Source organism: Sunxiuqinia elliptica (assembly GCF_900113005.1).
Classification (GTDB): domain Bacteria; phylum Bacteroidota; class Bacteroidia; order Bacteroidales; family Prolixibacteraceae; genus Sunxiuqinia; species Sunxiuqinia elliptica.
This window is the reverse complement of the sequence record NZ_FONW01000004.1, coordinates 57,672-115,342: the sequence shown is the minus strand read 5'-3', so window position 1 is coordinate 115,342 and position 57,671 is coordinate 57,672. Positions and strand designations below refer to the sequence as shown.

Below are 57,671 nucleotides of genomic sequence, written 5' to 3'. Positions count from 1 at the left end.
GGTTTGGAAAGCAATTTGTTGCCGGTTTCTGTAGCAGCCATATTCCGGGACATCAATTTGATCGGCATAGTGAGGATCGAAAGCAGAAGAGCTTAAAGCATCTTTCCAACTGGAGTACACTTGGTTTTGACGAATTTTGGTAAAGGCTGCTTCTACAGCCTCGACATAACTCATTGGCCTAATCTGGAGCAGTTTGGGAAGTGGGTTTTCTTTGGCAATGACCTCTACTTTTAGACTATTGACCAAGTGAACGGCTAGTCGGTAGGAAGTTGAGGTAATAAAAAACAGCCAATATGAAGAAAGCCTGGGAGTCATAATGGGCAGAGTCACAATGCGACGTTTTAGCTTTCGGATTGCTGCATATTGCAAAAGCATTTCTTTGTATGTGAGAATGTCTCTTCCGCCGATATCAAAGCTTTGATTTAGACAGGAGTCCTGATCAATTACACCAGTTAGGAATTTCAATACATCACGAATTCCAATGGGATGCGAAAGTGTAAGTACCCATTGGGGCGTAATCATGATGGGGAGCTTTTCTACAATGTCACGAATAATTTCAAACGAAGCGCTGCCAGAGCCAATGATGATTCCAGCATGAAGCGCAGTTAGGGCATAAGGACCTTTCTGCAGTTCCTTTTCAACATTGAGCCTGGAGCGAAGGTGCTTGGATAGGTTTTCGTCATTCGAAATTCCCCCCAAATAAATCACTTGTCGCACATTTGTATGAGAAATTGATTTTCGGAAGTTCTGAGTGGCAGTCAGTTCCAGTTCTTCAAAATCTCCCGATGCTGTTGACATAGAATGAATCAGGTAGTAGGCAATCTCCAAATTTTTTGGGAAAACACTTGAGGAATCTGGTTTTAAAAAGTCAATCTCGACCCACTCAATATGTGGATGTTCAAACCAGCGTTCTTCGATGCGGTCCAAGTTGCGGGCACAACAAACAAGTTGATGGCCTTGATCGATTAGAATAGGCAAAAGTCTTTTCCCCACATATCCCGTTACTCCAGTTAAAAGTATCTTCATGAGTGCTACATTTGACTATAGAAACAACTAAATTAAGTAAAAAATGACACTAAATACATCAAAAAGGAATTAATGTCAGGAAGATTGAAAACGTATGCAAGGTGTTGAACATACATGAGGTATGTATCGTTTTTTGATTATTGTAATTTCAGTTTTTTTTTACAGATGGGGAGTCTGCGAGTGATTACTCAACCAGCAAGAAGGCTCCCTGAAAGACATGTTGGTTTATTTGCTCAAGCTTGGGGACCGGAAGTTGTTGGAGTCCACGTCACTTACAATTTGAGCAACCGAGTCGGAATAAATACTGGGCTTGGCGTAAATATGGATGCTCATGTTAGAACATCCGTTTATCTTTTATCAAGTGCCAAGCACCAAGCACCAAACTTCAATTTACGTAGGAGTACAGGCAATTGCTTATCGAGAGTATCTGTTATTTGGTTCTTCCGGGGCAGACCGGCAACTGGGGATTTACTGCCCAGTTGGTGTTGAATACATAGCCCTGGAAGGTTTTACTGTTCAAGTGGATGTCGGGTTAATTTTTGTTTAAAAAGCCTGGGAGCAAGTAAACACCTTTCCGTTTGTGGCATCGTTGAAGATCGGTTATACATTAAAAAGAGGTTCTTTGGAGCAGAGATGAATAATTGATAGGTGATGCAGTTAATTTGAGCTTGTTTTGTTAACTTGCCATTGCTGTTTCAGCACCACTGACGCAAGTCAAGATATTTGGGCTTTTAATTCGATTAGCATGGTACAATACGCGTTTTCATTCAAAATAAAACAAGCTTTATCAGGAGGAGTCCTGTTTGCCTTGTTACTTGGTTTTGCGGCTTGTCAGCAAACACGTGAGTATAGTTCAAGTGATCCGGGGGTGTGGGAACAGCATGCAATTAAGAACGCACTGCCAGATGGATTACTGCATGGAAGTTCGTATTTGTCAATTTATTCCGAAGTTTACAGTCAATCTGAAAAGAGAACCTATAATTTGACGGCTACCGTGAGCATGCGGAATATTAGTTCAACAGATGCAGTTTACCTATTAAGTGCAGCCTATTACAATACGCAAGGGGATTTAATTCGAACCTATTTTGATCACCCTATTGCGCTAAAACCATTGGAGTCGATCGAAATTGTTGTTGACGAAGCTGATGAACATGGTGGGACAGGAGCTAATTTTATTTTTGAATGGGCGGTAGCCCCTCAATGTCACGAGCCCCTGTTTGAGGCTGTGATGATCTCCACTTCCGGACAACAAGGTATTTCGTTTACGACCCAAAGTGTAAAACGCTAGAGTCCAGTGAAACTGATTAATGCCGATAGAAACTGATGAGGCGCATGGCTTGCTCCGCTTTGTCTGCCAATAGCTCAGAAGCCAGTTGGATACTTTCTTGCAAACTTATCGGTCCGTTGGGCAAAGCGAGTAAGGACGTAAATCCTTCCTGATACAATTCTTGGTACCCTTCACCCAGAAAACCCGCAATTCCAAGACACGGTTTATGGTGTTTCTTGGCCAACTGAGCAACTCCCCATGGCGTTTTTCCCTGTTTGGTTTGAACATCCATTTTTCCTTCTCCGGTGATAATAAAGTCTGCCTGTTGAATTGCTTTTTCTAACTGGGTTTGCTCTTTCACAATATCGAAACCCAGGCTTAATTCTGCATGGGCAAAAGCAACGAGGCCTGCGCCCAAGCCTCCGGCAGCTCCACCTCCTGCAAGATCCAAAATGGTTTTGTCCAAGTCTTTTTCAATACAATTGGCAAGATGTTGCAGGTTTTCATCCAGTTTTTCGACCATTTCAGCGGTCGCGCCTTTTTGTGGTCCGTAAACCGAGGATGCTCCATGTGTTCCCGTCAACGGATTGGTAACATCGCAGGCAACTGTAATTTGAGTTTGCTTTAAAAGAGCTGTTACTTTTGAGGTATCAATATGGTGGAGTTGAGCCAGCTCTCCTCCTCCTTCTGCAATTTCATCACCATGAATATTCAGAAAACGATAACCAAGGGCTTTGGCCATGCCAGTTCCCCCATCGTTGGTTGCACTGCCTCCAATACCAATAATCAAGTTACGACAACCCCGTTGCATGGCATCAAGTAGCAGTTGCCCGGTGCCAAATGTTGAGGTCAGCATGGGATTACGTTCTTCCGGTTTTAAAAGCTCAATTCCTGATGCTGCAGCCATTTCAATAACAGCGGTCTGTTTGTCACCCAGTATTCCGTAAGAAGCATCCGTCAATCTACCCAACGGATTTTTCACCTGTATTGAAATCAATTGCCCCCCAAGCGCAGTGAGCAGTGTCTGCACAAATCCTTCTCCTCCGTCTGCCAGTGGGATTTTTGTGATGATGGCCTCAGGGAAAACGTGCTGAACCCCCGTTGCTAGAGCTTCAATAACTTCTTGAGCTGACAGGCAATCTTTAAATGAGTCGGGACAAAGCAGGATATTCATGGTTTGTTGGGTTGTCATCGGGTTTTGGAACAGTAGCACAAGATAAACGCAAAAGTTGGCTTTTGCAATAGAATCAGAAACCCGAAAACTATAAGGAAGGGCTCATAAAAGGTAAGGTTACAGACAAGAATATGAACCAAAGAGATGCTTAATTTGCCCCGTGGCAGGATTTTATAAAAGCATATATTATCGCAAATAGTTTGAAGTTGGCATACATTAAGCAGATTGATTTTTTACCTTTGTTTTTTTCTAAACCTAAAGAACAATGAAACGTTTACTAGTCGTCTTTTTGATTTCCGTATGGTCTTTAAATGTAATTGCAGCTCGCGTAGACACCTTGCAGGTGCAAAGCGAAGCAATGAATAAATTGGTTAAAAATGTTGTCATTCTGCCTGATAATTATGATGGCTCGAATGCTTTCCCTGTGGTCTATTTGTTGCACGGTGCAGGAGGTAATCATGCTGATTGGGTGACTAAGGTGCCGGCTGTAAAAAGTTATGCCGACCACTATCAGGTCTTGATTGTTTGTCCGGATGGCGGGCGAACCAGCTGGTATTTTGACAGCCCTGTTGATCCTTCCATGCAGTACGAGACCTACGTCTCATCAGAGCTTGTAAGTCAGATTGATCAAACTTATAAAACGATTGCTTCGCCAAAAGGAAGGGCCATTACGGGCTTGAGCATGGGGGGACACGGTGCGTTTTACCTGGCTTTTCGTCATCAGGATGTATGGGGAGCTGCAGGAAGTATGAGCGGGGGAGTTGATATTCGTCCATTTCCAAACAATTGGGATATTGCAAAACGTTTGGGAACCTATGCCGAGAATAAGGCTAATTGGGAAGAGAACACGGTAACTAACCTGGTGTACTTGTTGGACGGACGTCGGTTGAAGTTGGTATTCGATTGTGGTGTGGATGATTTTTTCTATGGCGTGAATCAACGGCTTCATCAAAAGCTGGTGGAACGAAACATTCCTCATGACTACACGGAGCGTCCGGGTGGTCATACTTGGGAATACTGGACTAACTCTGTGAAATATCACTTGTTGTATTTTAATGATTTCTTTGGAAACAATTAGTGTTCTTTATGAAGGGATTATTGGGCAATAAAATAGGTCTTAGTATGCTTTGTTTGATTTTGTTGAGCTTGGCATGTAAGAAAGAATCGTCATTCCCTGGTGAGATTATTTTAGGTGATGACTTGGGGATGTTTACCAATGACGAAGAAGTTCTGATTTATACCGATTTTGAAGATAAAGATTCTTTGGACTTGAATCAAGATGGTGTTTACGATCTGGTTTTTAAGAGTATTTCAGTGCCAGGAACTACCGGGTACACAGCGATCCCAGCAATGGTTCCTAAAGTAAATTTGTGGCTGAAGGTTGATGGTAACCAGATTCAATCAAGTCCTTTTCGATCGGTCATTGGGCTTACAGATACTTGGCATGATAGCAACGGCCGGGCTGTTGTGTGGCCGGATACGCCAGACGAGATGAATGCTGATAAAATTACCGGTCAGTTTTACCTTGCATTTTTGTTGAATGGAGAACAGTTGGGCTGGGTTGAAATGAGATTGGATGAAGAGAATGGGGCTTATGCTCCTGTGGTAAACGGATTCCGAATTGCCAAACGAAATTGACACTTGCCCTGGAAGTTTAATGTTGTCTTAATCGAATACTCGTATCGCTTGATTAGCTTAGCCGTGCTATTTACTTAAGATATTTGACAAGATCAATCATGAAGAAACTATTGCTTTTTGCAAGCCTGCTTGCACTGCTGTCTTGCAAGTCAACACCGGAAGGAAAAACACTCAATCTTACAGAAGAAGTTCGAACGGATGCCTCCTATCTTATTGTGCTTTCGATGGATGGTTTTCGCTGGGATTATCCGATGCTTTATGATACTCCTAATCTTGATTCAATAGCGGAGATAGGAGTGAAATCAGCTTCTTTGGAACCTTGTTTCCCTAGCAAAACATTCCCGAATCATTATTCGATGGCTACCGGATTGCATCCTGAAAATCATGGGATTGTCATGAATTCGTTTAAAGATCCGGTGATTGGTCGTTATAAATTGAGTGATCGGGAGGCGGTTCAAAACCCTGATTTTTATTTGGGAGAACCAATTTGGGTTACCGCCGAAAAGCAGCAGATGCGGTCGGCTTGTTATTACTGGCCTGGCTCTGAAGCGCCAATCCAAGGGTATTACCCTTCGATTTGGAAAAAATACGATGGCTCAGTTTCTTATGAGGCTCGGATTGATTCGGTTATCGACTGGTTGCAGCTTCCGGAACAGGAGCGTCCTCATTTAATCATGTGGTATTTTGATGAGCCTGACCATGTGGGGCACAACTATGGCCCGGAACATGAAATAACAAAGCAAACTATTGAGCGCTTGGATAGTTTGGTTGGTGTGTTTTGTCGGAAAATTAATTCCTTACCAAATAAGGATTCGATCAATTTGGTGTTCACATCGGATCATGGCATGGGGCCAATCGATGCCGGACGAGCGATTGAACTGGATCAGCTCTTGAAAGAGGAGTGGGTTGAGCGGGTTGAGGCTGGTAATCCGGTCGTGATGATTCAACCCAATAAGGGATTTGAAGATGAGGTGTTTCAGGTGCTGGATAAGGTGGAATACATGCGTGTTTATACCAAAGAAACCATGCCTGAAGCTTTTCATTATACTGAAAGCGAGCGTATTTTAGACTTGGTTTGTGTTGCGGATAGTGCCTGGAGTTTGTATTGGAATGCTGAAAGTTATGCAACTGGCGGCACCCACGGTTACGATCCGGTCAATCGTGATATGCACGCCATTTTTTATGCTACCGGACCTGCTTTTAAAAAGGACATGGAGCACGACTCTTTTAAGAATATTCATTTGTATAGTTTGTTTGCAAAAATTTTGGGACTTGATCCGGCTGAAACGGATGGTCATTTGAAAGAAGTTGAAACGATGCTGAACTAATCATGTTAAAAGGGATGCAGGCTGTTTAAATTAACTTTAAATCAGTTGCAGGTATTTTTACAACAGGTGCAATCCTATCATTTTAAGTTATTTTTGCAGCGGATTGTTCGAAAAAAAATAATAATACTATCCTAAAAAATTAATAACATGACCATTAGCGCATTACAAAAAGCCAGGGCTCAATACCAGCCTAAACTTCCTAAATCATTAAAAGGTGCCGTAAAACTTGTTGACGGTGCTGCTACAGAATCAGTAGCTGATCAGGAAGAGATTAAGAAATTATTCCCTAATACATACGGGATGCCAATCGTTACTTTAGAAGAAGGTAGTGATGCAATTGAGTTTCCTGCAATGAATGTTGGTGTAATCCTGTCCGGTGGTCAGGCTCCGGGTGGACACAACGTTATTTCTGGAATTTTCGACGGAATTAAGCAATTGAATGCTGGTAGCAAATTGTTTGGTTTCTTAGGTGGACCAGGCGGATTGGTTGATCATAAATACATTGAAATCACTGCAGAATATCTTGAAGGATACCGTAACACTGGTGGTTTTGACATCATTGGTTCAGGCCGTACGAAACTGGAAGAAGAAGCTCAGTTTGACAAAGGCTTGGAAATTTTAAAGGAATTGGACATCAAAGCTCTGGTAATTATTGGTGGTGATGATAGTAACACCAACGCTTGTGTGTTGGCTGAGTACTATGCTGCTAAAGATGCAGGTGTTCAGGTGATTGGTTGCCCAAAAACAATTGATGGTGACTTGAAAAACGAAATGATTGAGACTTCATTTGGTTTTGACACTGCTGTTAAAGTTTATTCAGAGTTGATTGGTAACATTCAACGTGATGCCAACTCTGCAAAAAAATACTGGCACTTTATCAAGTTGATGGGACGTTCAGCTTCTCATATTGGTTTGGAAGCTGCTTTGCAAACGCAACCAAACATTACCTTGATTTCAGAAGAAGTTGCTGAGAAAAAGCAAACCTTGGAGCAAATCGTTGACTACATGGCTGGCATTGTTGCCAAGCGTGCTGCCAATGGTGACAATTTCGGTGTAGCTCTTATTCCTGAAGGATTGATTGAGTTCGTACCTGAAATGAAGAAATTGATTGCTGAATTAAATGACTTGTTGGCCGAAGGTTCTGACATTGAGAAGGAATTCAAAATGATGAAAAAAGGTCATCGTTTAGAATGGTTGGCTACACAATTGACTCCAGAATCAGCTGCTGTTTTCAAATCATTGCCTAGCGGAATTGCTAATCAGTTAACTTTGGATCGTGACCCACACGGAAACGTACAAGTTTCATTGATTGAAACTGAAAAATTGCTGGGTGAAATGGTGAAAACGCGTTTAGCTGAGATGAAAGAAAAAGGTGAATTCAACGGTAAATTTGGAACTCAGTATCACTTCTTCGGTTACGAAGGTCGTTGTGCTGCTCCTTCAAATTTCGATGCCGACTATTGCTATTCATTGGGCTATACTGCTTCTGTTCTGATCGGTTCAGGAAAAACAGGTTACATGTCAAGTGTACGCAACACAACAGCTGCTGCTGATGAGTGGATTGCTGGAGGTGTTCCTGTAACCATGATGATGAACATGGAAAAACGCCATGGACACATGAAGCCAGTAATTCAGAAAGCATTGGTTGAGCTAGACGGAGCTCCTTACAAATACTTGGTTGCTAACCGTGACCAGTGGGCTGTTGAAACTTGCTATTTGTATCCAGGACCAATTCAGTACTGGGGACCAACTGAAGTTTGCGACCGTACTACTGTTACTTTGCAATTGGAACAAGAAGGAAAATAATCCTTCTTTTAAGAATATTGGAAACCCTCCCAGCTGTTTGTTGTGGAGGGTTTTTTATGGGAAAAATTATAGCTGATATTTTATTCCGAGCGATAAGTTGAATGAGCTGTTGTAATTCAAAAAAGAAGAGCAATCGTTCATGGATTGCTCTTTCGGAGAATTTATGATTTTGCCTGAATATCGTAAACTCCAAGGTAATTTCCGTGCCTTAAATAAAGCTTCCCGTTGTGAATGGCCGGATGAGCATAGTGCTCTTTTGTTCCTTTTTTGAGCCTGAACTTTCCTTTGGAAGTGAGTTGCGAGGAAGATGGGTCAATTAATGAAATGGTCCCGTTGTTGGAGTAGAAATAAAGCATGCTATCAGCAGCAATTGTAATTCCACGCCCTAACTTTAAGCTGTCTGTTTTGGTTGAGGTATTGCTGTCTATTGCTACTAATTGTTGCTTTCGGTGGCTTCCGGTGTAAAGTGTATTGTGTAGCTTAACAAAGCCACCCATGAAATTGTCGAGCTTCGGAGTCGTCCAAATCTCTGTAATTGCATCGCCAGTTTTGTTTAATGCGAGTTTTATGCCTCCGTTTCCATCAGCTGCTGCATAGTAAATAAAGCCATTATCGAATAAAATGGTGTTGCCATGGGTGTCGCCTTGTCCGGGCTGTCGATCTTCGGGTCTGGTGTTGGTTTGTTCATGTGTCCACAGAAGTTGGCCTGTTTGAGCATCGAATCCAAGCAGGTGGTAAGCAGAAAAAGCGGCCAATATTTTCTTATTTCCCCATTTGAATAGACAAGGAGAATTGTAAGCTGGTCGTTCACCCATACCTTTTGCAGCCCATATAAGTTCGCCGGAATGCCGGTTGAGAGCAACTAAATTGTTTTCAGTACCTCCGGGCTGACAGTAAACGAAATCATCATGAACCACCAAAGCCTGCGAATAGCCAAATCGAGGACTTACACCTTGGAGTTCATTAGGCATGCTTTTTTGCCATACTGTTTCTCCGGTTGAAGCGTCTTTACAAAAAACATCTCCCATACCTGAGCATAGGTAAATATGGTTCCCTGCAAGTGTTGGAGTTCCTCTTGGACCAGGAAAGTTGGTTGTCCACTCTTTTCCATAAGCTGATCGCCAGATTTCATTGCCGCTTTGATCGAGTTTAAATAGGTAGCCAATACTATCAACTTCTCCAGAAATATAAATATGTTCGTCGGTTACAATGGGGCTGCTGTAGCCATTTCCCAATGTTTCAACTTCCCATAACATGGAAGGCCCCTCTTGAGGCCAGCTTTTTAGTAGATTATTGGCTTCGAAAACACCAGTCCGGTTCGTGCCGCGCCACTCTGTTATTTGAGGTGTCTGTTTGCAGGAAACTAGCAGAGCAAACAAAAAAAGGATGAAGAGCTTTTGCATCGTCATGTTCAGTTAGGTTTTTGCTTTAAAAGTCTCAAAAGCCTTCAATCCATTACAGTTGTAGCAGAAAATACTTACCTTAGTGGTATTATTAACTTTTTAAAACCCCCGCCAAAATCCTTTCTCTCACCTTACTGGCGGGGGATTTTAATAGCGCTTTACACGTACCATCTAGCTCGCATAAAATCAAAAGTTTTTCAACCTATTCTAGAAGATAAAGTTTATGCTTCGCTTTGTAAATTGGGCACAGCTTCCTTGCTTTTCTTAGCTTGGAAAGGGAAAGAAAGATAGAATTCAGAGCCTTTGCCTTCTTCTGAAATAACAATGATACGGCTGTTGAGAAGAATTGCTAGCGACTGCGAAATGGCTAAGCCAAGCCCGGTTCCCTGCTTGAGGTTATTGAGTTGATTGAAGCGCAAAAATAACATGGATTGATCCTCTTGGCTAATTCCAATGCCAGAGTCTTTTACAAAAACATCAAAATAGCCTGGTTTATCAGACAAACGACAGCCTATTACAACGCGTCCTTCGGGAGTATACTTGAAGGCATTCGAAACGAGGTTATTGATGATTTGCTCTAAACGTGTACGATCGGTATATACTTGGCAGCTCGTTTCGTTGAGTTGAAAATCAAGCTGAAAGTCAATATTGTCGGGACAGGTGTTTTGGTGATTCTCAAAAACCCCCAGAATAAGTTCACGAACATTGGTCTGTCCAAATCGAATTTCAATAGAACCTGATTCAATTTTAGAAATGTCAATAATATCATTAACAAGGGTAAGTAGGACCTCGTTTTGTTTCAGAATGATTTTTCGATAGTCTTTTTTCCTGAGGTCATCAATTTCTTCGGTTGCTATGAGGTGAGAAAAGCCAACAATTGAATTAAGTGGAGTTCTGATTTCATGACTCATGTTTGCTAAAAAGGCTGATTTCAATTTCTCGTTGCGTTCAGCTTTTTCCTTGGCTTGAATCAGCTCTTGTTCGTAGAGTTTTTGGTTGCTGATATTTTGTATAATCCCAGTAGCCAAATGTTGAGGTTGTTTTTTATTCGGAATAAACTGTCCAATCAATCGTAAGTAGATGGTTTGTTTTTGAGGATTGATAACCCGGCATTCTTTTTCAAAGGCTTCGTTTGATTTGATTGAGCTCAGAAAAGCCCGGATTTCTTCTAAATCATCAGGGTGTATGATTTTTCGAATATCTTCAAAAGTCAGGTAATCTTTTTCCTTTGGGATTCCCGTGAAATTATAAACTTCCTCAGACCAATAAACCAGATCTTTGATAACATCGAACTGCCAGATTCCCATTTCTCCAACTTCAATGGCCTTGCGTAAAAAGGTTTCCCTGCTTTTTAGCTCTTTCGTTTGAAAAGTAACCTCGCGTTTTAGCATGATAATAAAAAGGGTGGTTGAGGCGAGTAGGAGCAGTGCCAGAGGTAAGGCTATTTGCATCCAGAGCGGCATGTGCCATTTGGCTGTTTCAAAACGGGCTTGGTCATATTTTTCTCGCAACTGATAATAGACCGAATTAGGATTCCTTTTGTAAGCAATTAGTCGATTGTCAATTTGCTTTTGAAGCAGTATGTGTTGACCTCCAGGAAACGCATATTTGAGCTCAACAGGATTGAAATGGAGCCCAGAGCTGACAATATGTGGAGGAAGTTCACCTAAAAGATTAGGAGAGGGGCCGGCCATTGCATAAATCTCTTGACGTTCGAGGCTCAAAAGTGCGTCAGCGTGACTGGAGAAATAGACTGGGACAAACTGAATATCAAAAGCAGCGATGTATTTTTCAAAGCCCGATGCATTGTTGTCATCTCTCACGAGTCCGATTCTTTGCTTATCAAGTTCAATAATGCTATTGAACCGTTTTTCCTTATTCAGGTATAGCTCACTCCACATGCTGTAAATGCTGGAAGTGGTAAAATTTAGGGAGGCTTGACGTTCTGGCGTTTCCTGTGTGCCCGGGAGCATATCAATGGCCCCTACTTGTAGCTGTTGGTAAAGTTCATTCCAAGAGCCTTCCACCCATTCAAACTGGATTTGTTCCTCGTGAGCGATAGCCTCGAATAATTCCAAAGGAAGTCCTTTTACTTGTCCTGATGGATCTCTGGACATTAAACCTGGAACATGAGGTAATCCAATGTAGTAAATTTGATCGGCGATTTGAGCTTGAGCTAGTACTTTTTGATTGGTTGAAAACAGACAAAACAAAACCATGATGCTAAGTAGAATCCATTTTTCACAGGACTTTTTCCTTGTTTTTGCCTCTACTTGGTCAAGAGTTATTCTTGTTAATTTTAAGAATAATTCTGTTTTCATTTAGGAGTTTTGCTCTTCATTGTTTCTACAAGTAGCTTATAAAGTTACAAAATGATCAATTAATTTAAAAAGTTCTGTTAAATATGATGATCAATTATTTGCCTACCTGCTTCAGATAGTTTAGTTGCTGTTCAAATTCTTCAACAGATGGAAAATCGTTAAAGTGCCATTTGTCAATGATTGTCCCATTTTTCAGTAGCATCAAACCCGGATTTGATCTGATCATGGTTTTTAGTGTAATTTCGTCAGCGTTGAAAATTTCGAATGACAGGCTGTTGTCTTGTTTGAAGGCTTCGATATCTTCGGGTAATGAGGCACTTAGTCCGATGAAATTCATTCCATTCTGCTCCGCATAACGAGCAAGTTCGTCTAATACGGGGAGTGTCGAGAGATTGCTTTTCTGTAAATTATAAGCAATGTAGAAGAAGGTGTAATTTTCATCATACAAAAAGAAGTCTTTGATATCTTCACCTTCTGGAGTTTCAATAAAGAAGTTGTGAATAGGCGCTTCATAGCCTTTTTTGACCAATACAGGATCTTCCATCGAAACAAACTCCCAGTTGATGGTATCTTGCCAAGGATAATTCTCCTGATTAAATTCTTTTACTTCTCCTGTATTTTTGTTTTTGTAATGAAACGTATTTTCATAGACATCCTGAGGGGCATCCTCCGGAACGGTCATGCCCTCGGGAATATTAACGCCAATTTTATACGGGCGAAAATCCAGAATAGGCAGGTGGTTGTAGGAATAATCAACCAAGTAAGCAAAAACAAAAACCGTAGTTCCCGCCATAATTGAAGCGATGAGCGGCAATTTTTTAGGACGGTAACGCTTGCGGTAGAAAAATGTAATAATAGCGAAAGCCAGAAGGAAGATGTTTTTGAAAAACGTTTCCCAGTTGGTTAAGATGAGGGCATCACCAAAACAACCGCAGTCAGTAACCGGATTCTGAATCGCAATAACCAGGGTTAAAATTGTGAAAAATCCCATCATGAGTAAACTCAAAAAGGAGAAAAAAGAAATGAACACGTTGCAAACCAAGGCAATTCCAATGATAAATTCTACTGCAGATAACAGGATTCCAAGAGGGAATGCTAACGATGATAAACTCTCCATGCCCCAGGCAGTAAAGTAATCTGTGAATTTGTAAGTCATTCCCCAAGGGTCGATTCCTTTTACAAACCCAGAGTAAATAAACACCAACCCCAGCAGGATTCGTGCAACGTGCCATAAAGTCTTCATAATGATTATTCTTTAAATTCCAGTTTAATTAACGCAAAAACAGCATAATTGATCATGTCAAGGTAATTGGCGTCAATTCCTTCGGAAATTATTGTTTGTCCGGCGTTATCTTCAATTTGCTTGGTTCGCTTGATTTTCATTAAGATAAGGTCGGTAATGGAGCTGATGCGCATGTGACGCCACGCTTCATCGTAGTCGTGATTTTTGTTTAACATCAGGTCTTTAGCCTGATTAAAATAAGAGATATAAAGATTATGTGTTTCTTCTGTAGTTAAATCGTCTTCGTCGGCAATCCCCTTTTCCAACTGAATAAGCGCCATGATGCAGTAGTTGATAATCCCAATGTATTCAGATCGGGGATCTTCTGCAATTTTCATGGTTCCTTTCATTTCAATGCTTCTGATTCTTTGGGCTTTAATGAAGATTTGGTCGGTCATAGAACTGGGCCTTAAAATGCGCCAGGCAACGCCATAATCTTTCATCTTTTTAACAAAAATATCTTCACAGATTTTAATGACGTGATCGTATTGTTGAATGGTTTTTTCCATGTTTCTCTTTATTTTTTGCGCCATAAAAATAGGAATTAAATGCGTATTTTGTTGGCTTTATTATACTTTTGTATGAAGCAATGTCTAACCCATCTAATTCATAAGTTGTATGTTGATCACAAGTTCTGCCAGCAAGTTTTTTAAACGAAAACATTCGGTTAGTTTAAATGGTCAGTTAATCGATTTAACCAATCCGGTTGTCATGGGAATCTTGAATGTTAGTTCAGATTCGTTTTTTGATGGCGGAAAATACAACACGGAAGAAGCCATTCTGAAGCGTGCTGAAGAAATGATTCAGGAGGGTGTTTCCATTATTGATGTGGGCGCAGTATCTACACGTCCGGGGTCAAGTGGTATATCAACGAAGGAAGAGCTAACGCGTTTGTTGCCGGCTGTAACAGCAATTCGGAAGCATTTCCCTGAGGTGCCTTTGTCAATCGATACCTATCGATCGTGGGTGGCTTTACGGGTTATTGATGAATGTGGTGAGTGCATTATTAATGACGTTACAGGAGGTGATTTTGATGATCACATGTTTGATACAGTAGGGAAGTTAGGAGTTCCGTATATTTTGATGCATGCTCAGGGAACACCGCAAAACATGCAGGATGATCCTCAATACGATGATATTATTAAAGATATCTCGCGCCAATTTTCGGAGAAAGTGCGTAAGCTAACTAAAGCTGGAGTGAAAGATGTGATTCTGGATCCTGGATTTGGTTTTGGAAAAAACATGGAGCACAACTACGACTTGCTAAACAGACTGGATTCGTTTAAGGTGTTTCAGTTGCCAGTTTTGGTTGGTGTTAGCCGTAAGTCAATGATTCATAAGTTGCTTGAAATTGAAGCTGCAGATAGTTTAACAGGCACCACTACCGTTAATACTTTGGCATTACTTGGTGGAGCAGATATTCTGCGCGTACATGATGTGAAAGATGCTGTGGAGTCAGTTAGGATTTTTACCAAGCTGAAAGAAGTCGCAAATTTATGAGCTTATTTATAACATTAAGGTTCCTCGATGTTCTGGATATTTTACTGGTTGCTTTTTTGCTTTACCAGCTCTACCTCCTGATCAAGGGAACTGTTGCCTTTAATATTTTCGTTGGTCTTTTCCTGATTTATTTGTTCTGGCTGGTTGTCCGGGCACTCAACATGGAGCTGTTGGGAAATTTCATGGGCCAATTTATTGGAGTCGGTATTCTGGCGTTAATCGTGGTTTTTCAGCCGGAGATACGCCGTTTCCTGATTTTGATCGGGAGCAACCCACAGGTCAATAGGTTCCTTCGGGTTGAGAAACTGTTTCATTCCGACAAAACCAAGTCTGCTTCGGGACAGCATTTGAGAATGATGGTTCGGGCCTGTGAGAATATGGCAAAAACCAAAACCGGAGCCTTAATCATTATTGCTCAAAATTCGGAATTGAAAGAATACATTCGAACAGGCGAAAAAATTAATGCAAGGATTTCTGATGCTTTGCTGGAAACCATCTTTTTTAAAAATACACCTTTGCACGATGGGGCCGTAATTATTAATGGTAACAAAATATCGGCAGCTCGTTGTATTTTGCCGCTAACAAGCAAGGTGAATATTAATCCTTTATTTGGCCTTCGACACCGGGCAGCGATTGGTGTTACCGAAAATTCGGACGCATTTGCCATTATTGTTTCTGAGGAAAATGGAAATATCTCAATCGCAGAAGGTGGTGAACTCACACCGAATATTACTGTTATTGAATTAAGTAGTCGATTGGAAAATATCATTATTGAAACAGAAGATGCTGAGTAGTCTAAAAGAAATAGTTTTGTTTGAGAGTGGCAAGTTACGTTTAGATTTGCTTGATCTCATCCAGATTATTTTTTTAGTATTGCTCGGTTTCGTGTTGATGCGGTTAATTCGTAGGCTGATTCGCAGGCTCAGCCTTCAGAAATCTTTATCCAATCGGTTTTCTTTATTCTTAAAACAGGGCGCCCGCCTCTTTGTCTGGGGTAGTTTCTTTTTCCTGCTGTTCAATATCATGAAGTTTGATGTTTCAAGCTTTTTGAATTACGAGTTGTATGGTTCAGAGAAGTTTTCAATTCATATCTATAACCTCCTTATTATTCTGGCACTGCTTTTCCTTATTCGAGGCTTATCTTTTGCTATTGAGTATTGGTTTGATATCCGGATTGAGAGTCAGAAGTTGGATCGGGGACGAGGAAAGTCTTTCCTGCAGATTGTAAAGTACCTTGTTTGGCTGGTTGGAATTGTCGTTGTTATTGCCTCTATGGGCTTTCAAATTACACTGATCATCGCGAGTATTTCTGCTTTATTGATTGGTGTTGGTTTTGGGCTACAGCATATTTTCAATGATTTTTTCTCAGGCATCATTATTCTGTTTGATGGTTCTATTGAAGTGGATGATGTTGTAGAAGTGGAAGGAGTTGTTGGGCGTGTACTGGATATTGGCTTGCGCGTTTCGAAAGTGCTTACCCGCGATAACGTCGTTATCATTGTCCCAAATTCTCGTTTTACCGGCCGTCATGTAATCAACTGGAGTCACAATGAAGACTTGACTCGTTTTTATGTTCCTGTTGGTGTGGCTTATGGATCGGATGTTCGTTTGGTCGAAAAACTGTTGCTTGATGTGGCGAAAGCTCATTCTCAAATCGTCAAAAAACCTGCACCATTTGTCCGATTTAACGATTTTGGTGACTCTTCGCTCGATTTTCAATTGTATTTCTGGACGGCAAATGATTTTTTAGTTGAGAACATAAAAAGCGATTTGCGGTTTGGAATTGATGATCAGTTCCGAGAAAATAAGATTGTTATTCCTTTCCCCCAACGTGACCTCCATTTAAAGACAAAAGATTTCGATTGATCGGATCCTTTGTCTAAGTACCCGTTGAAATTATTTTAGATTCCGTAATCACCTAAAAAGCTTAACATTTTGATGTAAAAGCGAATTTATGAGATTGGAGAACTTGTGTTACCTTTGCAGGCTCTTAAGATGAGGCCGATTTTGAACGGCTGAAAAATGGTGTAAATTGAAATGAGCATGCAAAATAGAATAACGCAACTTTTTGGAATACAATATCCTATCATACAAGGAGGGATGGTTTGGTGCAGTGGTTGGAAACTGGCTTCTGCTGTTAGTAATCATGGAGGTCTGGGGCTCTTAGGTGCCGGATCGATGCATCCGGAGATGCTTCAGGAGCATATTCGGAAAACCAAGCAAGCTACCGATAAGCCCTTTGGGGTGAATGTGCCTTTGTTGTATCCTCAAATTGAGGAGTTGATGGAGATCATTGCAGCAGAAAAAGTACCGATTGTTTTTACTTCGGCCGGAAGCCCTAAAAAATGGACCAGTTGGTTGAAATCCCGGGGGATTATGGTAGTGCACGTGGTTGCCAGTGCCTATTTTGCAGGAAAATGCGAAGAAGCCGGAGTTGATGCAATTGTGGCCGAAGGTTTTGAAGCCGGAGGTCACAACGGGCGTGAGGAGACTACAACGATGAACTTGATTCCTTCGGTGCGTAAAGCAACTAATTTGCCTTTGATGGCAGCAGGAGGTATTGGAAGTGGCCAGTCTATGTTGGCGGCAATGGCGTTAGGAGCTGATGGCGTTCAAATCGGGTCGCGCTTTGCGTTGACACAGGAATCTTCAGCTCATGAGAACTTTAAGCAACTGGTAGCGTCGCTCGGAGAGGGAGCTACAAAATTGTCTTTGAAAAAACTGGCTCCGGTACGGTTGATCAAAAATGAGTTTTTTAACCAGGTGAATGAAGCGGAAGCAAGGGGAGCTTCTACCGAAGAGTTGAACGCTTTATTGGGAAGAGGACGCGCGAAGTTGGGAATGTTTGAAGGAGACTTGGAGGAAGGTGAACTCGAAATTGGTCAGGTGGCCGCTTTGTTTAACGATGTCCCAACTGTTGCGGAGTTGATGAAGCGACTGATTGATGAATATGAACAAGTACGTCGTGAGCTTGTTGAAGGTGCTAATTTCAGATTTTGATATATGGTCAAATTTTACCGTCATCAGCTTAGCAATGGGCTGCAAATTTTAGTTTATCCAGATTATTCAACTCCCATGGTTGCCTTGGATGTGTGCTATCATGTAGGAGCTAAAAATGAAAATCCAAACCGGACAGGCTTTGCTCACTTGTTTGAGCATCTCATGTTTGGAGGAACCAAAAGAATTCCGGATTACGATGAGGCATTGCAGCATGCCGGAGGTGAAAACAATGCTTACACAACCAATGATTTGACCAATTACTATTTGACGGTCCCTAAAGAGAACCTGGAAACGGGTTTTTGGCTGGAAGCGGATCGGATGCTGGAGTTGGATTTTTCTGAAGAGAAATTAAACATTCAGAAGAATGTGGTGATTGAAGAATTTAAACAGCGTAACCTGAATCAGCCTTACGGTGATGTGTGGGAGTTGTTGCGTTCCTTAGCATACGAGGTGCATCCTTACCGTTGGCAAACCATCGGAAAGGAAATCAGCCATATTGCAGATGCCAGTTTGGATGAAGTTAAGGCGTTCTTTTATCGCTATTATGCGCCAGATAATGCTGCTCTGATTTTAAGTGGAAATGTAGACGAAGACTTGTGTGTAAAGTTGGCTGAAAAGTGGTTTGGATCGATTCCTAATCGACAGGTTAATAAGGCGCCAATTCCGCAAGAACCCAAACAAACAGCCTTACGTGAAATGACCGTAGAGCGAGATGTTCCGGATACGGCTTTGTACCTGGCCTTTCATATGCCCGGACGCCAGGAGCGCGGCTACTATGTTTGTGATTTAATTTCAGATGTTCTTTCCAACGGCAACAGTTCCCGGATGTATCAGCGACTGATTAAAGAGCAGAAACTATTTGTTGAGCTGGACGCTTATGTGTCAGGAGACCACGATCCGGGCTTGTTTATTGTTTCTGGCAAGTTGGCTGGCGGTGTTACAATCGATCAGGCTCGAAAGGCAATATGGGAAGAGCTTAGGAGAATTCAGGAAGAACCGGTAACTGCGATTGAGTTGGAGAAAGTGAAAAATAAGCTGGAAGCCAACGTGGTTTATTCGCAAATGAATTATTTGCATATGGCTCAGGAACTGGCAGGCTTCGAAAATATTGATCGTGCAGAGCGAATCAATGAGCAGATGCTGATTTATCGGTCGATTACCAGCTCAGATCTGATGACAAGGGCGGGACAATTGTTCCGGGAAACAAATTGTTCGCAACTCAATTACATGGCAAAGCAATGATTAAGCAAGAAATACAACCACCTATTTACACTCCGGGAAAACCGGATATCTTAACGCCGGAGGCGCATCAGCTGACGAATGGCATTCCTTTGCGCATCATGAATGCGGGAACGCAGGAAGTTACCCGACTCGATTTTTTGTTTGATGCCGGTACTTGGTATGAAAACAAGCACCTACAAGCAGTAATGACCAACGCAATGCTTCAGGAAGGAAGTCAGAATTATTCGGGAGCCCAACTGGCCGAAATAATGGACTTTCGGGGGGCTTACATCCAGTTTTTGGCAGACCATCACTTGGGAGGAATCAGCTTGATTGCTTTGAATAAGCATCTGCCATATTTACTGCCGGTCGTCGAAGATTTAATCAAAAATCCACTGTTTGAGCAAGCGGAACTGGATACCTTGATTACCCGGCGTAAGCAACGTTTTTTGCTGGAGAACAAGAAAGTAAAAGTATTGTGTCAAAAGCGGTTTTCAACGGCTTTATTTGGTGATAGCCATCCATATGCCCAGCGAGTAAAGGCAGATGATTTCAATACGATAAAACGGGAAGATCTGGTAGAATTTTACCAGCGTTGTTATCGTTCCAATCATTGTCGGATATTGGCTACGGGAAAAACGGATGAAAAACTTCCGGTAATGCTCGAACAGCATTTCGGAGCTGCTGATTGGGCTGGCGAAGCGTTGTTGATCCGTGATCGGAAGCTTCAGCCGAATTCAGAGAAAGAGTATCATGTTAGCCAAAAAGATGCGATTCAGTCAGCAATTCGAATTGGGCGCCCATTGGTACAAAAAGATCATCCTGACTACATCGGCTTGCAGATTTTGAATACGATTTTAGGGGGCTACTTCAGTTCCCGACTAATGGCAAACATCCGGGAAGAGAAAGGCTATACCTACGGGATTGGCTCTTCCATTATGAATTTGAAAAATGCGGGCTATTGGGTGATTGCGACTGAAACAGCCAACGAGTATGTTGACGCAACGGTTCGGGAGGTGTTTCTGGAATTGAAGAAGTTGAGGGAAGAGGAAGTTTCTGAGGCGGAGTTGAAACGTGTACGTCAATACCTGCTCGGGGAGTTTATTCGAGATTTTGATGGCCCATTTGCTCAAGCTCAATCTTTCCGGGCTGTTGATGACTTTGGCCTGGATCAGCAATTTTACGATGCTTATTACCAAACTTTACTTACAATAACGCCAGCCGATTTGTTGGACTTGGCTAATCGCTATCTAAACGAAGAAGATTTCTATACGGTTGTTGCTGGTGCTTAATATTGGCTCATAGGCTTTAGGTGGTGGCAATAAATTTTGGCTAATGCTTAGTTGGTAGCGGTTAGTTATTAAATGAGTTTTCTTGCAATGGCAAGTCTATAAAATTGATAGGTATGAAAAATTTGTTTTCAAATACGATATTTTTGGCGATTATTGCCTGCTTACTTTGGTCCTCTGCTTTTGTTGGGGTTAAAATTGGTTTGCAGTACCATACGCCTTTTCAGTTTGCGGGGGTTCGTTTTACGCTTTCTGGACTGATGCTGATGTTGTATTTTAACCAGTATAGTAGGTATCGGAATCAATTACTCGAAAATTGGCGGTTTATTGGCTCAGTGGCTTTATTGCAAACCGTGATTCAGTACATGCTGTTTTATGCCGGATTAGACTTGCTGCCAGCCTCTATTTCAGCCTTGATTATCGGGGCTTCTCCTTTATTTATTTCCATTGTTTCGCACTTTAGTTTTCATGATGACAAGATGGATTGGATTAAGAGTATCAGCATTTTGTTGGGGGTTGTTGGTGTTGGAATTATTAGTTTCGGCCGAAGTGAGTTGCCATCAGGAGTAAAAATAAGCATTTTGGGAGTTAGTTTATTGTTGCTCAACAATGTGATCTCCGGTTTTTCCAATGTGTTGGTTGCTAAAAAGCCTGCAATGCTTTCACCTATCGTGCTTAGCTCAACTTCGCTGTTTCTTGGAGGATTGGGATTAATTGCAATCTCTATTCCTGTTGAAGGCTATGGTATTAAAGCAGTTGCTCCCGAGTATTTCGTTGCCTTGGCTTGGCTGAGCTTTTTGTCTGCAGCAGCATTCACCATTTGGTTTACTTTGCTACAACGCCCGGGAGTTAAAGTCTCAGAACTAAATACCTGGAAGTTCTTGGTTCCTGTAGCAGGCGCCATTTTAAGTTGGATCATTATGCCTGATGAGTCGCCTGACTTTGTATCGCTTTTTGGAATGCTTGTGATCGCCATGGCCTTGCTTGTTTTGAACTACTCAAACCGGAGAGCAGCAAAACGGGTTCGCTTGCAAAGTTTAAAAGCAAATTAATTCTCAAGTAAATATTGAGGTGGGGATTGCAATCACGTCCGGCTGTTGGAGAGCTGTGTGTTTTAATTGTTCTTTTCAGCTTCCAGCTTTAATTCATAAAGATTTTTCTGCATTCCATCGGTAAGCGTTTTTTGCATAAAACGAGCTAAGAAGCCTTCCAGGCTTTCCTGTACTTTTACCCGAGTCGACTTCCCTTCTCGAGACAGACTCCAGTTGTGAATAGCTTTAATCCAGAGCATATTTCCGGTCCAGCCCAGCTTCTCTGGCGTTTCAGCGGTATGGATCTTTGAATGAATACGGAAGCCCCCTGCTTTCCAATGAAAAGTTGTCCCTTCTTTTATTTCTCCTTTTATTGAGGCGTCTGTTACTTGGCTTTGCCAGTTGGGCCAGGCGTTTATGGTGCTAAGCAGTTGATAAACATTTTCAATCGGAGCGTGAATTAAAATCTGACTTTCACTGTATGCCGGCGCTTTTTGATTCACTTCAACATTCATGGTTATCAATCGTTTATTCGCGAGTTTTATAGAATCTACTGACTTATCTTTTTTTCGTTTGTAAATTGGACGTTGTTCCAAGTGAGTTGTTTACCAGCTCTCAGGACAGTCATCGCCGAGGTTAAGCAATTCAACTTTTCGGAAATCAACCGAGTGACTTTCTGCCTGTAACGAAATTGAACCACCTTTTAGCAACTTATTTCCATCGGGAGGAAGTAACTTTTGATAGGTCGCATCGCGCTCATCGAGTTGAGGTTGGGTGTATTGCATGACTAACTTCCCATCGACAAAATGCTTAATTAGTGAGTCGCCAATAACTTCAATTTCGGCAGTCACCCATTGGTCGCCATGAAAAGTTGGGGAACTGGAGTTGATGCAATGATCTAAAACCAACTTCCCATCAATGACAACATTGGTTCCCGGAGAGCACAAGTTCATGGTTGACCGTTTATCAGTGCCATTTCCTCCAAGTAGCTGGACTTCAATTGAGGTTGGGAAATCCTGATCAACCTCCATGCTTTCGGGGCTTTGACCATGAATCATAATGCCGCTGTTTCGATAAGCCCACTGCGGCCCATTGGGAGCTTGCTCTCCTACAAAACGATATTCAATACGCATTTTGTAATGCGAATAGGGATGCTTGTAAAACAGATGTCCGAATTCGCCGTTGAAGGTGTCGTATTCATCGTACCGCACTTTGAGCAAGCCATCTTCAACCCGGAAAGTATTCTTATAGTTTTCTCCTAATTCACTTCCGGTAATTTTTATTTTCCAATCTTTCAGGTCTTTCCCATTAAATAATTGGATCCATCCTTTTTCCTTTTTGGGTTGAAAAGAACACAACAAGATGAATAAAAACAAGCTGCTAATTTGAGCTAATCGTTTAAGTTGTTTGTTTGTCATTGGTCATTCTGTTTTAGTCGGAGGTGAAGTTAGTAAATTTTATATTGATATTTAATTGAAGGATAGAACTTGAATTGGAAGTTGATTAAGTTGTTTATTTATAGTGCTTTTTGAGATATTTTAACCATTTGGTTAAACTTTTTGGTTTATTTTTTTGGATTTGTTTTCCAGAAGACATACTTTTGACCATATGATTTAACCAAGTGGTTAAACCTTGTGGTCAAATCAATATTGATAAAATCAAGAAATAATGAATGCAAAAAAGGACAACACGGAAGATAAGATTTTAGATGCAGCTCAGGATGTATTTATTAAGAAAGGGATGGATGGAGCACGAATGCAAGAGATTGCGGATGAGGCTGGCATAAACAAGGCCTTATTGCATTACTATTTTCGAAGTAAAGAGAAATTATTCGATGCCATTTTTGGCCGACTGATTGGTTTGGCTTTCCCTCGAATTGGGCGAGTTCTGCAGGAAGATATTCCTTTTGTCGAGAAAGTGGAGCATGTGGTTGACACCTACATGGATTTATTGTTGAAACATCCTTATCTGCCAGCTTTTATTATCAAGGAAATGAATCGTGATCGCTCGCTATTCTTCAAACTGATTGAAAAATATGGATTCAACTTGGAGTTTCTTTTTGCGATTGTTCAGGAGGCAATGGATCGCAATGAGATTGTTCGAATGAAGCCAGAACATTTGCTAGTCAACGTAATTGGGTTGTGCGTATTTCCTTTCGCAGTCAAGCCTGTGATTAGTCATGTTGCTTTTGATGATGATAAAAAGGCGACGCAGGCATTTTACGAGGAACGTCGGGTAGAGATCAAGCGGTTTGTAATTCGGGCCATTCAAGCTTAAAGGTAGAGAACAAGTATAATAGCCAGTGAAACAAACAATTTTAAACAAATGAAAACAAGAAAACTAATAGGACTATTTCTGCTTACCATGGCTCAGCTGAGCTTTGGGCAGGAGGTTGTTCGACTGAGTGATTGTCAGCAATGGGCCAGAGAACAGCATCCGTTGCTGAAGCAAAAAGAACTCTACGAGCAAATTAAGGAGCTGAAGTTGGCAAACAACCAAACAAATTACTTTCCTCAGATTGATTTGAATGGCCAGGCAACTTATCAAACCGATGTTACCAAAGTCGGGATTAGCTTGCCAAATGTCTCCTTGCCAGAACTGGCCAAGGATCAATACAAACTGTATGCAGATGTCAAACAGTCTATTTGGGATGGTGGCTTAACCAAGGGTAATGAACTTTTGGAATTGGCCAAGAGTGAGGCCGATCAACAAGGTGTTGAGGTGGAGCTATACCGAGTACAAGAGCGGGTAAATAACACCTTTTTTGCCAGCTTTTTGATTCAGAAAAACCTGGATTTGCTAGCCAAAAAAGAAGAGACGTTGAAAGCCCGCATCGAGCAGCTTCAGGTTGCGGTGGAGCAGGGGACTTTATTATCCTCAGAGTTGGATCAGTTGTGGGCTGAGCAGGTGAAAGTGAAGCAGCAACAATTGGAACTGGAAATGCAGCGGGAAATTGCTTTGGCAACCTTAGCCATTTTAACAGGAAAAGAAGTTGGGGTGCTGTCCAATTTGGAGATGGAGTCTTTGGAGTTTAGCGCCGATCGATCATCGCATCGTCCCGAATTACAGTTGTTTGAGAAACAAACCGAGATGTTGAGTGCTTCTGCGGACTTGATTCAAAAGAAACGAAACCCAAAACTGTTTGGCTTTGGACAGCTAGGCTATGGGCGCCCGGGACTGAACATGTTAAGCGATGATTTTGACACATACGCTTTGGTGGGAGTAGGGCTAAACTGGACTGTTTTTGACTGGAAGAAAACCAAGCGGGAAAAAGAAACAATAAGCATGCAGCAACAGCTAGTTGCAACGCGACAACAGGATTTTGAACGCAATATGACCATTGCTTTAGATAGCGAATACCGAAAAATTAAACAATTAGAAGCCACACTTCAACGTGACCGGGAATTGATAGCCTTGCAGCAGCGGATAACGCAAAGTTCTGCCTCAAAGCTAGAAAACGGAACAATTACAACCTCGGATTACATTCAGGACTTGAATGCAGAGCTGTCAGCCCGGATCACGCTTGAGACACATAAAGTGCAGTTGGAAGCTGCAAAAATCAACTATCAAACCATTAAGGGAATCTAAAATCGTAAAAATAGAAAACAGATGAAACGCATAAAAAGATATCAGGTATTGGTTGGGGCTTTGCTGGCACTGACTGCTTGCCAGGGAAACAATGATTTATCAGATGCTTATGGCAATTTCGAAACAGATGAGGTAATTATTTCTTCGGAAGTTGCTGGTAAATTGGTCGATTTTGATGTAGAACTAGGAGATCAGGTAAAAAGCGGAGACTTACTTGCCTTGGTTGACACCACTCAACTGAGTTTACAAATTCATCAAATTGAAGCACAACAGCAGGCGGTATCTGTACGCCGGATTGCTGTTCAGGCGCAGGTTGATGTGCAGCAGGAACAAATCAAACACCTGCGTATCAATCAGGAACGAATTCATCGCTTGTTTAGTGATAAGGCAGCTACTCAAAAGCAGGTTGATGATGTTGATGGGCAGATGCAGGTGATGCAAAAGCAGCTGGAGAGCCTGAAAACACAGTTTGTATCGATCAATAGTGAGTTGGAAGTTCAGGACGCGCAGTTGGCTATTTTTCGTGATAAGTTGGACCAATGCCGAATTACAAGCTTGATGGATGGTGTGGTTTTGGAGAAGTACGTTGAGCTTGGCGAATTGGCTGCTCCAGGCAAGGCTGTGGTTAAGTTAGGAGATTTGGAAGAACTGGATTTGAAGGTGTATGTGAGTGGAGCACAACTTCCATCTATTCAACTGGGGCAGCAGGTTGAAGTGCTGATAGACCAGGATCGCACAGAGAATCAATCGCTGACAGGGAAGGTTAGCTGGATCTCTCCGGAGGCCGAGTTTACTCCCAAAATCATTCAAACCAAAGAGGAACGGGTTAAGCTGGTTTATGCAGTAAAAGTGAGTGTTAAAAATGATGGTCGCCTTAAAATTGGCATGCCAGGAGAAGTCAACTTTTAGTTGTCAGTTTTTCCAAGAATCAAAAGTCTGCAATCTTGGCTCTGAATAACCGAAGGCTAATATCTAACAATTTAAAGAGATGATCAAAGTTGAAAGCATATCCAAAAGCTATCAGGCAACAAAGGCTCTTAATCGTATTTCATTTGAAGTAACCCAAGGCGAGTTGTTTGGATTGATTGGCCCCGATGGAGCAGGAAAGACAAGCTTAATGCGCATCTTGATGACCTTGCTGGTTCCTGATGAGGGAAAGGCTTCGATGAGTGGTCTGGATGTTGTTCGCGACTACAAGCAGATTCGGCAGTTGGTGGGCTACATGCCCGGGCGTTTCTCCTTATACCAGGATCTGTCAGTTGAAGAAAATTTGGAGTTTTTTGCAACCGTTTTTGGAATAACGATTGCCGAAAATTATGAGCTGATCAAAGATATCTATGTTCAAATTGAACCGTTCAAAAAGCGGCTGGCAGGAAAGCTATCCGGTGGGATGAAGCAAAAGCTGGCTCTTTCCTGTGCATTGATTCACAAGCCGGAAATTTTGGTGCTGGATGAGCCCACTACCGGTGTTGATGCCGTGTCGCGAAAGGAATTTTGGGAGATGCTCAAAAAACTGCAGCAGCAGGGAATTACCATTCTGGTATCAACGCCCTACATGGACGAGGCGAGTTTGTGCGATCGGGTGGCGCTGATGCAAAAAGGAGAGGTGATGGAAATTGATTCGCCAGCTCGTATTGTTGAGAATTATACTCGTACCCTTCTGGCTGCCCGGTCTGATAATATGAACCGCTTGATTCAGGATGTGCGCAACTGGGATGAGGTTGAATCGGCCTATGCTTTTGGCCAGTTTATTCATGTAACTCCTAAGCGGAATGAGATGGAAGCTGTTGAGCTGGAAAAATTTCTGATGACGCAAAAACACGAGAAACTGCAGGTCAATGAAATTAGTCCAGGGATTGAAGATGTCTTTATGGCTCTAATGAAAGAAAAGGAGTAGTGAAGGGAGGAGGAATGCAGTTTCCAGTTGTCGGGTTGCCCAAGAGCTTAATATTTAAAATCTTGGCTCTTGGTTCTTGTCTCTTGATTCTGAAAATTTGAAAATCCGAATATCCAAAAATCTAACATTTAATGTCTATTTCCATATGAAAACTCCAGTTATATCAGTGAAAAATTTGGTTAAAAAGTTTGGCAGTTTTGTGGCCAATGACCATTTAACTTTCGATGTGTATCGAGGAGAAATATTTGGGTTCCTGGGAGCTAATGGAGCTGGGAAAACAACGGCAATGCGTATTCTGTGTGGCCTTTCTGCTCCAACTTCAGGAGAGTTGATGGTAGGTGGGTATGACGTCTATTCTCAAACTGAGCAAATTAAGCGGAATATTGGCTATATGAGCCAGAAGTTTTCGTTGTATGAAGACATGACCATTGCTGAAAATATCCGGTTTTACGGCGGGATTTATGGTTTGTCGGTGAAAGAGCGCAAAGCGAAAGAGGAAGTCCTGCTAAGTAAATTAAGCCTGCAGGGCGAACGCGATAAATTGATTGCTTCGCTTCCGCTTGGGTGGAAGCAGAAGTTGGCTTTTTCCGTGGCTTTGTTGCATGATCCTCAAATTATTTTTCTGGACGAACCTACTGGAGGAGTTGATCCAATCACGCGTCGGCAGTTTTGGGACTTTATTTACGAAGCTTCAGCCGATGGAAAGACGATTTTTGTGACTACCCACTACATGGATGAAGCGGAGTATTGCGATCGGGTTTCCATCATGGTTGATGGCCGAATTGCAGCACTGGATACTCCTGAAAAACTGAAAAAACAATTTGAGGCGGCAGATATGAACGAGGTGTTTCTGAAGCTGGCCCGAAAGGCAAAAGCGACCGAATAAATAAACTCGCAATACACCATCATCAGAGGTGTTTAGCGACTCAAAACCGAATAATTATGAACCGTTTTTGGGGATTTGTAAAGAAAGAATTTTACCACATATTTCGAGATGCTCGAACCATGATCATTCTGTTTGGTATTCCGATTGCGCAATTGCTGCTGTTCGGAACAGTTATTACCAATGAAATCAAGGATGCTCATATCGCCATCTACGATCAATCGAAGGATGAAGTAACCCAGGAAATAACCACAAAACTATTGTCTTCGGGCTATTTCGTGCTGGACCAGTATCTGGAAAGTACTGCGGATATTGAAGCGATCTTTAAGAAAGGCAAGGTAAGGGAAGTACTGGTTTTTGAGGCCGGATTTGCTCAATCTCTTGAAAAAGAAGGAAAGGCAAAGGTGCAGGTTATTGCTGATGCGTCCGATCCAAACGTAGGAAAATTGCTCGCTAATTATACCAGCGGCATTATTAATGACTACATGCTAAAGGAAATGGGCGAAATGCAGCTGCCGATGCAGATTAAGCCGGAAGTAAGGATGTATTATAATGAAGGTTTGGAATCGGTACACATGTTTGTCCCGGGGATTATGGCTATGATTCTGATGTTGATTTCTGCCATGATGACCTCGATTTCCATTACACGCGAAAAGGAGCTTGGCACCATGGAAATTCTGCTGGTGTCGCCGCTTCGTCCGGTGCAGATCATTCTGGGGAAAGTGGCTCCTTACTTAGGATTGTCGATCATCAACGCTGTGGTTATTTTATTGATTGGACATTGGGTGTTCGGAGTGCCTATTGCTGGAAGTTGGGTGTTGTTAATGCTCGAAAGTATTCTGTTTATTCTGATGGCCCTATGCCTTGGAATTTTAATTTCGACCATGGCCAAAACACAAATGGTGGCCATGTTTATTTCGATGATTGCCCTGATGTTACCAACGATTTTGTTGTCTGGTTTTATTTTTCCGATTGAGAATATGCCTGTTCCTTTGCAAATTCTTTCGCATGCCATGCCGCCCCGATGGTTTATTGTCATTTTGAAAAACATCATGTTGAAAGGGACTGGTCTGCTTTACGTTTGGAAAGAAACATTGATCCTGCTGGGAATGGCAGTACTATTTACAGCTATTGCGGTGAAGAAATTTAAAACGAGGCTGGAATAGAATATAAGTGGCCTCTGTAAGTTTGACGTTGTTTGAAAGGAGACGGAGTTGGAGTTTCTGGTTTCTGTTGTTTGGTCTCTAATTTCTGTTTTTCAATCTCAAGCTTTCAAGTTGTCTAAAAGTATACTATCTATTGTCTAAAGTCTGATGTCTATTAAAAAATGAGAACAATACGCTATATTCTTCAGAAAGAGTTTATTCAGGTATTCCGGAATAAAACCATGTTGCCTATGATTTTTGTGCTACCATTGGTGCAAATGCTCATCTTGGTTTTTGCGGCCACGTACGATTTGAGAAATGTAGATCTCTACCTGGTGAATCAAGATCAATCGGCCACTTCGCGTGAGTTGGTAGGGAAATTTGAAGCTTCTCCCTTTTTTCGGATTTATGATGCTTCATTTGATTTGAAAGATGCCGAGAGCAGCTTTAAGAAAGAAGAGGCAGAGTTTGTCATGATTATTCCTCCTGGTTTTGAGCGGGATTTAGTTCGGGAAGACGAAGCGAAGGTGGAGCTGTTAATCAATGCCATTGACGGGAATAAAGCATCGTTGATTTATTCTTACACGCTTGGGATTCTTTCTCGCTACAACAAGGAAGTAATTGCAGAATGGAAAAGCTTGCCGGAGTTTAATCCTCCTCATCGGATTGAGGTGAAAGATAGCTATTGGTTTAATCCGGAGTTGGATTATAAATGGTACATGGCGCCGGGGATTTTAGCCATCTTAGTCACCATCATTGGAATGTTTCTTTCGGGGATGAACCTGGTTCGCGAGAAGGAAATAGGCACTATTGAGCAGCTGAATGTGACGCCTATCAAAAAGTATCAATTCATTCTCGGGAAGTTATTACCATTTCTGGTTATTGCCTTGTTTGATTTGGCTTTTGGGTTAATTATAGCACGCTTGGTATTCGATTTGCCCATTGTTGGAAGTTTGCCTTTGCTCTTTGGCTTTGCAGCTCTGTATTTGGTAGGTGTTTTGGGCTTGGGGTTGTTTATTTCAACGGTCACCGAAACACAACAGCAGGTCATGTTCATCACCTTTTTCTTTATGATGATTTTTATCCTGATGGGAGGAATTTTCACCCCGGTAGAGAGCATGCCTGAATGGGCTCAGTGGTTAGATCGCATCAATCCGATTTATTATTTTATGCGAATAATGCGGATGGTTGTCTTGAAAGGTTCAGGCTTTTTCGACCTTTGGGAAGAGTTTGCCTCGCTAACAGTTATCGGAACTGTTTTCCTTGGTCTGGCCATCTGGCGCTATCGGAAAACAGCCAGTTAAACATTTTACTGGCTCACCAAATCGCAAACTTCAGCTTGGGTAACATCAATGAGGTGTTGAGGCTGAAGTTTAACTTGCATTCCGCGTTTGCCGGCACTGATGTAAATCGTTTCGTGGTCAAGACAGCTTTCATGGATGAAGATCGGATAGGGCTTTTTCAGTCCTACGGGAGAGCAACCTCCGCGGATGTATCCGGTTAGGGGGAGTAGTTCTTTCATTGCAACCATTTCGGCCTTTTTATTGCCCGAAACTTTAGCCGCCTTTTTCAGATCAACTTCTGCATGTCCCGGAATTACAGCGACGAAAATACCCGTGTTGGTTCCTCTTAATACCAGTGTTTTAAAAATCTGGTTGATGTTTTGTCCCAACTTCTCAGCTAATGTTGTTGCGCTCAAATCAGATTCATCAACTTCGTAGGCAATCAGTTCGTAAGGCATTTTGTGGTTATCTAGAATCCGTACGGCATTTGTTTTTTTCATTCGTTTGTGATTTTGTAATTACCGGTTAATGAGTTAACTGAAGAATTCAAACTCATGGAACCGCTTCGCTCTTGCATAATTTTTTAAATCATACTCCTTGGTGATTTAATGATGAATAAAATTATGCTCGTTTCATCTTCTTAAAATTGAATGGTGCAAATGTTAGAAAAAAATGTAGGGTAGCCAAATCAAAATAAGCCGGAAGACAAAGGGCTTCCGGCTTATTTGGGTGTGGTTTAAAACTCGATTTCACGGGTCCATTGGGCTCCGCTAATATCAGTTAGTTGCAGGTTATATTTCCCCGATTTTAATTGATTCTGATTGGGTATATTAAGATTGATGGTTGCCTTACTTCCTAATGGAATAATCAGGCTATGTGCTCCCGGTTTCACTTTGGCGACATAAGCGTTTTCAATTTGTTGCGTTGAAAGCTTAGCCAGCTGTTCGCCATTGTAATCTATGAGTTTTTCCCCTTGAGCATTGGTCAGGCTTATTCCAATCAGGAATGAACCGTAAACATCAACTCCTTCAACCCGGTGAACGGTAAATTGAAGTTGATTTTGTTGAATTTCGGCGTGTTGAATTTCCACTTTAGGTTTTACGGACTTGTTGTGCAGTGTTCCCCATAATCCACCATGGAAATACTGGTTGGTAAACAAGCTGATACCTAAAATAGCCATGGCTCCACCAAAGGCAAATTTCTTCAGTTTGTCGGCAGGAATTGGAAGTACGCCTGACCCAATCCAGCTAAACCATCGCTTTTGAGTTATTGGATACGATTTGTTGTAAAGCCAGTGGTCAATGGAATAATGGGAGCTTCCGGTTAGAAACAGGACAAACCCGCCAGCAATTCCTAAGATTCCAATTTGCCATTCATCGAGGCAGGTGGTGCCGATCCAGCCTGATCCTAGCAGAATTCCCATGGCCAGACCAAATACACCAATACTCATCAGACGGGTAAATAGTCCAAACATCAGAAGCAGACCGACAATCCCCTCAATAATGGTGAAGGCGGCCATGGCCCACCAAAGCATATCCGGGTTGCTTACCAGGTACTCAATAATTGGTTTGATGCCGAGTGCATTCGGTAAAAAATGATTGAACTTTTCTCCAATGTAACCGGCTACTTCCGGATCAAGTTTATTGGCTAAAAATAAACGTCGCCAGAAGGCGGAAAAGTAGGTCCATCCTATCACTAAACGTATAGCTAAAGTTGCGAGACCTGCCAAGTTGTATGCAGGTAATTCATGGGTGTTTTTATTGATTGAATTCATGATTTTGTTCTTTCTCTAAATGAATAAATTGTACAATCAAACAAGGCTTGGATTGAGCTTGATGGAAGCTTGCTTTCCTCAAAAAAGCAAATCAAAATATTGGTGTTTGAAATTATCCAAAGCACTTGTTGATTAGGGGTTTAAAATGAAAAAAGATGTGTTGAGTTGATAAACTCGTTGTGCGGAGCTTATTAGCTCAGGATTTTCATTTTTCGGTACAAAATATAAAGAGAGAGTGATTTTCCTGACTTTCGTTCGTCTTCGGCAGCCTGATTAAAGTTTTGTGAGGTAATTGGCTGGTTGATCGTTGCAGTGAAATCACCTTCCAAAGAATCGAATGAAAATGTTGCTTGGGCCACATTTTTGGTGGCCTGATCTTGGGTGTAATCAACACAAGAGTTGGCTTGATTTAAGCTTGTTTTGTTCGGATTGAGCGTTTCAGAAAGTGGAACGTCCAATAAATGCTGAACAGAATGACGAACTGTACATGATGCTGTAAGCACAAGAAAAATCAACAAAAGGTGAGGCGCTTTCAAAGAGCCCAACTTTTGAAAAAGATTTTGCTTTGTTGGATATGCTTTCGTCATGTTCAATCGAATTGCCAATTTAAAAAGAGTGTAACAGTTATCCCCCCATAAAATGTTCACCAGGGAAATACGTGTACAAACGTATTGAAAAAAACAGAATTTCAAAAAAGGAGCTGTAAATGCCTCCTTGTATGGTGTGCAACAGGCGATAGTTGCATGACTATAAAACCGATTTTTCGTATCTTAAAGAGTAATGCGTTAAGAGCTGTTACATGAAAAATAACAATAAGGAGAAAACGAAAATGGTCACATCAAAGATTCAGCAGCTGGATAAAATTGCAATTAATGTCAAATCACATCGTCTGGTAAAACGACTTCTTCGAGAAAATCCGCGTTTGGAAGAAATTATGAAGAGCTCGAAGAATGAGACGGAAGCATTGGTTGGTGTGCGTAATTGGGTTTTATTGCGACTGAAGCAAAAACCTGATGCTTACAATTACTATATCCGAAATGGGAAAAAGGTCTCGCTTCAACACTTGAGTTGGGAAGATTATGCGGCTATTCGTATTCTGGATTACATTGATTTTGCGGGACATGAATTTCCTGACTTGAATTTGCATGGAGAAATTGCTGTGAGCAACCCAATAAAGATGATTTGGCTGGCAGTTACCGAGGGTACGGGAGGCGCCAAACCTTATTTTTTTGAAGACATGCTCGAATTGTTTCGACAGTATCGGGGAGAGCAAACACCAAAACAGCCTGGTCGAAGGCAGATTGAGGAGTGGATGGAGCGTTACCCATCCGGCTTGGATGAGCGAATTGTGAAGCTGCGCGAAGAGAATCGAGAGCGTATTATTGGAGTAATTATTAAACTTATTGATACGGAGAAAATTAAAAGCGTTCGATTTAGTTTCGGAGAAAACTGGTCTTATCAGAAGAAGTATAACAAAGTGCTGAGTTGGTGGAGTGATCATCGTTTTCATCTCAAATTTGCCGTTCGAAGTCCCGAGTTACTCAACGAGATGTTGGGCAATTCACTCGATCCGGATACGATGAAAATCTTGTATGATGCTCGTGATGCAGGAATTCCATTTTTTGTCAATCCCTATTATCTTTCGTTGTTGCATGTTCGTGTGCCTTATTTTGCCATTGGTGCTGATCTGGCCATTCGCGATTACATCATCTATTCACGTCAGCTGGTGAATGAGTTTGGGCGTATTTCGGCCTGGGAAAAGGAGGATTTGGTTAAGCCCGGAGAGCCGAATGCTGCGGGATGGTTGTTGCCATCTTCTCATCATATTCATCGGCGTTATCCAGAGGTGGCTATTTTGATTCCGGATACTGCCGGGAGAACCTGTGGTGGGCTTTGCACTTCATGCCAACGGATGTTTGACTTTCAACGAGGGCACTTAAATTTTGATTTGGAAAAACTTCGCCCAAAAAGAAACTGGCATGAGCAGTTAGTCCATTTGATGGAATATTTTGAGAATGATTCGCAATTGCGCGACATCTTGATTACGGGAGGGGATGCCTTGATGAGTGCCGATCAATCTTTGAAAAATATTTTGGATGCCGTGTTCGATATGGCCATGCGCAAGCGCGAAGCTAACAAAAAAAGGCGCGAAGGAGAGAAGTATGCTGAGATTGTCCGGGTAAGGTTGGGAACACGCCTGCCAATTTACCTGCCCCAACGCATAACCCCAGAGCTCATTCGTATTTTAGCAGCGTTTAAATCGAAAGCCTTGAAAGTTGGCATTCGGCAGTTTGTTATTCAAACCCATGTTGAATCGCCCATGGAAATAACTCCTGAAGCAAAAAGCAGTATTGAACAATTACTTTCAGCAGGATGGATTGTAACAAATCAATTGGTTTTTACTGCTGCAGCTTCGAGGCGAGGGCATAGTTGTAAACTGCGTCAGGTATTGAATGAAGTAGGCGTGTTGCCCTATTACACCTTCACGGTAAAGGGCTATATGGAAAACAACCACAATTTCGCCGTTAATGCACGTTCGTTGCAAGAGCAGAATGAGGAGAAAGTCTTGGGTGAAATTCCGAAAACTTATTATGATGAAATTCGTGAATTTCCTAAGCATACTCCTCAAATGGTTGAGCAAATTGCTGACCTGCAGGAAAGGGGGGGCTTGCCGTTTTTGGCAACCGACCGAAATGTGCTTAACCTTCCCGGGGTAGGAAAGAGCTTATCGTTTCGAGTGATTGGAATTACTCGCTATGGGCGGCGTATTTTACGCTTTGAGCACGATCCTACACGCAGGCACAGTCCAATCATCAATAAAATGGGAAAAGTGATTATTATTGAGTCCAAATCAATTAGTGAATATTTGGCGCAGCTGGAGAGCATGGGAGAAGACATTCGTGAATACGAAGGAATCTATGGCTATTCTATTGGAGAAACAGAACCACGGATGCCTATTTATGAGTACCCGACTTATCCTTTCTCTGTTACTACAGAAATGACCAATCTTGATGTTGACTAATGTCTAGAGTGGCCCGTTTAGGATGGCGTAAGCCATCGCAAGTTTAAGCCGATAAAAAGAGTAGCTGGCACCGCTAACAGCATCAATTGCTTCTGCATTTTGAGTTTGAATCAATGCTTTTTCGTAGATCGGGTAGGCGATTGCTGGAGTGGTTCCCGATACACTCATTTTTTTACAGTAGGTCGTGTCGTCTTGTTTGCCTTTTCCCAATTTGTGAACCTCATCGTAATCAACGGAAATGAGCTCGCCTTCTTTTATCTCAAATGTTACCTCATGTTTGTAGTTGTAGTCATCATAAGGCGATTCTCCATGGTAATGTCCATCAGGGAGTTTAAAACTGGTTAAAGGTAATTTCAATGCTGTCATTATTTTTGCATAGTGAACCTTGACTGAATCGATTGAAGAGCGCTCAATAATCAGATGGAGCCTGTCGAGTTGTTGGATTTGTTCACTGGAGGGATGTTGTTGGGCAAATAGATTTAAGCTGAGTCCACAAAATAGGATTGCGAGTAAAGATGGTTTCATTATTTCGATTTTTAGTTTTTCCCCTAAAAGACAGTTGGAGTCCACTTTACCCTTAATTATCTGATTGGAAATCATGGGGCATTTTCAAAATCAAAAGGCTGTTTCTTAGCAATCGAATAATAAATGATTTATATTTGTGTGCGCAAACATTTTGCGTACTTCGATGTTTATATTCTAATTTCGAGGGGCATTGATTGTAGAAAAAGAAGAGTGAGAGCCCCTGGGATTATTCGAAAAAATAAGTTTTACATGCCAGATTTTAAAAACGTTAGGATAAAAGATATTGCTGAGATGGCGGGAGTTTCAGTGGCTACGGTTGACCGCGTTTTGCACAAACGTGGGAAAATATCGGAGAAGGCCCTGAAAAAGGTGATGGACGCGTTGGAAAAAACAGGCTATAAACCCAACCTGATTGCCAGTACATTGGGATCGAATAAGAAGTATAAGATTGCAACCCTTATTCCGAATCCGGTACTTGATGATTATTGGAATCAATCATGCTCCGGGGTTTTCAATGCGCAGGAAGATTGGGAACAATACAATGTTCATATTGAGTCGTTCTATTTCAATTTGCATGAGCGAGATTCGTTTAAGAAGGTCGCAGAGCAAGTTTTGAATTTTGAACCAGATGGCATTTTGATTGCTCCGATTTTCCATCAGGAGGCCAATGCATTTTTCGAAACGTTGGATGAGCGGAAGATTCCATACGTTCTTTTTAATACCAATATTCCAGAGGCTAAGCCGCTGTGTTTCATCGGACAGGATCTGTATCAAAGTGGTCGGGTTTGTGCCGAAATGCTGACTGCCCGAATAAAAAGACCTGGGAATGTTGCCGTATTGCATATTAACGAGGATATTCAGAATGCCGTGCACTTAAGTGAAAAGGAGCGTGGTTTTCGTGACTTTTTTAAAGATAATCGAATGGATGATTACAACATCATTCGGTTTGAGTTTGAGAATTATAGCGAATCTGCTTTTAGCAGGGAGCTGTTGGATGTCATTGTTCAGAATCAACTTGAAGGGATTTTTGTATCAACTTCAAAAGGAACGCACCTAACAGCTTCAGTCATTGATAAAGCGGGGAAAAGAGATATTGGATTGGTTGGGTATGACTTGCTAAAAGATAATATACATTATATGTATGAGAGGGTGATTAATTATTTGATCAATCAGAACCCAAGAAAACAAGCCTTTTTAGGTATTAGTTACTTGGTAAATTACTTGTTGTTCAAGAAAATGCCGCCAGCAACGGTGTTGTTCCCTTTAGAGGTCGTTTCAAGAGAAAACATTAAGTCTTACCTCAATTCTGGATTGAATTAAAATGAAGAATTATGCTTGCAAGTAGTAACAAAAAGGGCTGTTGGCTTGTTTATGAGAAAGTGGTTTGTTTGAGTTCGGGTTTAACTGGTTGTGTGGAATGACAATGAAACAATAAACAGCAGAGTTTGATAATAAGCAAAAATAGTTATAAGTAATTGTATTTCTGATGAAAAATAAGCGAGATTATGAAGCGCAAGTACGGATACTTAAGGATAAATGATATTTTGTGTGCGCGGGCACATTTTTCGGTTAAATAAAGCTGCTTTTGCAAAAAATATCCTTAGTTTTGAAGGAGAAAATATAAAAAATACCAACCAAAATTCTGATATTAAAATTATTATAAAATGACTAAGACGTTTAACTACATCGAAAGGACAGTTGAAAAACTCCCTGTTCAAATTTTGGAGAATCAACAAGAAGGTGCAGTCCTCATTGCTGGTTTGATTGCTGACTTAATTAAAGAGAAGCAAGCAAACAATGAGATGGCTGTTTTGGGTTTAGCTACAGGCTCTTCACCCATTAAAATATATCGGGAGTTGGTTCGAATGCACAAAGAAGAAGGTTTAAGCTTTCAAAATGTGATTACGTTTAACTTGGATGAATACTATCCAATGGACCCAGCTAGCAACAAGAGCTATGTTCACTTTATGCACGAGAACTTGTTCAATCATATTGACATTAAACCTGAGAATGTGAACATTCCGGATGGAACAGTGGCCATTGATCAAGTGGCTGAGTTTTGTGCTGCTTATGAAGAAAAGATTCTAGCAGCAGGTGGAATCGATATCCAAATTTTGGGTATTGGTCGTTCAGGCCACATTGGTTTTAATGAGCCTGGATCAACTGCTAACTCGACAACACGCTTGGTGAAATTGGATGGCATTACAATCCGTGATGCGATCAAAGATTTTGGAAGCGAAGAAGCTGTCCCTCACCGTGCCATTACAATGGGAATCGAAACCATTTTGAGCGCGCGTAAAATTATTTTAGCTGGATGGGGAAAAAGTAAATCAGCAATTCTGAAAGCAATGATTGAAGGACCAGTATCAAGCGATGTTCCTGCTTCATTCCTGCAATTGCACAATGATGTTTCGGTTTATGTTGATGAACCGGCAGTTTCTGAATTTACCCGTACAAAAGCTCCTTGGTTAGTTGGTGTATGCGAGTGGACTCCACGTATGGTAAGACGTGCTGTTATTTGGTTGAGCCAAAAAACTCAAAAGCCAATTTTGAAATTAACCAATGACGACTATAAAAAAGAAGGTCTTCGCGACTTGCTTGCACAGTATGGCGGTGCTTACGATTTGAACATTAAGATTTTTAGCGAGATCCGTGATACGATTACTGGATGGCCAGGTGGGAAACCCGGAGCAACTGAAAAAACACGTCCAGAGCGTCCAGTGCCAGCGGTAAAACGTTCATTGATTTTCAGCCCTCACCCTGATGATGACGTAATTTCAATGGGTGGAACTTTGTTGCGTTTGGTTGATCAAAAGCACGATGTTCACGTGGCTTATCAAACATCTGGAAACATTGCTGTGTTTGATGACGATGCTATTCGTTTCTCTCAATTTGCCATTGATTTGTTGGAAAGCCAAGGTGAAAAAGGAAGCAAGTTGCATCAGTCACACGTTGAGTTGATCGACTTCTTGAAAAATAAAAAGCCAGGTGATATTGATACTCCGTTTGTGAAAAACGTAAAAGGCTTGATTCGGAGAGGAGAGGCTGCTGCTGCATGTCGTTTCAGTGGAGTGAAAGAAGACAATGTGCATTTCTTGAACTTGCCATTCTATGAAACTGGTCAGGTTGAAAAAGGACCGGTAAGTGATGCCGATGTTCAAATTGTGGTTGACTTGCTGCGTGCCGTAAAACCTCACCAAATTTTTGCTGCAGGTGACTTGCAGGATCCACACGGAACACACGAAGTATGCTTGCAAATTATTTTTAAAGCATTCCGTAAGTTGCGCGAAGCAGGCGAGGAGTGGACCAACGATTGCTACACTTGGTTGTACCGTGGTGCATGGCAAGAGTGGGATGTTGAAGACATCGAAATGGCCGTTCCAATTAGCCCGGATGAATTGATGCGTAAGCGTAAAGCAATCTTCAAGCACCAGTCACAGAAAGACGAGCCTGTTTTCCCAGGTGAAGACAAACGTGAGTTCTGGCAACGTGCCGAAGATCGTAACCGCGAAACTGCGAAAATCTATGACGAACTAGGTTTGGTTGAGTATGAAGCTATCGAAGCTTTCGTACGTTACCCATTCGAAGACGAAGAATCTTTCTTGAAATAGGAAAGTTCACAACAGGAAAGTTAACAACGACTAATATACCTTTGAAAACTCCAGCAGTTGCATCTTATGAGGTGACTGACTGGAGTTTTTTTTTATAAAAAGAAAAGGAGTGCGCGGTGAAATAGGGGAGAGAATAAAATCAGGTCGCCAATTTTAAAGAATAAAGGTAATAGTTGGCAACAGCCTCCGTTAAGTTTAGAGTGTTCCTTTCTTTTTTATATTTTTGAGTCGCTAAAAATTGATACTATGTTGAATAAATTCCAAAGACTGTTGTCATTACTGCTTTGTGTCGTTGCTATGCCTGTTGTTGCTCAGCAGGTTCCTTTGAATGCGGAAAGTCAAACACGTTTGGTCGTTGTGTTGAATGTAGAGCAAATGCGAACCGATTACATCAGTCGTTTTTGGAATCAATTTCAGGAAGGTGGATTTAAGCGATTGGTAAATGATGGAATGGTCTGCGAAAATGCCTCAATGGACCTACATATTCAAAAAACTGTGACCGGGGTGCCAACCCTTTTTACAGGAGTGTATCCATCGCGTCATGGGATTGTGAATGATAGCTGGTACGATCGTTTGAGGCAAAATGATGTGGATGCCTTAAGGGATGACTATTTCATGACAGTTGGAAGTGACTCCAAAGAAGGTCAGTTGTCGGCAGTAAAACTATTGAGCCCAACTATTGGTGATGTTTTGAAACTCAGTAGCCAGAATCAATCCAAGGTGTTTTCCGTTGCATTAAATGCCAACAGTGCTGTTTTTTCTGCAGGGCACTCGGCTGATGGAGCCTATTGGATGGATGAGCAAACAGGAAACATGATTAGCAGTTCGTATTTTGTGGACCAGTTCCCGGATTGGGTCCGAACATTCAACGATAAGGGGTTTGCCGAAATGTATGTCAACAGGGACTGGGAAACCTTATTGCCATCAACGAGCTATACTGAAAGCCTGGCTGATGATTATGTGTTGGAACCTGGATACTATGAAAAATGGAATACGCTTCCCTACAATTTGAGCAAATTAAAGAGTCGCGCCGGAAGTTATAAAATACTGAAGACGACTCCTTTTGGAAATACGATGGTCAAAGACTTTGCTTTGGCTTTAATTGAAGCTGAAGAACTAGGACAGGATCATACTCCGGACTTGCTTGCGGTTAATTTTTCGTCGATGGACTATGAGCAAGGTGCTTTTAATCCTCACTCGGTGGAAATTCAGGACTTGTACTTGCGTTTGGATCGGAATATTGAGCACTTACTGAACTATCTTGATAAGGAAGTTGGAAGAGATCAATACCTGGTGGTTCTTAGCTCGGCCTGTTCTACTGGATATCCGGTGAACTACCTCAAAGAAGAGTTTAACATGCCCGTTGGTTTTGTTGCTCCAGAGCGGATGGTAGCTCTGCTAAAATCTTACCTGAACATCAGCTATGGGCAAGGGGAGTGGGTTGAGTTTATTGGTGATCAGCAGATTTACTTGAATCGTGATTTGATTGAGAAAGAAGACTTGGAACTGGAACGAGTGCAAGAAAAAGCAGCCGCCTTTATCAACCAGTTTGAAGGAGTGAAATTGGCCTTGCCGGCAATTAGTTTTGAGCAGGGAGATTACATGAAAAGCCAGTTGGCTGTTATTGCAAATTCATTCAACTTTAAACGTTCTGGCGATATTCTGTATGCCTTGGAAGATGGCTGGCAGCCTGAATATAAATACAAGCGTACGATATATAATGACAATTCGCGAATTCCTTTAGTTTGGTATGGAAAGGGAGTCGGTAAAGGAAGTACGTTAAAGCAAGTGGAAGCAGTTGATATGGTGCCAACTATTTTATACAGTTTAGGAATGGGAATTCCAAAACACTGCACGGGGCGCATTATCGAGGACGTTTTACAGGGCAATTAAAGAATTACTCTTGTGGCAAGCAGGAATTGACTGTTGTTTTTTTAGCAATGCTCAAATCCCCAGTGTTATCAAGCCTTTTACTTGGTGGTAGGTTAGAGCAGCTTTGATGCATTCTTTTAGTTCTAATTCCGGGACTTTCTGATTTAGTTGAAAAACGATTGCCCGTTTTCCTTCATATTGAAATTTATGATCGAAAACCATTCGAAAGGTATCAACTAATCGACTTGTACATTGAAAATACATGGCATATTGATCAGGCGTTTTTTCCTTCCAGTCCATGCGCAGGGTGCTCCCGTTTTTAGTTACAAAACTTGGTTCTCCCCATTTCAAGGTTTCTTCTAAAAGGGTCACTCCTTCGGTTTCCTCTGCCGTTTCGATGACCAAATTACGCAGATGCTGCATTTTGTCCCTTACAAAGTCGGGATAATTAGCAAAAATCGTTTCCACCTGAGGATCTGTTTTTAAGATGAATTTACCCATGCTGTTCGTTTTTATATCAATTCAAAGATTGATCTTTGTGTTCAATAGATCTTGTTGGGTAGCTCTAAGAACTTCAAAGTTCAACAGCCTAGGTCCTCTTTTGTTCTTCAAAGAGCTTTGTTCAATCAACTAATATCGTGTTGAATAATAGAAGCCAACGGTTAAGGTGATGGACTGACGTTTTAAATCAAACCATTGGAAAGGATCCTCTGGAGTGGCAGAGCCGTCAACTTTTCGTTTCCATAGCCACTCGTTGTTGGTATAGTTGTGGTAGCCAACTTTAAAAACCAGAAAGTTGCGCCATTTGATCCGGTAGCGATAGCCGAGTCCAGCTTCGTATAAAAGCCCTTGATCTTGTGTTCGGTGATTAAAGCGGACTCCGTAACCCGCTTCAACATAGGCCAAGGGGGTATTCGATCCTTTGTTTAAATATGTTTGAGAGTTTACGGTAACCGGAAAGGTAAACATGTTGGGGCTTTCGTAGTTTAGTATGCCTAAGCCAGCTCCAACCGATAAATTGTAGTTCATAAACCAGTTGGCCGACGCTTTCAGTCCGTAGCCTGTTGGAGAATAGGCATCGGTATCAATAATATAGTCGGAATGCAATTTCATTGCGTGTCCATAAACGGCTTCTAAACCATAAAAAAAGCCTTGATTTCGGATTAAATGCTGCCCCTGGGAAATACTCCAACTTGTAACAAACAGGATTAGCAGGCTCATTTTGAGGATGATTTGCCTATTTGATCGATGTTTCTCCTTACGCATAATTCGAAATTCAAATTAATAAACTGATTTAGGTAAGCAAGATATTAAAATCTAGCTTGAATTGGAATAATTTACAGTTTTGTGAATGTTTTACTAAGTTTGTGCTCCTTATTATACAAAGACCGGAATTAGAAATGGCAAAGAAATTTAGACCCCTTAGTTCTGTACTGATTAAACCATCAGGACCAGATTGCAACTTGAATTGTACGTATTGTTTTTATCTTGAAAAATCAGCTCTGTTTCATCAGCAGAAAACGCATCGAATGAGCCCTCAAGTTCAGGAAGAAACGATCCGGCAGGTTATGCAGCAATCAGGCGATAGTGTTTCGTTGGCTTGGCAGGGAGGTGAACCTACTTTGATGGGACTTGATTTTTACAAGCGGGCGATTGAGCTGGAACAAAAATATGGTCATGGACAAATGGTGGGAAACGGGCTTCAAACCAATGGCTTGTTGTTGAACCGTGACTGGGCTAAATTTCTGAAGAAATACGATTGGTTGGTTGGACTTTCACTAGATGGTCCTGCGTTTATTCATGATCACTATCGTTTTGATCAGGCAGGAAAAGGAACACACCAACGCGTTGAAGACCGAGCCAAAATGTTGTTGGATGAAGGGGTGGCCGCCAATGCGATGTGCTGTGTAACCAGTCATTCAGTAAAGCATCCAGAAGAACTTTACAACTACTATAAAGACTTGGGCTTGACCTTCATGCAGTTCATTCCAATTGTTGAGACCGATAAGGACGATCCTACAAAAGCGGCAGAGTTTTCGGTATCAGCTGCTGATTATGGACACTTCCTGAATAAGTTGTTTGACCTGTGGTTGGCCGATTTTAAAGATGGTCAGCCAACCACCTCTGTTCGTCATTTTGAGTCGGTTTTTTATAGCTATGTTGGCTTGGAGGCTCCGGAGTGTACCATGTTAAAAGAGTGTGGCCCTTACGTTGTTATTGAACACAATGGCAATGTGTATAGCTGCGACTTCTTTGTTGAGCCAAAATGGAAATTGGGCAATGTGATGCACGATCGGGTCATCAACATGTTAAATTCGAAAAAGCAAAATATTTTTGGTATGGCCAAAGCACAGCTGCCCAGAGAGTGTAAGCAGTGTAGCTGGTTGACCAAATGTTATGGTGGGTGTACAAAAGATCGGATTAAAGATCCACGCGATCAGCGTAAACCTCGCTTCTGTACTTCTTACAAACTGTTTTTTAATCATGCTGATTCTACTTTACAAGATATTGCTCTGAAATGGCAACAAGATCAACATGATATGCAACAGTCTCAACAGTCAGGAGGCATTTACAATGCCTTTGATGACTTCATGAAATAAGTTAAATGTTGCGTTTATGATTCAGCAGAAGGAAATAAGTTTGCCCGAGTTTCGGAGAGGGTTTCATCTAATTACTGATTTGGTTGCTCGGGCTCTTCCTGAGCTTCCAGAACAGGGATTGGTACATATTCTGATCAAGCATACATCAGCAGGAATTGCGCTTAATGAAAATGCAGACCCTTCGGTGAGGATTGATTTTGAATCGTTTTTGAATAAGCTTATTCCTGAAAATCATCCGGTTTATACGCATACTTATGAAGGATCCGATGATATGCCAGCCCACTTAAAAGCGTCATTGCTTGGGAGTGAATTAACGATTCCGGTAACACGTGGTCGGTTGAATCTTGGAACCTGGCAGGGGATTTACTTGGGCGAATTCCGAAATTACGGGGGCTCACGTCGTTTAGTGTTGACGGTGTTTTCCTGATGTTTTAAGAAATGAACCTGATTAACCAACTGGAGATAATTAACCTCTTTACTCACTTTACCTTCTAAAAAGTGAGACAGCACTAGTTTATTTTTCTTTCCATTTAATTTTTGAGAGCTATCCCTATTTCAAAATAGAATTATTATATATCTGTTATGTAAACAATTGGGGAAATCCTCTGTTTACTAAAAACAAGGTGTGAGAATCATCCGATAGCTACAAATGTTTTGTTGTCAGTTAATTTGGAGGTTGGTTCGTAAAAAATCTTTGTAAATAAATGTTGCGTCATGAAATCAGAAGAAACACTATTGTTTTTTGAATCTCAAGAAGAATTCAGGGAATGGCTGAAAAATAATTATACATCGGTTTCCGAATTATTAGTTGGTTTTTATAAAGTAAAGAGCGGAAAGAAAAGCATGACATGGAGTGAGTCAGTGGATCAAGCTTTGTGTTTTGGATGGATTGATGGCATCCGAAAGTCAATTGATCAGGAAAGCTATTGTATCCGGTTTACTCCCCGAAGACCGGATAGCGTTTGGAGCAATGTGAATATTCAGAAAGTAGATCAACTAACGAAGTTGGGCTTGATGCGTCCTGCTGGCTTGGCTGCTTTTCAGCGCAGGAAAAAAGATCAATCCGGGATTTATGGGAACGAGCAACAAAAGGAGGCGTTCGACCAAACATACTTGGCTACATTTAAAGCGAATAAAAAGGCTTGGGATAACTTTATGAGGATGCCAAAATATTATCATAAAGTTGTGGTTCGTTGGGTGATGAGTGCCAAGCAGGAACAGACTCGAAAACGTAGACTGGATCAACTGATTGCTGATAGCGAAGCTGGGCTTAAAATTAAACAGATGAGATAGCTTCAGTTGTTGTTGTGCTTTTTTATACAGGATGTTGTGTGGGGATCTCTTCTTTTCTGGATATTTATTTTTTCGAAAAATAAATTGTTGTTGTTTGCAGGCTTTCATTTAAATTTACACCAATAATACCTCTGTTATTAGTAATCAAAATGTTATTCATTTAAATTGAGTTATTCATGTCAAAGAATCGTGAGGCTCGGAAGAATACAAAGAAAGAGCCTGAAAAATCATTGAAAGAAAAAAGGCTTGAGAAGAAAGCTAAGGCAAAAGCGAAATCGAAAGAGTAAGCCTTTTGGGAAAGGTCATTAAGATTCCTGCTTGTGAATCTGTTGGAATGAAAAGAGGGAGACCCGAAAGCCTCCCTCTAATAAAAACATGTTGAACATGCAGTACACTAAAAACCAAAACTTTTAAAAGTTTCTTTTATCTTTTCAATCGCTTCCCGCATTTGGGTTTCATTAATTACCAAAGGTGGCGTAAAGCGAATAATATGTTCGTGCGTTGGTTTAGCTAAAATGCCATTTTCTTTCATTGCCAAACAAACATCCCATGCGGATTTTCCTTCTACGGGTTTGATCGCAATGGCATTGAGCAGCCCTTTTCCTCTTACAATTTCAATCATTTCCGATTTAATGGAGCTCATTTCATGACGGAAGAGCTGTCCCATTTTTTCAGCATTGTCGGCCAATTTTTCATCCTGAATAACATCGAGTGCAGCCATGGCTACCTTCCCTGCTATCGGGTTCCCACCATAGGTTGAACCATGTTCGCCCGGGGCAATGGTTAGCATGATTTCATCATCGGCCAGGACACAAGAGACAGGAAACATCCCTCCGGAAATGGCTTTCCCTAAGATCAGAATATCAGGGCGCACATTTTCGTGGTCGCAGGCCAGCATTTTTCCAGTACGCGCCAAACCCGTTTGTACTTCGTCGGCAGCAAATAGCACATGGTACTTTTTACAGAGCTCTGATGCTTTTTTCAAAAATCCATCTTCAGGAACATAAACTCCGGCTTCTGCTTGAATTGGCTCAACCAAAAAGCCAGCAACCTGTGGGTCTTGCAGGGCATTTCCCAGCGCTTCCAGGTCATTGTACGGAATATTGACAAAACCTGGCGTAAACGGGCCGTAATCATTATAGGCATCCGGGTCGGAAGACATGGAAACAATGGTAATGGTGCGACCGTGGAAATTGCCGTTGCAGACAACAATCTTGGCTTCGTTTTTAGGAATACCTTTTACTTTGTAGGCCCACTTGCGAATGAGTTTAAGCGCTGTTTCATCAGCCTCGGCACCTGAGTTCATCGGCAGCATCTTATCGTAACCAAAGAGCTTACTCATGTATTCTTCCCATTCACCTAGTACATTGTTGTAAAAAGCCCTGGAGGTTAGAGCCAAGGTATTGGCTTGCTTGTTTAAAGCTTCAACAATTTTGGGATGGCAATGCCCTTGATTTACGGCTGAATAAGCAGCCAGAAAATCCATGTAGCGTTTTCCTTCCACATCCCATACATAGACGCCTTCGCCACGTTCTAAAACCGCAGGAAGTGGATGGTAGTTGTGTGCTCCGAATCGTGCTTCACGATCAATGAAAAATTGAGCTGATTGATTTTCCATAAGTAGTATAAATTAGCGCGTTTATTTGAATAGCAGAATTACATATTATCAGTTGTATTTCAAAGTGTTTTAGCCTGTTAAATAAAATCTTTCCGAATGACAAAACCATTTTTAAATTTCATATTTTTTCCCTTACTATGCTTTCTGTTATAAATCTTAAGATTCTTTCTCGTTTTATCTTATATTTGCATGCTAGTCAGTAAAGTGTGGTATTCATGAAGTGTAAAAATGCGATCTTATTTTTACTGTTTCTTCCCGTGCCGGTTTTTGTTTGCGGGCAGCAGCCCAGGCTAGATTCCTTAAAATTGGAAGTTGACAAGAGCAAGTCGGAGCGGGTAAGTAAATTGGTCGAGGTTGCAAAAAACTATGTGGATTCGGTTCTATATAACGACTATGTAGTTTCTTGTTTAGAAGAAGCTTTAGATAGTGCCATTCGTGTTGAAAATGACTCCCTTCAAGTAGAAGTTTATAATTACCTCGGACTTGCCGAATTTAATGTTGGTGCCTACGAAAAAGGGACCAATTATTTTTATAAGGCCCTGAATTTACTGGATCACAATCCAAATTTAAAACAGAAAGCGAAGGTTTATAACAATCTGGGAATGGTATTCGACGAACTTGAAGATTTTTCGCGGGCGCTGGAGTTTTACAAGGAGTCGTTTCGGTTGGATAGCTTGGCTGCCAATGCGGAGGGATTACTTGCGAGCTACATCAACTTGGGAATCTGTTATCAAAATCTGAAACAATACCAGAAAGCGTGGGAGTTTAACAACAAGGCGTATCAGTTGGCTGAGACCAGCGGAGATAGCTTATCTCAAGTCAATGTACTGAACAATATGGGAACCTTGGCTTATGATGAAAAGGATTACGACGAGAGCTTAGATTATTATAAAGAAGCCTTGGACTTGTATGAAAAATCCAGAGACCAGGGAGGTATTGCTATGGCTAAGAACAATATTGGCTTGGTATACCTGGATCAGAAAAAATACAGACGTTCGCTGAAAAATTTTAAGGAGGCTTTGCAAATTGCACAAGAGATTGACCTGTACGATTTTTCAGGTGATATCTATAGTAATTTGTCGTTTTATTACGAAGAACAGGAAGATTATAAAAATGCGTTAAAGTACTACGATCTTTATAACGAGGTATATGACAGCCTGATTGGAGGGAAACAAACCGAAATGATTCGAAAGTTGGAAGCTCAATACCGGCTGGAAAAGAAACAGCGTGAGATTTTGGAGCTTCAGCAGGAGAATATGCAGCAGAAAGAATTGCTGAACAGTTCAAAAAATATTCAGGGGTATTTGTACTTAATTATAGGGTTGGTCATTCTCTTTTTGGCTATTCTGTTCTATTTACTTCGAGAAGAAAAGATATTGGCTCGGAAGCTTCAGGAGAAAACCGAGGAGCTTAAGAAATCGAATACTTCGAAAGATCGTTTTTTCTCCATTATCGCCCACGACCTTAAGAATCCATTCAATGCATTGGTGAGTTATACCAGCTTGCTCCGATCAGAGTTTGACTCGTTTACCAAAGAGGAGCTGAGCCAGATTATTACAGACTTGAGTGATGCAACTGAGCAGGGCTTTGCTTTACTCGAGAATTTGTTGTTTTGGACGCGTTCGCAAACCAATCGAATTAAGGTGTACAAGACTTTTTTTAACTTAAAAAGTGTTGTCGACAATGTGGTTAGCTTGGCAACGCCAAACTTGGTGGCTAAATCGCAACGTGTCGAGTTGGATATTGATGACAGTTTGCAGGTTTTTGCCGATAAAGATATGATTGCAACAGTTGTTCGAAACTTGATTTTTAACTCCATCAAGTTTTCTTACCCAGATTCGGTTATTCGGGTGAATGCAAAGAAGATTGGAGAAAATATTCAGGTCTCCGTTATTGATCAGGGAATTGGTATTGACGCCGAAAAACAACACAAGTTCTTCAATTACGAGGAAAATACAAGTTCTCCGGGAACAGCAGGGGAGACCGGAAGTGGTTTGGGCCTAGTTATTTGCCGTGAATTTATTGAAAAGAATGATGGCATGGTTTGGTTGGAGAGTGAGCCGGGGAAAGGAGCGACTTTTCGTTTTTCAATTCCGCATGTCGAGGCAGAGAAGTAATCCTTTTAAGAGGTTTATCCGTTTTAATATATAGCGGGAATCAACTTAATAATTGCATTTTTAATAGCTGTCACCTTTTAAAGATCATCTCCCAAAAACGACTGATAAGAACTTCCATCGCAAGAAAGAAGAGTGCAAGAAATAAGAAAATTTTCCAAAGTTGAGTACCTTCATTGGCAATTAAAAGCTGTTGAACAAAGTCGTTGTTACCTCCTTCAATGGTCGTGATGTTCGGATTATTTAGAGTTGATAGAACTTGGTTCAACTGTTGTGCATTTTGAGTCGAGGAGCGAGATTCTTCCCGGCTGTAGTTAAATGCCAGCGTTCGGAGTTGGTGTTCGTTGCTGTACAGATCGTAAAAACCAGCTTGCTGAATTGCTTGTCCCGGGTCAATTCGTAGTTGATTGTTCAATTGATTGATCACCGGAATTCTGAATTGTTGTTTGCCATTGTCCAGCAAAAGCGTTTGCGTGTTAGTTGGTCGTTGTGCTTCATTGAATGAGAGGTTTAAAACTAGATCATTCTTTATTTCATATTGAATATCCTGTGGGGCAAAGCTGTTTAAAGCGATGTTGTAGATCAGTGGAACAAAAATGGCTTGTTGTGTAAAATTTGTTTTCTCGTCATCCAGCGGGAAATTGAATTGGTATAAGCGGCCTGAACCTGCTTGAAATTCAGAGACTGCCGGCTGTCGGTTGTTGAACTCTACCAATGAAGTTTCCAGGCTTCGAGAGTTTGTACTTGTTCTAAAACTGTATGAAACACGAGGAAGCTCGAGGTCTTGTTTCTCATGTAAGAAGACCTTGTCGAATAGAAGATGCTTGTAATTAACTTTTTCCATTCGTAATTGCGTAGAGTCGCCGGCAATTAGTTGCACAGCATTTAAGCTTGCAAACAGTTGGTTGTAGCTGCTTAGTTGACTATTAATTCCCGGAAAGACTGCCAACGATCCACCTTGTTCCACAAATTGCTTGAGTGAGCTTATTAGGCCCGAACTTAAATTTTCCAGGTTCAGCAGATAGATGCACTGGTAATTTTTGAATTGACTGACCTGAATTTTATTGACAGCAATCGTTTCAAAATCAATATTTTCATCAGCTTTGAAAAGTGCTTCTAGTTTGCTGTTTGTTAGATCATTGGGCTGAGCGATGGCCAACACCCGATTTTTTGAATGGACTGTATAGCTAAAGTAATAATGGTTGTCATAAACAATAGGATAATCATCCAGCTCAACAAGGCCGCGGTGTATACCAGCTTGGTTGTTTTTATAGGTGAGCTGAATTTCTTCCGTGGCTTCAGGTTCAATTGATAAATTATTGATTGCCTTGATTGTATCATTGATCTTTAGTCGAACGGGAACGTTCTGGTAGCTTTGACTGGACTGATTTTGAATACGCACACTTAGAATCTCTTCTCGGTTCTTTTTATGTCCGGGAGTTTCAAACCAGCAACTATCAATCAATAAATTGTTCGTGCTTTGTCCTGTTAAAGGAATGAGATAGGTATAAATACTTGTATCTTTTATAAAAACATTAAGATCGGTAGCATAGCTCTGAAAATCCGAAATAAGATAAATATTCTTCTCGGCTTTTGCTCCCTGTTTTTGTAGCCTGTTGGATAGGCTTTGATGAATTTGCGATAATGGCAACTGTACCGGGCTTTCATGAATACTTCCGAGTTTGCTGATCAGTTGGCTTTGACTAAGGATTTGCCGACTTTCTGGTTGTTGCTGATTATCGATCAGTAAAAAGCGGGTTGCGGGCCCATAGCTTTGAGCAATTTCCATTGCTCTACTCTTGGCTTGCTCCAGCAAAATTCCTTGATTACCCTCTTGCTTCATGCTAAAAGAGTTGTCAACATAAATGGCTACAAGTTTTTGAGCTAGGTTTTTGGCTTCTTTATTGGCCGGGAAATAAGGCTGAGAGAAAATAAAAACAAGGGCTGCAACAGTTAAAATCCGACAAAGTAGAATGAGTAATTGCTTCAGATTATTCTTTTTGCGACTTTCTTCTTTAACAGCTTTCAGAAAATTGACTTGGCTAAAATAAACGGTTTTGTAGCGTTTGAAATGAAGAAAGTGAATAAGAATCGGAATGCCGATCAAAAGCAGAGCTACTAAAAATTCAGGATAGATAAACTTCATTTCAATTGCATATTGGATTGTGGATCAAAATTAATGGAAATGTTGAATCTCAAAAAACTATTTCGATCTGGCTTTTTGTCTTAGATGAAACAGGATTTAGCAAAAATTATCCTGTTTATTTTATTTAGATAAAAGTTAAACAAAAATGCAGATACCGTGTTATAGTTTAGTAATTTTGCAGGTTTCGGAGCTATTTTGCTCCTCTGATTTTCTCGAAAGGCCTGCAACAGGATTAAGTTAAGTGCTTTAACCGGCTCAGCTGAAATGTTGAGCTTCAAAGAATACGCTTGTTTAGGAGGAACGACTAAATAGAAACGTTGAATTTTGGTCTTATGAACTATTATACGATTAAAGATTTGGAGACTTTGTCGGGCATTAAAGCCCATACCATTCGTATTTGGGAGAAACGATATGGTTTGCTCGAGCCCTTGCGTACAATCACGAACATTCGCTATTATAGCGATGAGGAGCTTCGTAAGCTTTTGAATGTTTCGATGCTGGTTAAGCATGGGTATAAAATATCCAAGGTTTCTGTTTTTGAGGACAAGCAGATTCAGCAGGAAGTGTTGAAATTGAACGAAAAGTCACTTTCTTCAGAAGGGATTATCGATCAACTTATCGTTTCGATGGTTAATTTTGATCATCTCAATTTTGAAGGAATACTGGCGCAGGAAATTGAACGTATTGGTTTTGAGGAAACGTTCATGACAGTCGTTTTTCCGCTTTTCGAGAAGGTGGGCATTTACTGGCAAATTGGCTCTGTTTTTCCAGCACAGGAGCACTTTGTGTCCAACATTACTCGTCAATTATTAATTCGTGAAAGTTCTCGCTTTTCGAATCACCAAGCTAGTTCAACGGTTCTTTTTTATTTAAGAGAAGGGGAGTTGCATGAACTGAGCTTGCTATTCTATCAGTATTTAGCCCTAAAAGCTGGCTACAAAACCTTGTACTTGGGGCAAAATGTGCCTTTCGACGACTTGCTAAAGCTTGAAGGAATGCAAAAGGTTGATCGGGTGTTTACAGCGTTTATCAACGGTATTGAACCCGATGAGCTGAACGACTATATTCAGCAAATGAATGCAGCATTTAAACGCAAAAAGGTGTTTGTAACCGGAGCACAGCTTTCGCTACATCATCCGCAATTGCCCTCCAATTTTAAAGTGGTTGCTGATGTACGCGCTTTTAAAAAGTACTTCGGCACTTTAGGCGAAAGGGTATCGTAGCTTTTTACGATTGAATTTTTGAGTTTTACGGAAGTCTGGAACGTACTCACTATTCATTCTGAAATCTCACCGAAAAGTGCTATTTTGGCGCTTAGTTAGAGGAATACGATTTGTATTAGACTAACATCAAACATACTAACTACTCAGAAATTATGAAAAAGAAAGGATTTTTACCGGGCTTTTGGAGCCTTTGTGTAATTGTACTTATTGCATTTTCGTCATGTAGCAATAAGGTAGAGGACAATCGATTGCCTGGAGAACACGTGCTGTGGTATGAGCAGCCAGCCCAAAAATGGGAGGAGGCATTGCCATTGGGAAATGGGCGGCTTGGTGTGATGGTTTTTGGTAAACCGAGTGAGGAACGCATTCAGTTGAATGATGATTCGATGTGGCCAGCAGATAAAGGCTGGGATGAGCCTGCTGGAAATGAAAACGACCTGGAGCAGATTCGGGAGTTGTTAAAGGCAGGCAAGCATGTGGAGGCCGATGCTTTATTTGTTGAGAAATTTTCAAGAAAACGGGTTGTTCGCTCTCATCAAACATTGGGCGATTTACATTTAGGGTTTCAGCATGAAAACATCACCGATTATCGCCGGGATTTGGACCTTCAAACAGCAACAGCAACCGTTAGCTATCGGACAAATGGCAAGCTGGTGACCGAGAAGATTTTTGTTTCGCATCCACATCGTGCAATTGTTATCGAGTTGGCGACTGAAGCCGCTGACGGTTTGAACGGTAAAGTAAGCTTGAGTCGTCCGATGGATGGAGGAAAGCCAACCGTAGTAACCAAAACAACTGCAGATAATTTATTGCTGATGCAAGGGGAAGTGACCCAGCGTGATGCGGTATTCGATTCAAAGCCAGATCCGATTGAGCATGGGGTTCAATTTGAAACTTGCTTAAAAATTGATCATAAAGATGGAACTGTCGCTCGTGGTGATGATTTCCTAGAGTTGCAGGGGGTTAAGCAAGCAACTTTATACTTGGTTTCAAACTCTTCATTTTATTTTGATGACTATGCCGGACAAAATAAGCAGGACCTGAAAGCGGTAAGTGAAACACCTTTAACTAAGGTTTATGCTGATCATGTTCAGGATTTTCAAGAGTTGTACAACCGGGTGAGTTTAGATATCAATGATCAGCAACTGGATTCGATACCAACCGACAAGCGTTTACAACAAGTTAAAGAAGGGCAAACGGACACTGGGCTGGAGTCTTTGCTTTTTCAATATGGACGTTATTTGCTGATCAGCTCTTCGCGAATGGGAACAAACCCAGCAAACCTGCAAGGGCTATGGAATCAACATATCACAGCTCCCTGGAATGCTGACTACCACTTGAATATTAATCTGCAGATGAACTATTGGTTGGCCGATGTAACAAACTTGAGTGAACTGAATACGCCCTTGTTTGATTACCTGGACCGCGTGGTTGAAAATGGGAAAGTTACAGCGAGAAAGAACTTTGGTTGTGAAGGAAGCTTTTTTCCACACGCAACTGATTTGTGGGCTCCAACTTGGATGAGGGCCCCAACAGCTTATTGGGGATGCTCCGTTGGTGCAGGAGGATGGATGATGCAACACTATTGGCAGCACTTTGAGTTTACACGGGATACTGACTTTTTGAAAGAGAGAGCTTTCCCGGCAATTGAGCAAGTGGCTCAGTTTTATAGCGATTGGATTATTGAAGATCCGAGAGATGGAAGCTTGGTTTCATCGCCATCTACATCACCTGAAAACCGTTTTTATACCGCTAAAGGAGACCCTGTTGCAAGCTGTATGGGAAGTGCGATGGATCAGCAAATCATCGCTGAGGTTTTTGACAATTACATCCATGGTGCTGAGATTTTGAATAAGGATAGCAAACTACTGAAACGTATTAAACAACAACGAGCCCAGTTGCGTCCGGGATTTGTATTGGGAAGTGATGGTCGTATCTTGGAATGGGACCGCGAGTATAAAGAGGTCGAACCCGGGCACCGCCATATGTCGCATTTGTATGGTTTTCATCCAGGAATAAGTGTTACTAAAACAGGTAGTCCTGAAATTTTTGAAGCTGTTCGAAAAACCTTGGATTATCGGTTGGCGAATGGCGGAGCAGGTACCGGATGGAGCCGTGCTTGGCTGATTAATTGCAGCGCCCGCTTGCTGGATGGCGATATGGCACAAGAGCATATTCAGTTGTTGCTTCAGAAGTCGATGTATGATAACTTATTTGATGGACATCCTCCATTCCAAATTGATGGAAACTTCGGCTATACAGCTGGAGTTGCCGAGATGTTGCTACAATCGCATGAAAATGGTTTGTTGCGTATTCTTCCAGCCTTACCTTCTAATTGGAAAAACGGCCAGATAACAGGGCTGAAAGCCAGAGGAGGATTTGTAGTTGACATTTACTGGGCTGACAACCGTTTGGAAAAAGCAGTGGTTAAAGCAACGATCGACCAAACTGCTGAAATTGGCTACCAAAATCAAGTTGTTCCACTGGCGTTGAAAGCAGGTGAAAGCTTTGTTTTTCAACCGAAATAGGTTTATTAAATATGATTCTCAGCATTTATTTTGAGCTGTTTTGTATCTTGTATGAAGCTAGCTTATCGTAAATACCAGACAGTCTGAAAGCTGAGAGTCTATTGGTCTATTGAATTTAAATTTTGTTTTCGATTCAAGAAAAAGTGCTAAATGATGTTAATACAGAATTGCCGGAGTTTGATTGTGAGTTTATTTGGAGGACTGTTGCTCGGAGTGGGATGTAGCCCGGTTCAACAAACTGAAATTAAGGTAGAAGCCCAGCCCGTTGAAGCCAGAGTAGAAGGGAATGTTTTAGTGGGGCCAGGGGTGTTGAATGATACAGATCGCTTTGTTTGGGGTGGCAGTGTCGTAAAAGGTTATGATGGTAAATATCATATGCTATACAGTACTTGGGAATGTGGCGACTCTATTCCTGTTTTTACTGATTCCTGGGTATTACACTCTAAAATAGCCTATGCGGTGTCCGATTATCCAGATCGTGATTTCCAGTTTCAGGGAATTGTGTTGACGGGGCGAGCGTTGGATGGAGATAGTGCCGCCTGGGATGCGCAAACGGTTCACAATCCGCACCTCAAAATGTTTAATGGAAAGTATTACCTCTACTACGTCGGTTCAGTTGATCCGGGAGTTCAACCTGAAGGATCGAAAGGGGAAAATGTGAATAAAAGGAATCGGGTGCAGCAATATCAGAAAATTGGTGTGATTGAGTTTGACAACTTTGATGATTTGTTGGCTGGCCGTTTCGAGCGGTCAGATGAACCCTTGCTGGCCCCTCGAACACGGGTGAAGCCCAATAACATTGTTGAACCATCTCCAGAAGGAACAAAAGCTGGCCCCGACAATATTATTGTGGTTAATCCGGCTGTCGTACAACGCCCATCGGATGGCAAATATTTACTGTTTTATAAAGGAAATGTTTACGATCCTTCCTGGCGGGGAATTCATGGTGTTGCTATTGCCGACTCGCCAACGGGACCATTTAAAACAACAGATCACATTGTTTTTGATATCCGACTGGAAGATGGGCGGATTGCTTCAGCAGAAGATCCGTTTGTTTGGTATCACCCCGAATTGGAGCGCTTCTTTGTGGTGTTTAAAGATTTCTCGGGAAAGATCACGCAGGGGCAACCAGGCTTGGCTTTGCTGGAATCGGTTGATGGTTTGGAATGGACACGTCCGGAGCATCCGTTTTTCATGAAAAAGCAAGTGGTTTTAACCAGTGGCGATACCTTAAAAGTAGACCGATTGGAACGTCCACAACTGTTGATTGATGAAGAAGGTAATCCTCAAGTGTTGTATTCTGCTTGCGCTATTGTAAATGTAAATCCAAGACAAGATGGTGCTTCATTTAATGTGCATATTCCGTTAAAAACGAAGCGATGAATAAACAGCAACGGAGAACAATTCGCAATATCTTAATGGTATTTGTCTTCATCAATTTTATTGCTTTGATATTGGCTTTAACCAATTGGATAAATCCCAATCCTTTAAAAGATTATCGCCTGGCATTGGGAATAAGCTTCATCTTGTTGGCAGGAACTGCCCGCCGTATTTGTCAATCATGTCAAGATAAAGAAGAGGCTGACGAAAAAGCCAGTGCATAATAAAATAATGAGCAACTGTCCAACGCGGGCAGTTGCTCATTATGCTTAGAGCTCCCATCTTCATCCTTAAAATCGAAAAGGATAGAAACTCAATACTAATTCAATATTTTTTTTAGGAGGTCTTTTCTGCCTAGTTTGAGCAGTTCATGCCTAATCTGTTGTTGGTATTCCCGCTTGTACCAAAAGAAAAATTTACGCTGCGAAAGCTTTTCCTTTTTCGACTTGGCCGTATAAACTTTTTCCATGGTGTATGGATGATAGCCCGTGTAGTAAATCACCGTGGCTAAAGTCATTGGCGTTGGTGTGAAATCCTGAACTTGCTCTAAACGGAAATCCAACTGTTTGGTTTCGGCAGCCAAGTTGGCCATGTCTGAATTTCCGCAACCTGGGTGGCTGGAAATGAAATAGGGAATCAGCTGTTGATTCAGCCCTTCTTCTTTATTGATGGCGTTAAAAGCCTTATTTAGCTTATAAAATAGCTTGAAGGAAGGTTTCCGCATAATTTTCAAAACATCGTCTGAAGTGTGCTCCGGAGCTACCTTCAAGCGTCCTGAAACGTGATGTTTTACCACCTCGCGCAGGTACGTCATGTTGGTTTTATTGACTGCCTTGTCCTTGGTTTCGTGCAAAATCATGTCATAACGAATACCACTTCCAATAAAGGCCTTTTTCACCTTCGGGTGCTGACGGACTTTTCGGTACAAGTCAAGCATTGGCTTGTGGTTAACATCCAGGTTTTTGCAAACCTCAGGGAAGATGCACGAAGGCCGTTTACATTTTCGGCAAATTTCTTCATGAATCCCCTTCATTTTGTACATGTTAGCTGAAGGACCTCCCAAATCTGAAATATAACCTTTGAAATCAGGCATCTGAGTTACTTGCTCCAGTTCCTTCAAAATTGATTTTTCGGAACGGCTGGCAATGAATTTTCCCTGATGAGCTGAAATCGTACAAAAAGTACATCCTCCAAAACATCCCCGGTGAATGTTGATCGAGTGCCGGATCATTTCATAAGCCGGGATCGTTTCTTTGTTTTTGTAGCGAGGATGTGGTAAGCGGGTAAATGGCAAATCGTAATACCGGTCAATCTCTTTCTCCTCAAGGGGAGGCCAAGGCGGATTAACGACGACCTCTTGCTTTCCGATCTTTTGCACAATTTTGTTGGCTTCCGATTTATTGGATTCCTCTTCAATGTGCATGAAGTTTTTGGCAAATTTCTTTTTGTCCGATAAACATTCTTCATGCGAATACAGCTCCAGGCTATTCCACTTTTTGTTGGTGGCATAAGCTTGGTCTTGCTCGGTCATGAATACGGTCTGGGGCAAGTTGGTGATGGTGGTGGGATCAACTCCTCGTTTTACCAAACGGGTAAAGTCGAGAATGGATTTTTCACCCATACCATAGAATAAAAGGTCAGCCTTTGCTTCTTTTAAGATCGAAGGCTTGAGCTTGTTTTGCCAATAATCGTAATGCGTCACTCGACGCAGTGATCCCTCAATACCACCCAGAATAACCGGAGTGTCAGGGTATAATTTTTTCAGAATATTGCAGTAAACAGTTGCTGCATAATCCGGACGCTTATTTTGTTGTCCACCTGGAGTGTAGGCATCATTTGAGCGTTTCCGTTTGTTCGCAGTATAGTGGTTGACCATCGAGTCC

General features: G+C 41.5%; 49 protein-coding genes (2 of these 49 cut by a window edge). 32 read left to right on the top strand and 17 right to left on the bottom strand.

Annotated features, from left to right (window positions below; translation table 11 throughout):
• Nucleotides 1–1,026 carry the 5' portion of an SDR family oxidoreductase gene (locus BM156_RS10270; protein WP_093919784.1) on the bottom strand. The gene continues 420 nt to the left of window position 1, outside the view, so 1,026 of the gene's 1,446 nt are visible here — the first part of the coding sequence; the start codon lies at nucleotides 1,024–1,026; its stop codon lies off the left edge, out of view.
• Between the two features lie 331 nt (nucleotides 1,027–1,357).
• Between BM156_RS10270 and BM156_RS10265 the strand changes: the two genes are divergently transcribed.
• Nucleotides 1,358–1,573: a hypothetical protein gene (locus BM156_RS10265; protein WP_093919783.1), complete on the top strand. Its 216-nt coding sequence runs from the start codon at nucleotides 1,358–1,360 to the stop codon at nucleotides 1,571–1,573.
• Between the two features lie 198 nt (nucleotides 1,574–1,771).
• Complete coding sequence (locus BM156_RS10260; RefSeq protein WP_093919782.1) at nucleotides 1,772–2,314, top strand: DUF3124 domain-containing protein; 543 nt, start codon at nucleotides 1,772–1,774, stop codon at nucleotides 2,312–2,314.
• Nucleotides 2,315–2,330: 16 nt separating this feature from the next.
• Here the strand turns inward: BM156_RS10260 and BM156_RS10255 are convergent, their stop codons facing one another.
• Nucleotides 2,331–3,485, bottom strand: coding sequence for a glycerate kinase (locus tag BM156_RS10255; protein WP_212733478.1), 1,155 nt, complete (start codon nucleotides 3,483–3,485; stop codon nucleotides 2,331–2,333).
• 247 nt (nucleotides 3,486–3,732) lie between these two features.
• Here BM156_RS10255 and BM156_RS10250 point away from each other — a divergent pair, with 247 nt between their 5' ends.
• The 4 genes from BM156_RS10250 to BM156_RS10235 all read left to right on the top strand — a co-directional run bounded on the left by BM156_RS10250 (nucleotide 3,733) and on the right by BM156_RS10235 (nucleotide 8,239).
• Nucleotides 3,733–4,545 (top strand): alpha/beta hydrolase, encoded by an 813-nt coding sequence (locus tag BM156_RS10250; RefSeq protein ID WP_093919781.1) that lies wholly within the window; start codon nucleotides 3,733–3,735, stop codon nucleotides 4,543–4,545.
• An 8-nt stretch (nucleotides 4,546–4,553) separates the two neighbouring features.
• A complete protein-coding gene (locus tag BM156_RS10245; RefSeq protein WP_139218256.1) occupies nucleotides 4,554–5,105 on the top strand; it encodes a hypothetical protein in 552 nt (183 codons plus the stop codon).
• A 98-nt stretch (nucleotides 5,106–5,203) separates the two neighbouring features.
• Nucleotides 5,204–6,433 (top strand): alkaline phosphatase family protein, encoded by a 1,230-nt coding sequence (locus BM156_RS10240; RefSeq protein WP_093919779.1) that lies wholly within the window; start codon nucleotides 5,204–5,206, stop codon nucleotides 6,431–6,433.
• Between the two features lie 147 nt (nucleotides 6,434–6,580).
• Complete coding sequence (locus BM156_RS10235; RefSeq protein ID WP_093919778.1) at nucleotides 6,581–8,239, top strand: diphosphate--fructose-6-phosphate 1-phosphotransferase; 1,659 nt, start codon at nucleotides 6,581–6,583, stop codon at nucleotides 8,237–8,239.
• A gap of 161 nt (nucleotides 8,240–8,400) precedes the next feature.
• Here BM156_RS10235 and BM156_RS10230 read toward each other — a convergent pair whose 3' ends face one another.
• The 4 genes from BM156_RS10230 to BM156_RS10215 all read right to left on the bottom strand — a co-directional run bounded on the left by BM156_RS10230 (nucleotide 8,401) and on the right by BM156_RS10215 (nucleotide 13,754).
• Complete coding sequence (locus BM156_RS10230) at nucleotides 8,401–9,648, bottom strand: PQQ-binding-like beta-propeller repeat protein (RefSeq protein WP_093919777.1); 1,248 nt, start codon at nucleotides 9,646–9,648, stop codon at nucleotides 8,401–8,403.
• Between the two features lie 215 nt (nucleotides 9,649–9,863).
• Nucleotides 9,864–11,963, bottom strand: a complete 2,100-nt coding sequence (locus BM156_RS10225) for a hybrid sensor histidine kinase/response regulator (protein ID WP_093919776.1) — start codon at nucleotides 11,961–11,963, stop codon at nucleotides 9,864–9,866.
• Between the two features lie 94 nt (nucleotides 11,964–12,057).
• On the bottom strand, nucleotides 12,058–13,206 hold the full coding sequence (locus BM156_RS10220; protein WP_093919775.1) for a BT_3928 family protein: 1,149 nt from the start codon (nucleotides 13,204–13,206) through the stop codon (nucleotides 12,058–12,060).
• A 5-nt stretch (nucleotides 13,207–13,211) separates the two neighbouring features.
• Nucleotides 13,212–13,754 (bottom strand): DUF1599 domain-containing protein, encoded by a 543-nt coding sequence (locus BM156_RS10215; RefSeq protein WP_093919774.1) that lies wholly within the window; start codon nucleotides 13,752–13,754, stop codon nucleotides 13,212–13,214.
• A gap of 109 nt (nucleotides 13,755–13,863) precedes the next feature.
• Here BM156_RS10215 and folP point away from each other — a divergent pair, with 109 nt between their 5' ends.
• The 7 genes from folP (at nucleotide 13,864) to BM156_RS10180 (ending at nucleotide 21,307) form a co-directional block, all read left to right on the top strand.
• Nucleotides 13,864–14,745 (top strand): dihydropteroate synthase, encoded by an 882-nt coding sequence (gene folP, locus BM156_RS10210; protein WP_093919773.1) that lies wholly within the window; start codon nucleotides 13,864–13,866, stop codon nucleotides 14,743–14,745.
• Complete coding sequence (gene cdaA, locus BM156_RS10205) at nucleotides 14,742–15,539, top strand: diadenylate cyclase CdaA (RefSeq protein ID WP_093919772.1); 798 nt, start codon at nucleotides 14,742–14,744, stop codon at nucleotides 15,537–15,539. Before folP ends, cdaA begins: the two co-directional genes overlap by 4 nt.
• A 229-nt stretch (nucleotides 15,540–15,768) precedes the next feature.
• The gene (locus BM156_RS10200) at nucleotides 15,769–16,611 is read left to right on the top strand and encodes a mechanosensitive ion channel family protein (RefSeq protein ID WP_170846928.1); all 843 of its coding nucleotides are present in this window, start codon (nucleotides 15,769–15,771) and stop codon (nucleotides 16,609–16,611) included.
• Between the two features lie 177 nt (nucleotides 16,612–16,788).
• Nucleotides 16,789–17,745 carry an NAD(P)H-dependent flavin oxidoreductase gene (locus tag BM156_RS10195; RefSeq protein ID WP_244525731.1) on the top strand — a complete coding sequence of 319 codons (957 nt, stop codon included), beginning with the start codon at nucleotides 16,789–16,791 and terminating at the stop codon, nucleotides 17,743–17,745.
• Between the two features lie 3 nt (nucleotides 17,746–17,748).
• Nucleotides 17,749–18,987 (top strand): M16 family metallopeptidase, encoded by a 1,239-nt coding sequence (locus BM156_RS10190; protein ID WP_093919769.1) that lies wholly within the window; start codon nucleotides 17,749–17,751, stop codon nucleotides 18,985–18,987.
• Nucleotides 18,984–20,258, top strand: coding sequence for a M16 family metallopeptidase (locus tag BM156_RS10185; protein ID WP_093919768.1), 1,275 nt, complete (start codon nucleotides 18,984–18,986; stop codon nucleotides 20,256–20,258). The genes BM156_RS10190 and BM156_RS10185 overlap by 4 nt, the downstream gene beginning before the upstream one ends.
• Nucleotides 20,259–20,371: 113 nt before the next feature.
• Nucleotides 20,372–21,307, top strand: a complete 936-nt coding sequence (locus tag BM156_RS10180; RefSeq protein ID WP_093919767.1) for a DMT family transporter — start codon at nucleotides 20,372–20,374, stop codon at nucleotides 21,305–21,307.
• Nucleotides 21,308–21,369: 62 nt separating this feature from the next.
• Here BM156_RS10180 and BM156_RS10175 read toward each other — a convergent pair whose 3' ends face one another.
• Together BM156_RS10175 and BM156_RS10170 are read right to left on the bottom strand one after the other, a co-directional pair.
• Nucleotides 21,370–21,801, bottom strand: coding sequence for an SRPBCC family protein (locus BM156_RS10175; RefSeq protein ID WP_093919766.1), 432 nt, complete (start codon nucleotides 21,799–21,801; stop codon nucleotides 21,370–21,372).
• A gap of 90 nt (nucleotides 21,802–21,891) precedes the next feature.
• Entirely contained in the window at nucleotides 21,892–22,704 is an 813-nt protein-coding gene (locus BM156_RS10170; RefSeq protein WP_093919765.1) for a 3-keto-disaccharide hydrolase, read from the bottom strand.
• Between the two features lie 250 nt (nucleotides 22,705–22,954).
• Here BM156_RS10170 and BM156_RS10165 point away from each other — a divergent pair, with 250 nt between their 5' ends.
• The 7 genes from BM156_RS10165 (at nucleotide 22,955) to BM156_RS10135 (ending at nucleotide 30,103) form a co-directional block, all read left to right on the top strand.
• On the top strand, nucleotides 22,955–23,563 hold the full coding sequence (locus tag BM156_RS10165) for a TetR/AcrR family transcriptional regulator (protein WP_093919764.1): 609 nt from the start codon (nucleotides 22,955–22,957) through the stop codon (nucleotides 23,561–23,563).
• 48 nt (nucleotides 23,564–23,611) lie between these two features.
• Nucleotides 23,612–24,874 carry a TolC family protein gene (locus BM156_RS10160; RefSeq protein WP_093919763.1) on the top strand — a complete coding sequence of 421 codons (1,263 nt, stop codon included), beginning with the start codon at nucleotides 23,612–23,614 and terminating at the stop codon, nucleotides 24,872–24,874.
• Between the two features lie 21 nt (nucleotides 24,875–24,895).
• Complete coding sequence (locus tag BM156_RS10155; RefSeq protein ID WP_093919762.1) at nucleotides 24,896–25,783, top strand: HlyD family secretion protein; 888 nt, start codon at nucleotides 24,896–24,898, stop codon at nucleotides 25,781–25,783.
• Between the two features lie 79 nt (nucleotides 25,784–25,862).
• Nucleotides 25,863–26,771 (top strand): ABC transporter ATP-binding protein, encoded by a 909-nt coding sequence (locus BM156_RS10150; RefSeq protein WP_093919761.1) that lies wholly within the window; start codon nucleotides 25,863–25,865, stop codon nucleotides 26,769–26,771.
• A gap of 145 nt (nucleotides 26,772–26,916) precedes the next feature.
• The gene (locus BM156_RS10145; RefSeq protein ID WP_093919760.1) at nucleotides 26,917–27,657 is read left to right on the top strand and encodes an ABC transporter ATP-binding protein; all 741 of its coding nucleotides are present in this window, start codon (nucleotides 26,917–26,919) and stop codon (nucleotides 27,655–27,657) included.
• Nucleotides 27,658–27,713: 56 nt separating this feature from the next.
• The gene (locus tag BM156_RS10140; RefSeq protein ID WP_093919759.1) at nucleotides 27,714–28,820 is read left to right on the top strand and encodes an ABC transporter permease; all 1,107 of its coding nucleotides are present in this window, start codon (nucleotides 27,714–27,716) and stop codon (nucleotides 28,818–28,820) included.
• Between the two features lie 161 nt (nucleotides 28,821–28,981).
• Entirely contained in the window at nucleotides 28,982–30,103 is a 1,122-nt protein-coding gene (locus tag BM156_RS10135; protein WP_093919758.1) for an ABC transporter permease, read from the top strand.
• 5 nt (nucleotides 30,104–30,108) lie between these two features.
• On the opposite strand, the gene ybaK is transcribed toward BM156_RS10135, so the two are convergent.
• The 3 genes from ybaK to BM156_RS10120 form a co-directional block, all read right to left on the bottom strand.
• Nucleotides 30,109–30,582, bottom strand: a complete 474-nt coding sequence (gene ybaK / locus BM156_RS10130; RefSeq protein WP_093919757.1) for a Cys-tRNA(Pro) deacylase — start codon at nucleotides 30,580–30,582, stop codon at nucleotides 30,109–30,111.
• 236 nt (nucleotides 30,583–30,818) lie between these two features.
• Entirely contained in the window at nucleotides 30,819–31,856 is a 1,038-nt protein-coding gene (locus BM156_RS10125; protein ID WP_093919756.1) for a TQO small subunit DoxD, read from the bottom strand.
• A 191-nt stretch (nucleotides 31,857–32,047) separates the two neighbouring features.
• A complete protein-coding gene (locus BM156_RS10120; protein ID WP_093919755.1) occupies nucleotides 32,048–32,443 on the bottom strand; it encodes a hypothetical protein in 396 nt (131 codons plus the stop codon).
• Nucleotides 32,444–32,655: 212 nt separating this feature from the next.
• Between BM156_RS10120 and BM156_RS10115 the strand changes: the two genes are divergently transcribed.
• A complete protein-coding gene (locus BM156_RS10115) occupies nucleotides 32,656–34,878 on the top strand; it encodes a KamA family radical SAM protein (protein ID WP_093919754.1) in 2,223 nt (740 codons plus the stop codon).
• 3 nt (nucleotides 34,879–34,881) lie between these two features.
• On the opposite strand, the gene BM156_RS10110 is transcribed toward BM156_RS10115, so the two are convergent.
• Nucleotides 34,882–35,244 carry a hypothetical protein gene (locus BM156_RS10110; protein ID WP_170846927.1) on the bottom strand — a complete coding sequence of 121 codons (363 nt, stop codon included), beginning with the start codon at nucleotides 35,242–35,244 and terminating at the stop codon, nucleotides 34,882–34,884.
• A gap of 408 nt (nucleotides 35,245–35,652) precedes the next feature.
• On the opposite strand from BM156_RS10110, the gene BM156_RS10105 reads away from it, so the two are divergent.
• The 3 genes from BM156_RS10105 to BM156_RS10095 all read left to right on the top strand — a co-directional run bounded on the left by BM156_RS10105 (nucleotide 35,653) and on the right by BM156_RS10095 (nucleotide 40,907).
• Entirely contained in the window at nucleotides 35,653–36,723 is a 1,071-nt protein-coding gene (locus BM156_RS10105; RefSeq protein ID WP_170846926.1) for a LacI family DNA-binding transcriptional regulator, read from the top strand.
• 344 nt (nucleotides 36,724–37,067) lie between these two features.
• Nucleotides 37,068–39,014: a glucosamine-6-phosphate deaminase gene (gene nagB / locus BM156_RS10100; protein ID WP_093919751.1), complete on the top strand. Its 1,947-nt coding sequence runs from the start codon at nucleotides 37,068–37,070 to the stop codon at nucleotides 39,012–39,014.
• Between the two features lie 246 nt (nucleotides 39,015–39,260).
• Nucleotides 39,261–40,907 (top strand): alkaline phosphatase family protein, encoded by a 1,647-nt coding sequence (locus tag BM156_RS10095; protein WP_093919750.1) that lies wholly within the window; start codon nucleotides 39,261–39,263, stop codon nucleotides 40,905–40,907.
• 51 nt (nucleotides 40,908–40,958) lie between these two features.
• On the opposite strand, the gene BM156_RS10090 is transcribed toward BM156_RS10095, so the two are convergent.
• Nucleotides 40,959–41,387 carry a DUF1801 domain-containing protein gene (locus BM156_RS10090; protein WP_093919749.1) on the bottom strand — a complete coding sequence of 143 codons (429 nt, stop codon included), beginning with the start codon at nucleotides 41,385–41,387 and terminating at the stop codon, nucleotides 40,959–40,961.
• Between the two features lie 129 nt (nucleotides 41,388–41,516).
• The gene (locus tag BM156_RS10085; protein WP_093919748.1) at nucleotides 41,517–42,107 is read right to left on the bottom strand and encodes a hypothetical protein; all 591 of its coding nucleotides are present in this window, start codon (nucleotides 42,105–42,107) and stop codon (nucleotides 41,517–41,519) included.
• Between the two features lie 179 nt (nucleotides 42,108–42,286).
• On the opposite strand from BM156_RS10085, the gene BM156_RS10080 reads away from it, so the two are divergent.
• From BM156_RS10080 to BM156_RS10070, 3 genes are all read left to right on the top strand, one after another.
• Complete coding sequence (locus BM156_RS10080; RefSeq protein WP_093919747.1) at nucleotides 42,287–43,486, top strand: anaerobic sulfatase maturase; 1,200 nt, start codon at nucleotides 42,287–42,289, stop codon at nucleotides 43,484–43,486.
• A 16-nt stretch (nucleotides 43,487–43,502) separates the two neighbouring features.
• A complete protein-coding gene (locus tag BM156_RS10075) occupies nucleotides 43,503–43,913 on the top strand; it encodes a secondary thiamine-phosphate synthase enzyme YjbQ (RefSeq protein ID WP_093919746.1) in 411 nt (136 codons plus the stop codon).
• 287 nt (nucleotides 43,914–44,200) lie between these two features.
• Complete coding sequence (locus BM156_RS10070; RefSeq protein WP_093919745.1) at nucleotides 44,201–44,779, top strand: YdeI/OmpD-associated family protein; 579 nt, start codon at nucleotides 44,201–44,203, stop codon at nucleotides 44,777–44,779.
• A gap of 394 nt (nucleotides 44,780–45,173) precedes the next feature.
• Here BM156_RS10070 and rocD read toward each other — a convergent pair whose 3' ends face one another.
• Nucleotides 45,174–46,397: an ornithine--oxo-acid transaminase gene (rocD, locus tag BM156_RS10065; RefSeq protein WP_093919744.1), complete on the bottom strand. Its 1,224-nt coding sequence runs from the start codon at nucleotides 46,395–46,397 to the stop codon at nucleotides 45,174–45,176.
• Between the two features lie 215 nt (nucleotides 46,398–46,612).
• Between rocD and BM156_RS10060 the strand changes: the two genes are divergently transcribed.
• Nucleotides 46,613–48,514: an ATP-binding protein gene (locus tag BM156_RS10060; RefSeq protein ID WP_093919743.1), complete on the top strand. Its 1,902-nt coding sequence runs from the start codon at nucleotides 46,613–46,615 to the stop codon at nucleotides 48,512–48,514.
• Nucleotides 48,515–48,584: 70 nt separating this feature from the next.
• On the opposite strand, the gene BM156_RS10055 is transcribed toward BM156_RS10060, so the two are convergent.
• On the bottom strand, nucleotides 48,585–50,657 hold the full coding sequence (locus BM156_RS10055) for a BatA domain-containing protein (RefSeq protein WP_093919742.1): 2,073 nt from the start codon (nucleotides 50,655–50,657) through the stop codon (nucleotides 48,585–48,587).
• A gap of 332 nt (nucleotides 50,658–50,989) precedes the next feature.
• Between BM156_RS10055 and BM156_RS10050 the strand changes: the two genes are divergently transcribed.
• The 4 genes from BM156_RS10050 to BM156_RS10035 all read left to right on the top strand — a co-directional run bounded on the left by BM156_RS10050 (nucleotide 50,990) and on the right by BM156_RS10035 (nucleotide 56,012).
• On the top strand, nucleotides 50,990–51,880 hold the full coding sequence (locus tag BM156_RS10050) for a MerR family transcriptional regulator (RefSeq protein WP_093919741.1): 891 nt from the start codon (nucleotides 50,990–50,992) through the stop codon (nucleotides 51,878–51,880).
• 152 nt (nucleotides 51,881–52,032) lie between these two features.
• Nucleotides 52,033–54,408 (top strand): glycoside hydrolase family 95 protein, encoded by a 2,376-nt coding sequence (locus tag BM156_RS10045; protein ID WP_093919740.1) that lies wholly within the window; start codon nucleotides 52,033–52,035, stop codon nucleotides 54,406–54,408.
• 150 nt (nucleotides 54,409–54,558) lie between these two features.
• Nucleotides 54,559–55,791 (top strand): glycoside hydrolase family protein, encoded by a 1,233-nt coding sequence (locus tag BM156_RS10040; RefSeq protein WP_212733477.1) that lies wholly within the window; start codon nucleotides 54,559–54,561, stop codon nucleotides 55,789–55,791.
• Nucleotides 55,788–56,012 (top strand): hypothetical protein, encoded by a 225-nt coding sequence (locus BM156_RS10035; protein WP_093919739.1) that lies wholly within the window; start codon nucleotides 55,788–55,790, stop codon nucleotides 56,010–56,012. The genes BM156_RS10040 and BM156_RS10035 overlap by 4 nt, the downstream gene beginning before the upstream one ends.
• Nucleotides 56,013–56,107: 95 nt before the next feature.
• Here the strand turns inward: BM156_RS10035 and BM156_RS10030 are convergent, their stop codons facing one another.
• Nucleotides 56,108–57,671, bottom strand: the 3' portion of a protein-coding gene (locus BM156_RS10030) for a YgiQ family radical SAM protein (protein WP_093919738.1). The gene runs 278 nt beyond the window's last position; 1,564 of the gene's 1,842 nt are visible here — the last part of the coding sequence; its start codon lies off the right edge, out of view — the gene reads right to left on this strand; the stop codon is at nucleotides 56,108–56,110.

What these genes read in the sequence shown, in the direction of transcription:
- BM156_RS10265 (WP_093919783.1), top strand. Translation starts at nt 1,358, where the DNA reads ATGTTAGAACATCCGTTTATCTTTTATCAAGTGCCAAGCACCAAGCAC.
- BM156_RS10260 (WP_093919782.1), top strand. Translation starts at nt 1,772, where the DNA reads ATGGTACAATACGCGTTTTCATTCAAAATAAAACAAGCTTTATCAGGA.
- BM156_RS10255 (WP_212733478.1), bottom strand. Translation starts at nt 3,485, where the DNA reads ATGACAACCCAACAAACCATGAATATCCTGCTTTGTCCCGACTCATTT.
- BM156_RS10250 (WP_093919781.1), top strand. Translation starts at nt 3,733, where the DNA reads ATGAAACGTTTACTAGTCGTCTTTTTGATTTCCGTATGGTCTTTAAAT.
- BM156_RS10245 (WP_139218256.1), top strand. Translation starts at nt 4,554, where the DNA reads ATGAAGGGATTATTGGGCAATAAAATAGGTCTTAGTATGCTTTGTTTG.
- BM156_RS10240 (WP_093919779.1), top strand. Translation starts at nt 5,204, where the DNA reads ATGAAGAAACTATTGCTTTTTGCAAGCCTGCTTGCACTGCTGTCTTGC.
- BM156_RS10235 (WP_093919778.1), top strand. Translation starts at nt 6,581, where the DNA reads ATGACCATTAGCGCATTACAAAAAGCCAGGGCTCAATACCAGCCTAAA.
- BM156_RS10230 (WP_093919777.1), bottom strand. Translation starts at nt 9,648, where the DNA reads ATGACGATGCAAAAGCTCTTCATCCTTTTTTTGTTTGCTCTGCTAGTT.
- BM156_RS10225 (WP_093919776.1), bottom strand. Translation starts at nt 11,963, where the DNA reads ATGAAAACAGAATTATTCTTAAAATTAACAAGAATAACTCTTGACCAA.
- BM156_RS10220 (WP_093919775.1), bottom strand. Translation starts at nt 13,206, where the DNA reads ATGAAGACTTTATGGCACGTTGCACGAATCCTGCTGGGGTTGGTGTTT.
- BM156_RS10215 (WP_093919774.1), bottom strand. Translation starts at nt 13,754, where the DNA reads ATGGAAAAAACCATTCAACAATACGATCACGTCATTAAAATCTGTGAA.
- folP (WP_093919773.1), top strand. Translation starts at nt 13,864, where the DNA reads ATGTTGATCACAAGTTCTGCCAGCAAGTTTTTTAAACGAAAACATTCG.
- cdaA (WP_093919772.1), top strand. Translation starts at nt 14,742, where the DNA reads ATGAGCTTATTTATAACATTAAGGTTCCTCGATGTTCTGGATATTTTA.
- BM156_RS10200 (WP_170846928.1), top strand. Translation starts at nt 15,769, where the DNA reads ATGAAGTTTGATGTTTCAAGCTTTTTGAATTACGAGTTGTATGGTTCA.
- BM156_RS10195 (WP_244525731.1), top strand. Translation starts at nt 16,789, where the DNA reads ATGCAAAATAGAATAACGCAACTTTTTGGAATACAATATCCTATCATA.
- BM156_RS10190 (WP_093919769.1), top strand. Translation starts at nt 17,749, where the DNA reads ATGGTCAAATTTTACCGTCATCAGCTTAGCAATGGGCTGCAAATTTTA.
- BM156_RS10185 (WP_093919768.1), top strand. Translation starts at nt 18,984, where the DNA reads ATGATTAAGCAAGAAATACAACCACCTATTTACACTCCGGGAAAACCG.
- BM156_RS10180 (WP_093919767.1), top strand. Translation starts at nt 20,372, where the DNA reads ATGAAAAATTTGTTTTCAAATACGATATTTTTGGCGATTATTGCCTGC.
- BM156_RS10175 (WP_093919766.1), bottom strand. Translation starts at nt 21,801, where the DNA reads ATGAATGTTGAAGTGAATCAAAAAGCGCCGGCATACAGTGAAAGTCAG.
- BM156_RS10170 (WP_093919765.1), bottom strand. Translation starts at nt 22,704, where the DNA reads ATGACAAACAAACAACTTAAACGATTAGCTCAAATTAGCAGCTTGTTT.
- BM156_RS10165 (WP_093919764.1), top strand. Translation starts at nt 22,955, where the DNA reads ATGAATGCAAAAAAGGACAACACGGAAGATAAGATTTTAGATGCAGCT.
- BM156_RS10160 (WP_093919763.1), top strand. Translation starts at nt 23,612, where the DNA reads ATGAAAACAAGAAAACTAATAGGACTATTTCTGCTTACCATGGCTCAG.
- BM156_RS10155 (WP_093919762.1), top strand. Translation starts at nt 24,896, where the DNA reads ATGAAACGCATAAAAAGATATCAGGTATTGGTTGGGGCTTTGCTGGCA.
- BM156_RS10150 (WP_093919761.1), top strand. Translation starts at nt 25,863, where the DNA reads ATGATCAAAGTTGAAAGCATATCCAAAAGCTATCAGGCAACAAAGGCT.
- BM156_RS10145 (WP_093919760.1), top strand. Translation starts at nt 26,917, where the DNA reads ATGAAAACTCCAGTTATATCAGTGAAAAATTTGGTTAAAAAGTTTGGC.
- BM156_RS10140 (WP_093919759.1), top strand. Translation starts at nt 27,714, where the DNA reads ATGAACCGTTTTTGGGGATTTGTAAAGAAAGAATTTTACCACATATTT.
- BM156_RS10135 (WP_093919758.1), top strand. Translation starts at nt 28,982, where the DNA reads ATGAGAACAATACGCTATATTCTTCAGAAAGAGTTTATTCAGGTATTC.
- ybaK (WP_093919757.1), bottom strand. Translation starts at nt 30,582, where the DNA reads ATGAAAAAAACAAATGCCGTACGGATTCTAGATAACCACAAAATGCCT.
- BM156_RS10125 (WP_093919756.1), bottom strand. Translation starts at nt 31,856, where the DNA reads ATGAATTCAATCAATAAAAACACCCATGAATTACCTGCATACAACTTG.
- BM156_RS10120 (WP_093919755.1), bottom strand. Translation starts at nt 32,443, where the DNA reads ATGACGAAAGCATATCCAACAAAGCAAAATCTTTTTCAAAAGTTGGGC.
- BM156_RS10115 (WP_093919754.1), top strand. Translation starts at nt 32,656, where the DNA reads ATGAAAAATAACAATAAGGAGAAAACGAAAATGGTCACATCAAAGATT.
- BM156_RS10110 (WP_170846927.1), bottom strand. Translation starts at nt 35,244, where the DNA reads ATGACAGCATTGAAATTACCTTTAACCAGTTTTAAACTCCCTGATGGA.
- BM156_RS10105 (WP_170846926.1), top strand. Translation starts at nt 35,653, where the DNA reads ATGCCAGATTTTAAAAACGTTAGGATAAAAGATATTGCTGAGATGGCG.
- nagB (WP_093919751.1), top strand. Translation starts at nt 37,068, where the DNA reads ATGACTAAGACGTTTAACTACATCGAAAGGACAGTTGAAAAACTCCCT.
- BM156_RS10095 (WP_093919750.1), top strand. Translation starts at nt 39,261, where the DNA reads ATGTTGAATAAATTCCAAAGACTGTTGTCATTACTGCTTTGTGTCGTT.
- BM156_RS10090 (WP_093919749.1), bottom strand. Translation starts at nt 41,387, where the DNA reads ATGGGTAAATTCATCTTAAAAACAGATCCTCAGGTGGAAACGATTTTT.
- BM156_RS10085 (WP_093919748.1), bottom strand. Translation starts at nt 42,107, where the DNA reads ATGAGCCTGCTAATCCTGTTTGTTACAAGTTGGAGTATTTCCCAGGGG.
- BM156_RS10080 (WP_093919747.1), top strand. Translation starts at nt 42,287, where the DNA reads ATGGCAAAGAAATTTAGACCCCTTAGTTCTGTACTGATTAAACCATCA.
- BM156_RS10075 (WP_093919746.1), top strand. Translation starts at nt 43,503, where the DNA reads ATGATTCAGCAGAAGGAAATAAGTTTGCCCGAGTTTCGGAGAGGGTTT.
- BM156_RS10070 (WP_093919745.1), top strand. Translation starts at nt 44,201, where the DNA reads ATGAAATCAGAAGAAACACTATTGTTTTTTGAATCTCAAGAAGAATTC.
- rocD (WP_093919744.1), bottom strand. Translation starts at nt 46,397, where the DNA reads ATGGAAAATCAATCAGCTCAATTTTTCATTGATCGTGAAGCACGATTC.
- BM156_RS10060 (WP_093919743.1), top strand. Translation starts at nt 46,613, where the DNA reads ATGAAGTGTAAAAATGCGATCTTATTTTTACTGTTTCTTCCCGTGCCG.
- BM156_RS10055 (WP_093919742.1), bottom strand. Translation starts at nt 50,657, where the DNA reads ATGAAGTTTATCTATCCTGAATTTTTAGTAGCTCTGCTTTTGATCGGC.
- BM156_RS10050 (WP_093919741.1), top strand. Translation starts at nt 50,990, where the DNA reads ATGAACTATTATACGATTAAAGATTTGGAGACTTTGTCGGGCATTAAA.
- BM156_RS10045 (WP_093919740.1), top strand. Translation starts at nt 52,033, where the DNA reads ATGAAAAAGAAAGGATTTTTACCGGGCTTTTGGAGCCTTTGTGTAATT.
- BM156_RS10040 (WP_212733477.1), top strand. Translation starts at nt 54,559, where the DNA reads ATGATGTTAATACAGAATTGCCGGAGTTTGATTGTGAGTTTATTTGGA.
- BM156_RS10035 (WP_093919739.1), top strand. Translation starts at nt 55,788, where the DNA reads ATGAATAAACAGCAACGGAGAACAATTCGCAATATCTTAATGGTATTT.